The 57,671-nt window shown below is 39.5% G+C and carries 53 protein-coding genes (1 of these 53 running past the window's edge); 27 read left to right on the forward strand and 26 right to left on the reverse strand.

Features of this window, described 5'->3' with window-relative positions; all coding sequences use genetic code 11:
* Positions 1-73: 73 nt before the first annotated feature.
* Positions 74-1,381: an APC family permease gene (locus tag FKV42_RS00100; RefSeq protein WP_154808215.1), complete on the forward strand. Its 1,308-nt coding sequence runs from the start codon at positions 74-76 to the stop codon at positions 1,379-1,381.
* Positions 1,378-2,682: an APC family permease gene (locus tag FKV42_RS00105; RefSeq protein ID WP_154808216.1), complete on the forward strand. Its 1,305-nt coding sequence runs from the start codon at positions 1,378-1,380 to the stop codon at positions 2,680-2,682. The genes FKV42_RS00100 and FKV42_RS00105 overlap by 4 nt, the downstream gene beginning before the upstream one ends.
* Positions 2,683-2,684: 2 nt before the next feature.
* On the opposite strand, the gene FKV42_RS00110 is transcribed toward FKV42_RS00105, so the two are convergent.
* From FKV42_RS00110 to FKV42_RS00120, 3 genes are all read right to left on the reverse strand, one after another.
* The gene (locus tag FKV42_RS00110; protein ID WP_154808217.1) at positions 2,685-5,000 is read right to left on the reverse strand and encodes a PAS domain-containing protein; all 2,316 of its coding nucleotides are present in this window, start codon (positions 4,998-5,000) and stop codon (positions 2,685-2,687) included.
* Between the two features lie 213 nt (positions 5,001-5,213).
* On the reverse strand, positions 5,214-7,430 hold the full coding sequence (locus tag FKV42_RS00115; protein WP_154808218.1) for a sensor histidine kinase: 2,217 nt from the start codon (positions 7,428-7,430) through the stop codon (positions 5,214-5,216).
* A gap of 248 nt (positions 7,431-7,678) precedes the next feature.
* Positions 7,679-8,965 (reverse strand): M1 family aminopeptidase, encoded by a 1,287-nt coding sequence (locus FKV42_RS00120; protein WP_154808219.1) that lies wholly within the window; start codon positions 8,963-8,965, stop codon positions 7,679-7,681.
* A gap of 270 nt (positions 8,966-9,235) precedes the next feature.
* Between FKV42_RS00120 and FKV42_RS00125 the strand changes: the two genes are divergently transcribed.
* Both FKV42_RS00125 and FKV42_RS00130 read left to right on the forward strand, forming a co-directional pair.
* A complete protein-coding gene (locus tag FKV42_RS00125) occupies positions 9,236-10,537 on the forward strand; it encodes a phenylacetate--CoA ligase family protein (protein ID WP_154808220.1) in 1,302 nt (433 codons plus the stop codon).
* Between the two features lie 38 nt (positions 10,538-10,575).
* Positions 10,576-11,424: a methanogenesis marker 8 protein gene (locus FKV42_RS00130; RefSeq protein ID WP_154808221.1), complete on the forward strand. Its 849-nt coding sequence runs from the start codon at positions 10,576-10,578 to the stop codon at positions 11,422-11,424.
* Positions 11,425-11,488: 64 nt separating this feature from the next.
* Here FKV42_RS00130 and FKV42_RS00135 read toward each other — a convergent pair whose 3' ends face one another.
* From FKV42_RS00135 to FKV42_RS00145, 3 genes are all read right to left on the reverse strand, one after another.
* Complete coding sequence (locus FKV42_RS00135; RefSeq protein ID WP_154808283.1) at positions 11,489-11,896, reverse strand: PaaI family thioesterase; 408 nt, start codon at positions 11,894-11,896, stop codon at positions 11,489-11,491.
* A gap of 510 nt (positions 11,897-12,406) precedes the next feature.
* Positions 12,407-12,808, reverse strand: coding sequence for a Mov34/MPN/PAD-1 family protein (locus tag FKV42_RS00140; RefSeq protein WP_154808222.1), 402 nt, complete (start codon positions 12,806-12,808; stop codon positions 12,407-12,409).
* 50 nt (positions 12,809-12,858) lie between these two features.
* The gene (locus tag FKV42_RS00145; protein ID WP_154808223.1) at positions 12,859-14,286 is read right to left on the reverse strand and encodes a TIGR00297 family protein; all 1,428 of its coding nucleotides are present in this window, start codon (positions 14,284-14,286) and stop codon (positions 12,859-12,861) included.
* Positions 14,287-14,639: 353 nt separating this feature from the next.
* Between FKV42_RS00145 and FKV42_RS00150 the strand changes: the two genes are divergently transcribed.
* The 6 genes from FKV42_RS00150 to FKV42_RS00175 all read left to right on the forward strand — a co-directional run bounded on the left by FKV42_RS00150 (position 14,640) and on the right by FKV42_RS00175 (position 20,267).
* Positions 14,640-15,194 (forward strand): helix-turn-helix domain-containing protein, encoded by a 555-nt coding sequence (locus FKV42_RS00150; RefSeq protein ID WP_154808224.1) that lies wholly within the window; start codon positions 14,640-14,642, stop codon positions 15,192-15,194.
* 29 nt (positions 15,195-15,223) lie between these two features.
* Positions 15,224-16,897, forward strand: coding sequence for an AMP-binding protein (locus FKV42_RS00155; protein ID WP_154808225.1), 1,674 nt, complete (start codon positions 15,224-15,226; stop codon positions 16,895-16,897).
* Positions 16,898-17,027: 130 nt separating this feature from the next.
* Complete coding sequence (locus FKV42_RS00160; RefSeq protein ID WP_154808226.1) at positions 17,028-17,261, forward strand: 4Fe-4S dicluster domain-containing protein; 234 nt, start codon at positions 17,028-17,030, stop codon at positions 17,259-17,261.
* 15 nt (positions 17,262-17,276) lie between these two features.
* On the forward strand, positions 17,277-18,335 hold the full coding sequence (locus FKV42_RS00165) for a 3-methyl-2-oxobutanoate dehydrogenase subunit VorB (RefSeq protein ID WP_154808227.1): 1,059 nt from the start codon (positions 17,277-17,279) through the stop codon (positions 18,333-18,335).
* A 2-nt stretch (positions 18,336-18,337) separates the two neighbouring features.
* Complete coding sequence (locus FKV42_RS00170) at positions 18,338-19,759, forward strand: 2-oxoacid:acceptor oxidoreductase family protein (RefSeq protein ID WP_154808228.1); 1,422 nt, start codon at positions 18,338-18,340, stop codon at positions 19,757-19,759.
* Positions 19,760-19,874: 115 nt separating this feature from the next.
* Positions 19,875-20,267 carry a thioredoxin family protein gene (locus FKV42_RS00175; RefSeq protein ID WP_154808229.1) on the forward strand — a complete coding sequence of 131 codons (393 nt, stop codon included), beginning with the start codon at positions 19,875-19,877 and terminating at the stop codon, positions 20,265-20,267.
* A 31-nt stretch (positions 20,268-20,298) separates the two neighbouring features.
* Here FKV42_RS00175 and FKV42_RS00180 read toward each other — a convergent pair whose 3' ends face one another.
* Complete coding sequence (locus FKV42_RS00180) at positions 20,299-20,964, reverse strand: 2,3-bisphosphoglycerate-dependent phosphoglycerate mutase (RefSeq protein WP_154808230.1); 666 nt, start codon at positions 20,962-20,964, stop codon at positions 20,299-20,301.
* Positions 20,965-21,062: 98 nt separating this feature from the next.
* Here FKV42_RS00180 and FKV42_RS00185 point away from each other — a divergent pair, with 98 nt between their 5' ends.
* Positions 21,063-21,320: a hypothetical protein gene (locus FKV42_RS00185; protein WP_154808231.1), complete on the forward strand. Its 258-nt coding sequence runs from the start codon at positions 21,063-21,065 to the stop codon at positions 21,318-21,320.
* 78 nt (positions 21,321-21,398) lie between these two features.
* Here FKV42_RS00185 and FKV42_RS00190 read toward each other — a convergent pair whose 3' ends face one another.
* Positions 21,399-22,907, reverse strand: a complete 1,509-nt coding sequence (locus FKV42_RS00190) for a PAS domain-containing sensor histidine kinase (protein ID WP_154808232.1) — start codon at positions 22,905-22,907, stop codon at positions 21,399-21,401.
* Positions 22,908-23,662: 755 nt separating this feature from the next.
* Between FKV42_RS00190 and nudC the strand changes: the two genes are divergently transcribed.
* Both nudC and FKV42_RS00200 read left to right on the forward strand, forming a co-directional pair.
* On the forward strand, positions 23,663-24,565 hold the full coding sequence (gene nudC / locus FKV42_RS00195) for an NAD(+) diphosphatase (RefSeq protein WP_154808233.1): 903 nt from the start codon (positions 23,663-23,665) through the stop codon (positions 24,563-24,565).
* A 208-nt stretch (positions 24,566-24,773) separates the two neighbouring features.
* A complete protein-coding gene (locus FKV42_RS00200; RefSeq protein ID WP_196213989.1) occupies positions 24,774-26,690 on the forward strand; it encodes a DUF2341 domain-containing protein in 1,917 nt (638 codons plus the stop codon).
* Between the two features lie 63 nt (positions 26,691-26,753).
* Here FKV42_RS00200 and FKV42_RS00205 read toward each other — a convergent pair whose 3' ends face one another.
* The 4 genes from FKV42_RS00205 to FKV42_RS00220 form a co-directional block, all read right to left on the reverse strand.
* The gene (locus FKV42_RS00205) at positions 26,754-28,397 is read right to left on the reverse strand and encodes an AMP-binding protein (RefSeq protein ID WP_154808235.1); all 1,644 of its coding nucleotides are present in this window, start codon (positions 28,395-28,397) and stop codon (positions 26,754-26,756) included.
* Positions 28,398-28,414: 17 nt separating this feature from the next.
* Positions 28,415-28,831, reverse strand: a complete 417-nt coding sequence (locus FKV42_RS00210; protein ID WP_154808236.1) for an acyl-CoA thioesterase — start codon at positions 28,829-28,831, stop codon at positions 28,415-28,417.
* Between the two features lie 22 nt (positions 28,832-28,853).
* The gene (locus tag FKV42_RS00215) at positions 28,854-29,429 is read right to left on the reverse strand and encodes a helix-turn-helix domain-containing protein (protein ID WP_154808237.1); all 576 of its coding nucleotides are present in this window, start codon (positions 29,427-29,429) and stop codon (positions 28,854-28,856) included.
* A 175-nt stretch (positions 29,430-29,604) separates the two neighbouring features.
* Positions 29,605-29,901 (reverse strand): hypothetical protein, encoded by a 297-nt coding sequence (locus FKV42_RS00220; protein ID WP_196213990.1) that lies wholly within the window; start codon positions 29,899-29,901, stop codon positions 29,605-29,607.
* A gap of 119 nt (positions 29,902-30,020) precedes the next feature.
* Between FKV42_RS00220 and FKV42_RS00225 the strand changes: the two genes are divergently transcribed.
* Complete coding sequence (locus tag FKV42_RS00225) at positions 30,021-31,955, forward strand: hydantoinase/oxoprolinase family protein (protein WP_154808239.1); 1,935 nt, start codon at positions 30,021-30,023, stop codon at positions 31,953-31,955.
* Here FKV42_RS00225 and FKV42_RS00230 read toward each other — a convergent pair.
* Positions 31,933-34,722 carry an ATP-binding protein gene (locus tag FKV42_RS00230; protein WP_154808240.1) on the reverse strand — a complete coding sequence of 930 codons (2,790 nt, stop codon included), beginning with the start codon at positions 34,720-34,722 and terminating at the stop codon, positions 31,933-31,935. The genes FKV42_RS00225 and FKV42_RS00230 overlap by 23 nt on opposite strands.
* 240 nt (positions 34,723-34,962) lie before the next feature.
* Here FKV42_RS00230 and FKV42_RS00235 point away from each other — a divergent pair, with 240 nt between their 5' ends.
* Positions 34,963-35,694, forward strand: a complete 732-nt coding sequence (locus FKV42_RS00235; protein ID WP_154808241.1) for an SIR2 family NAD-dependent protein deacylase — start codon at positions 34,963-34,965, stop codon at positions 35,692-35,694.
* A gap of 107 nt (positions 35,695-35,801) precedes the next feature.
* Here FKV42_RS00235 and FKV42_RS00240 read toward each other — a convergent pair whose 3' ends face one another.
* Together FKV42_RS00240 and FKV42_RS00245 are read right to left on the reverse strand one after the other, a co-directional pair.
* Positions 35,802-36,503: a pirin family protein gene (locus FKV42_RS00240; protein WP_196213991.1), complete on the reverse strand. Its 702-nt coding sequence runs from the start codon at positions 36,501-36,503 to the stop codon at positions 35,802-35,804.
* A 141-nt stretch (positions 36,504-36,644) separates the two neighbouring features.
* Complete coding sequence (locus FKV42_RS00245) at positions 36,645-37,151, reverse strand: Hsp20/alpha crystallin family protein (RefSeq protein ID WP_154808243.1); 507 nt, start codon at positions 37,149-37,151, stop codon at positions 36,645-36,647.
* Positions 37,152-37,511: 360 nt separating this feature from the next.
* On the opposite strand from FKV42_RS00245, the gene FKV42_RS00250 reads away from it, so the two are divergent.
* Positions 37,512-38,774: a diaminopimelate decarboxylase family protein gene (locus tag FKV42_RS00250; protein ID WP_154808244.1), complete on the forward strand. Its 1,263-nt coding sequence runs from the start codon at positions 37,512-37,514 to the stop codon at positions 38,772-38,774.
* A gap of 121 nt (positions 38,775-38,895) precedes the next feature.
* Entirely contained in the window at positions 38,896-39,285 is a 390-nt protein-coding gene (locus tag FKV42_RS00255; protein ID WP_154808245.1) for a secondary thiamine-phosphate synthase enzyme YjbQ, read from the forward strand.
* 84 nt (positions 39,286-39,369) lie between these two features.
* Here the strand turns inward: FKV42_RS00255 and FKV42_RS00260 are convergent, their stop codons facing one another.
* Complete coding sequence (locus FKV42_RS00260) at positions 39,370-39,567, reverse strand: helix-turn-helix domain-containing protein (RefSeq protein WP_154808246.1); 198 nt, start codon at positions 39,565-39,567, stop codon at positions 39,370-39,372.
* A gap of 106 nt (positions 39,568-39,673) precedes the next feature.
* Complete coding sequence (locus tag FKV42_RS00265; RefSeq protein WP_154808247.1) at positions 39,674-40,087, reverse strand: HIT family protein; 414 nt, start codon at positions 40,085-40,087, stop codon at positions 39,674-39,676.
* A 371-nt stretch (positions 40,088-40,458) separates the two neighbouring features.
* On the opposite strand from FKV42_RS00265, the gene FKV42_RS00270 reads away from it, so the two are divergent.
* The 4 genes from FKV42_RS00270 to FKV42_RS00285 all read left to right on the forward strand — a co-directional run bounded on the left by FKV42_RS00270 (position 40,459) and on the right by FKV42_RS00285 (position 44,694).
* On the forward strand, positions 40,459-41,697 hold the full coding sequence (locus FKV42_RS00270; protein ID WP_196213992.1) for a COG1470 family protein: 1,239 nt from the start codon (positions 40,459-40,461) through the stop codon (positions 41,695-41,697).
* Between the two features lie 48 nt (positions 41,698-41,745).
* Entirely contained in the window at positions 41,746-42,330 is a 585-nt protein-coding gene (locus FKV42_RS00275) for a hypothetical protein (protein WP_154808249.1), read from the forward strand.
* Between the two features lie 202 nt (positions 42,331-42,532).
* Complete coding sequence (gene sfsA, locus FKV42_RS00280) at positions 42,533-43,300, forward strand: DNA/RNA nuclease SfsA (RefSeq protein ID WP_154808250.1); 768 nt, start codon at positions 42,533-42,535, stop codon at positions 43,298-43,300.
* Complete coding sequence (locus tag FKV42_RS00285; protein ID WP_154808251.1) at positions 43,297-44,694, forward strand: alanine/glycine:cation symporter family protein; 1,398 nt, start codon at positions 43,297-43,299, stop codon at positions 44,692-44,694. Before sfsA ends, FKV42_RS00285 begins: the two co-directional genes overlap by 4 nt.
* Before the next feature lie 41 nt (positions 44,695-44,735).
* Here FKV42_RS00285 and FKV42_RS00290 read toward each other — a convergent pair whose 3' ends face one another.
* The 6 genes from FKV42_RS00290 to FKV42_RS00315 all read right to left on the reverse strand — a co-directional run bounded on the left by FKV42_RS00290 (position 44,736) and on the right by FKV42_RS00315 (position 51,371).
* The gene (locus tag FKV42_RS00290; RefSeq protein ID WP_154808252.1) at positions 44,736-46,115 is read right to left on the reverse strand and encodes a PqqD family peptide modification chaperone; all 1,380 of its coding nucleotides are present in this window, start codon (positions 46,113-46,115) and stop codon (positions 44,736-44,738) included.
* Positions 46,112-48,223, reverse strand: a complete 2,112-nt coding sequence (locus FKV42_RS00295; RefSeq protein WP_154808253.1) for a M4 family metallopeptidase — start codon at positions 48,221-48,223, stop codon at positions 46,112-46,114. Before FKV42_RS00295 ends, FKV42_RS00290 begins: the two co-directional genes overlap by 4 nt.
* A gap of 218 nt (positions 48,224-48,441) precedes the next feature.
* Complete coding sequence (locus tag FKV42_RS00300) at positions 48,442-48,636, reverse strand: hypothetical protein (protein ID WP_154808254.1); 195 nt, start codon at positions 48,634-48,636, stop codon at positions 48,442-48,444.
* Between the two features lie 147 nt (positions 48,637-48,783).
* Entirely contained in the window at positions 48,784-50,055 is a 1,272-nt protein-coding gene (locus FKV42_RS00305) for an RNA-guided endonuclease InsQ/TnpB family protein (RefSeq protein WP_154808255.1), read from the reverse strand.
* Positions 50,055-50,462 carry an IS200/IS605 family transposase gene (tnpA, locus tag FKV42_RS00310; protein ID WP_154808256.1) on the reverse strand — a complete coding sequence of 136 codons (408 nt, stop codon included), beginning with the start codon at positions 50,460-50,462 and terminating at the stop codon, positions 50,055-50,057. Before tnpA ends, FKV42_RS00305 begins: the two co-directional genes overlap by 1 nt.
* A 168-nt stretch (positions 50,463-50,630) precedes the next feature.
* The gene (locus FKV42_RS00315; RefSeq protein WP_196213993.1) at positions 50,631-51,371 is read right to left on the reverse strand and encodes a protease inhibitor I42 family protein; all 741 of its coding nucleotides are present in this window, start codon (positions 51,369-51,371) and stop codon (positions 50,631-50,633) included.
* 206 nt (positions 51,372-51,577) lie between these two features.
* Between FKV42_RS00315 and FKV42_RS00320 the strand changes: the two genes are divergently transcribed.
* From FKV42_RS00320 to FKV42_RS00345, 6 genes are all read left to right on the forward strand, one after another.
* Entirely contained in the window at positions 51,578-51,742 is a 165-nt protein-coding gene (locus tag FKV42_RS00320; RefSeq protein WP_154808258.1) for a hypothetical protein, read from the forward strand.
* A gap of 235 nt (positions 51,743-51,977) precedes the next feature.
* Positions 51,978-52,349 carry a DUF6951 family protein gene (locus FKV42_RS00325; RefSeq protein ID WP_154808259.1) on the forward strand — a complete coding sequence of 124 codons (372 nt, stop codon included), beginning with the start codon at positions 51,978-51,980 and terminating at the stop codon, positions 52,347-52,349.
* A gap of 40 nt (positions 52,350-52,389) precedes the next feature.
* Positions 52,390-52,722, forward strand: coding sequence for a DUF6951 family protein (locus tag FKV42_RS00330; RefSeq protein ID WP_154808260.1), 333 nt, complete (start codon positions 52,390-52,392; stop codon positions 52,720-52,722).
* A 470-nt stretch (positions 52,723-53,192) separates the two neighbouring features.
* The gene (locus FKV42_RS00335; protein ID WP_230375359.1) at positions 53,193-53,846 is read left to right on the forward strand and encodes a formylglycine-generating enzyme family protein; all 654 of its coding nucleotides are present in this window, start codon (positions 53,193-53,195) and stop codon (positions 53,844-53,846) included.
* A gap of 233 nt (positions 53,847-54,079) precedes the next feature.
* Complete coding sequence (locus FKV42_RS00340; protein WP_154808262.1) at positions 54,080-54,406, forward strand: DUF6951 family protein; 327 nt, start codon at positions 54,080-54,082, stop codon at positions 54,404-54,406.
* A gap of 166 nt (positions 54,407-54,572) precedes the next feature.
* Positions 54,573-55,865 (forward strand): PAS domain-containing protein, encoded by a 1,293-nt coding sequence (locus FKV42_RS00345; protein ID WP_154808263.1) that lies wholly within the window; start codon positions 54,573-54,575, stop codon positions 55,863-55,865.
* 146 nt (positions 55,866-56,011) lie between these two features.
* Here the strand turns inward: FKV42_RS00345 and FKV42_RS00350 are convergent, their stop codons facing one another.
* The 3 genes from FKV42_RS00350 to FKV42_RS00360 all read right to left on the reverse strand — a co-directional run.
* A complete protein-coding gene (locus FKV42_RS00350; protein WP_154808264.1) occupies positions 56,012-56,341 on the reverse strand; it encodes a DUF6951 family protein in 330 nt (109 codons plus the stop codon).
* Between the two features lie 184 nt (positions 56,342-56,525).
* The gene (locus FKV42_RS00355) at positions 56,526-56,858 is read right to left on the reverse strand and encodes a carboxymuconolactone decarboxylase family protein (protein WP_154808265.1); all 333 of its coding nucleotides are present in this window, start codon (positions 56,856-56,858) and stop codon (positions 56,526-56,528) included.
* 142 nt (positions 56,859-57,000) lie between these two features.
* On the reverse strand, positions 57,001-57,671 hold the 3' portion of the coding sequence (locus tag FKV42_RS00360) for a DMT family transporter (protein WP_154808266.1). It continues 253 nt past the right edge of the window; the window shows 671 of its 924 coding nt (coding positions 254-924); the start codon falls outside the window, past its right edge — the gene reads right to left on this strand; the stop codon is at positions 57,001-57,003.

The raw sequence follows: 57,671 nt of genomic DNA on the forward strand, positions 1-57,671 counted from the left end.
GTTTATCGAAGTTCTCTATAATATTTAAGGGACTAACTTTTATAACAAGCCGCCAAGAAAACAGTGATTATTGATGGCCGAAAGCAAATCAATGGGACTGTGGTCAGCCACATCAATTGGTGTTGGTGCCATGGTAGGTGCAGGAATATTCTCAATATTCGGAACAGCAACCCAGATATCCGGTAATGCAGTCTACATATCTTTCATAATTGCCGGTGCGATAGCACTGTTAAGCACGTATTCTTATGCAAAACTCGGAGTAAGATATCCATCAGCAGGTGGTCCGGTTGAATTTCTAATTCACGGGTTTGGTGACGGCCTACTCACCGGTGCTTTGAATCTGTTGTTGTGGACCGGCTACATCTTTGCACTGGCATTATATGCAAAAGGATTTGCTCTTTATGCACTGACATTAGTGCCAGTTGATTCGACAGGTATCTGGACAAATGTTTTTGCCACAGCAATAATACTTATTTTTACAGCTATCAATTTCATCGGTGCAAAAGCTGTAGGAAAATCAGAACTTATAATAGTATCAATAAAAGTAGGTATTCTCCTGCTTTTTGCAGTCTCCGGTCTCTTTTTCATAGAACCTTCAAATCTTTCTGTTGCAGAATTTCCAGCAACTTCAAATATCCTTTTTGGAGCTGGCATAGTATTTCTTGCATATCAGGGGTTCGGGCTCATAACCAATGCAGCAGAAGACATGATCGATCCCCAAAAAACTCTTCCACGGGCGTTGTACCTGAGTGTCATCATTGTGATCTGTATTTATGTTCTTGTAAGTATCACGGTTCTTGGAAATCTATCCATTTCTACAATATCAACAGCTAAAGACTATGCTCTGGCTGCTGCTGCACAACCTTTCCTGGGTAATTCTGGATTTACGATTATGGCAATAGCAGCTCTTTTTTCAACATCATCAGCTATCAATGCATCACTTTATGGTGGCGCCAACATAAGTTATCTTATTGCAAAAGAAGGTGAGTTGCCTGCATTTTTTGAAAGGAAAGTATGGAATAGGAGTACAGAAGGACTTTTCATCACATCAGGTCTTGTAATCTTATGTATCAACCTTCTAAATCTGGAAGGTATCAGTATGATTGCAAGCGCATCTCTGCTTGTAATATATGTTGCAGTAAATGCTTCTCATCTGAATTTGGTCGCTGAAACAGGTGCAAAGCGCTATCTCATATGGTCATCTCTTCTTAGTAGCATAGTGTTTTTTGGGATACTTGTGTATTATGAAATATTGAATTCAATAACAACACTGACTGTTTTTGCATTTATCCTTGCATTATGTTTTATAGTCGAATGGGCTTACAGAAACTATTCGAGCAGAATACTAAAAACAAGAATCAATGGTGATAAGCAGTTATGACCGACGTTTCTTCAGCAAAAAATATAGGATTCCTTTCCGCAGTTTCAATAGGAGTCGGTGGCATGGTTGGCGGGGGCATCTTCGCGGTTCTCGGACTTGCTGTTGAGCTTGGAGAGGGCGGAACACCTATTGCCTTTATTCTTGCAGGGCTGGTAGCCTTGATAACGTCTTACTCATATGCAAAACTCTCGGTTCGATATCCATCTGAAGGTGGGACTGTAGAATTTCTTAATCAGGCATTTGGTTCAGGTATGATAACAGGTGGACTTAATGTACTGCTATGGATCAGCTATGTTGTAATGCTGTCACTTTACGCTTATGCTTTTGGTAGCTATGGCTCAACATTTTTCCCGGATTCCATGCAGTCTGTTTCACGACATGTTCTAATTAGTGGAATTGTAGTATTGATGACCGCTATCAATATCATTGGTTCTAAAGTGGTAGGAAAATCGGAAGAATGGATCGTAGCATTTAAAGTTGCTATTCTTGCCATTTTTATAGGGGGCGGACTTTGGAGTATAAGATCACAACCTGTTCATGTAACTATAGGTTCAGATCCACTCCAACTTGTTGCAGGCGGTATGATAATCTTCCTGGCATACGAAGGATTCGAACTCATAGCTAATACTGCAAACGACATAAAAAATCCCGAAAAGACACTTCCTCGTGCCTATTACACCGCGGTTCTTTTTGTAATCCTGCTCTATGTTCTGATAGCATACGTGACCGTTTCAAGTGTTTCAACCGATACCATTGTCCAGGCACAGGACTATGCTCTTGCAGTTGCTGCCGAACCTTTCCTTGGAAGTTTTGGTTTCAATCTCATTGCTGTTGCAGCTCTTTTATCAACAACTTCTGCCATCAATGCTACATTATATGGTGCATCACGTGTGAGCTATATCATTGCAAAAGATGGTGAACTGCCGGAAATATTAGAGACGAAAATATGGAACCGGCCTGTTGAAGGTTTGCTATTGACTTCTTTTATGACCTTATTTGTGTCAAATCTATTTAACCTGTCCAGTATTTCAATAATGGGTAGTGCAGGTTTTCTTCTGATATTTACGGCAGTGAATGCTGCAAATGTTCGTCTTCATAAGCGAACTAAAAGTAAAAAATGGATTTCAATAACAGGAATAATCGCATGTGTTATAGCGTTACTGGCATTAATCTGGTATATACTGATAAATTCTCCTGCACATATCTATGTACTAATAGTCATGGTATTCCTTGCGTTTGCAGTTGAATACGCTTATAGAAAATATACTGGCAGGGAAATAAAGAAGATTCATTTCTTCTGACTTTAATTTACATTTTGTATATCAAAACTGATGTTTTCATATTCTGGTTCAAAAGGAATCGTAAAAACAAAATTGCTTCCTTCACCTGGGTTACTTTGCACACTAATACTGCCTCCATGCATTTCTATGAATTTCTTTGCAATGGACAGTCCAAGCCCGGTTCCTTCAAGTTCATGATTCAGGTAAGGTTTTATTTGCTTAAAAGGCTGGAAAAGCTTATCCATATCAGCCATGGAGATGCCAATGCCTGTATCCTGTATGCTAACATAAATTGAACTGTCATCTATTCCCGCTTCGATTGTAACTTTTCCATTTTCCGGTGTGAATTTTATTGCATTGCTTGCAAGGTTATAGATTATTTCCTTGAGTTTTGTCCTGTCAGCAATTATCATTTCTGGTAATGACTCATATTTAAAGTCAAGTTCCACTTTCTTTTTCATAGCCTGTGGTGTTACTGACATTTTTACTTCATTGATGCTTTCTAAAAGGTAAAAATGGTCATAATTTAGTTCCATTCTTCCAGCTTCTATCTTTGCCAGGTCCAGAATATCATTGATCACATTTAGGAGATGCTTTCCACTTTTAAATATATAGTCAATATATTCGGCTTGTGTTTCATTAATTGGTCCAAAATCCTCTCCTTTTAATATCTCTGAAAAACCAATAATCGAGTTGAGAGGCGTTCTTAGTTCATGGCTCATGGTTGCCAGGAATTCATTTTTGGTCTGACTTGCTTCTTCAGCAGTGATCTTTGCTTTCAACAGTTCATCTGCGTATCTTTTCTTTTCAGTTCTATCTCTACATACGCAAAACACAAGTTTCTTTCCGCTATATGCCATCAGGTTCGAATTTATTTCGATGTCAAGGATAGTTCCATCTTTACATCTCTGTTTTGTCTCAAATAATACTCCACTAAAATCAGAATAGTGGCTCATATTGAGCAGCTGATCTTTGTCATAATTAGCATCCCAGTCCCATACATGCATATTCTGAATTTCCTCTACGGTATATCCAAGCATTTCTGCAAAAGCGGGATTTGTTTCAAATACATTTCCATCCATATCCAGTATGACCATTCCATCCCTTGACTGCTCCATGAGAAGACGATGCCAATGAACTTCCTCTGAAAGTGCATTCTCTGATTTCAGTCGCTCTGAAATATCTTTGACGATGGCACAATTATATTCTTTCTCGCCGTCGACCATATAATTAACAGTAACTTCAACAGGCAGTAGGGTTTTTTCTTTTGTTATCTGCATGGAATTGAATGTGATACTCTTTTTTTCTTTAACCTGTTTCTTGTGCTCATTCCACATTTCTATTGTATAAGTGGGGTCAAGATCTGCTACTGACATGGTCAGCAGTTCTTCTTTAGAATAACCTGACATGCTGCAGGCAGCTTTATTGACAAAGAAAAACTCTCCATTTGTCTTTGTCCAGAATACAGCATCACTAAAATTCTCCAGTGAAAATGAGACTAGCTTCATTTCCTTTTCAACTTTTTTACGCTCTGTAATATCTCTACATATACTCAGAATTAGTTTCTGATATGAAAAATCAATAAAATCAGAATTAATTTCAATATCTATATAGGTACCATCTTTTCGGTATTGACGTGTTTCAAAAGGCCCTCCTTTATATTCATCAGTGCTAAGCATCGTCAACAGTTCTTCTTTTGAATTGTCTTTTGCCCAGTCCCATATGTGCAATGTATGCATTTCATCCAGTGAGTAACCAAGCATTTCAGCAAAAGCAGGATTTGATTTGAAAACTTTTCCTTCCATATCAAGGATAACGATGCCATCCCTTGATTCTTTCATAAGGTTGCGACGCCAGTTAACTTCATCTGCCAGGGCCTTTTCAGCTTTTTTCTGTTCGGTTACATCTCGAACGACTATGTAGTGCACGTCTCTTTGTTCAGGAAGTGGAGCACTTCTGTAAATTTTCACATCACGAACTTCACCGTTTGCAAGCCGGTGTTTTGAAAAAAAGTAATTTTTATCTCCGGCAATCTTGCATTCAAAGGAAAGGTCATTTTCTCTTCCTTTCCTTAATTCCATAATGTATACATCTATATCACTAATATCAGTTGCTTTTAGTTCTTCCAATTTCCATCCATAAAATTCAGAAGCAGCATGATTTGCATCAAGGATCTTGCAATTACTCTGGTCAATTAACATTACGACGGCTTTTTCATTCCTGAATAGGTCATGGTAAATTTCTTTATTTTTTAGAAAATAGTCTATCAACGTCTCTTCATTGTACAGGAGAGTAAAATCATCTCCTGCCTCCTCCCACTGATTTCCTTTTTTTTCCATAGGAATACCTACTCTATTCAAAAGTCCGATGTACCACCTGTAAAGACAAGATCATTTAAAATACCAATATTTTCAAAAGTGCTCCCTATCTTAACTGACGCAATCAACCCTGTAAATATTACTATTAAACCACTGTTATTTATAGATGAATGATTTGATTCGCAAGTTTACTTTCCCACTCATAGTGAAAACACAGAATATGAGCTAAAAATCTTAAAAAGCTTTTTTCAGTGTGACCCAGAAGGTACTGCCTTTTCCTTCAAGGTTATCATTAACACCATATGCTCCACCATGCAATTCGATTATACGTTTTACAATTGCAAGTCCAAGTCCCGTTCCTTTAATTCCACTTTTATCTACACGCTGGAATCTATTGAACAGCAATGTTTTATCTGAATCCGGAATTCCTGCACCACGATCAGTAACATCCACCTTCCACATGTTTGCTTCTTCACTGAAAGTTACGTCAATAATACTGTTCACAGGGCTATATTTAATGGCATTTGATAATAGATTCGCAAAAATTTCTTCTATAACAGGGTTTGCAACTGCAGGACAGTGAGTTTCCCCGTAGACATTCACAGTCTGCTGACTTGCTTCGATTTGCTCTCTGAAGCCATCTATAATCATTTTAAACACAGGTACAAGGTCAATGACTTCAAAGTCGATGTCCTCCTGTTTCTGGAGTTTTGCAAGAGTGGTGGCAGTTTCAAGCATTTCTATAAGCCTGTCATTATTGCTTTTTACTTTAAGTGCCAGTTTCCTTGCTTTTTCATCACTTATTGTATCAAGCAGTTCCTCTGCATAACCTTTGATAACACTTGCAGGTGTGAGCAGGTCATGGCGTATAATATCTGTGAAAAGGTCTTTGAGGTCATTTGACTGCTTAAGCTCACATGCATATCTTTTAAGTCTCTCCTCTGCTTTTTTCCTCTCTGTTATGTTCCTGGCTACAGAGAGGATTGCCTGTTCACCTTCATACTCTACCAGCCTGGAATTGATTTCCAGAGGAAGCAAGGTTCCATCGGAAAGTACAAAAGTAATCTCAAAGATGACGCTCTCTTCCCTGATTATACGTTCAGAATAACTGTTCATCAATTGTTTCATTTCAGGTTTCACGATATCCATAGGTGACATTTCAAGCATCTGCTCTTTTGTGTAGCCCGTAGAAGATATCATGGTTTTGTTAACGTCAATGAAATTACCGTATGGTCTGCATATATAAATGAGATCATCTACCTGGTTGAATATGGTCTTAAGATTCTTTTCGGACTCAACCAGCATAGCTTCCATTCTTCTGCTCTCTGTTATGTCCTCTCCTGAACTAATAACACCTATACGTCTTCCATTCTCATCTTCCACCGGCACATCATGCCAGAATATCAGCCTTTCTTCTCCTTCCTTTGTTATTATAACATTTTCAAAATAATCAGGAGGGTCAAGTTCGTGGTCAAGTACCTTGATGAAATTACTTCTGGTTATCTCCCTTACACTTTCAGGAAGGAAATAATCAAACCAGTTCTTTCCAATTATATCCTTTTTATCATATCCAAGGACTTCAGCTCCTTTGTTATTAACAAAGATCACATTAAGATCTGTATTTACTATTCCTATGATGGAACCAGCAACATCAAGGTAGTTGTACAGTTTGTCCCGTTCTCTTTTTAGAAGTTCTTCTGTTCGCTTTCTTTCAGATATATCTTTACCCACACAGATGAATAATCCTTTTTCATCATTCATAGGTTTGCAGGTTATGCTCATGGGGATATTTTCTTCATTTCTGCACAGGTGTTCACATTCAAAGGTGAAACTTCCGTATTCTGCTGCTTTTTCTATTATGGGCAAAAGCTCCTTACTACCTACAGCACATTGTTCCATAAGCTCAGATAGATTCATTTTGTGAAGTTCATCGGATGACAGTCCTGTGCAGTTCTGGAAATTTGTATTAAAATCAACTATATTGGTTTTTGAATCAATTACAAAGATATAATCATCAAGTTTGTTATAACAGTCCTGTATTTCTTTTTTAATTGACTTGAGTTGTGCAATCTCTTCTCTTTTTTCAACAGCAAGCGTAACAACCCTCGTGAGCATATCAAGCTGTTTTTTATATTCTTCGATCCTGCTACTATTATCTTCTACTTCGGGATTAAGTCCTTTAAGATTAATTTCTATAAAACCCTCATTCTTTCCGTTAATTACTATTTCATTAACAAGGGTCACATCAGGATCAGTGCAATACAAATTCTGGTATTCTTTTCCAAGTAATCCTATCTTTATGGAAACCGGTTTAGATTCTTCAAAAAAAGTTGGTATTCTATCTGTAAGCAACTTGAGAGATTTCTCTATGGACGGTTCGTTCAATAAAGTGCCAAAGACATCCGTAACGTCATTATTAACGTTTTCATTCCTTTTCAAGTATCCATTCATCTCTCATTTTCCCCTATGAGCAAATAAATGGCAGGTGCATTCACTAAATGAATACGATAGCAAATCTCCACACTAACCTAATTATTCTACGCTTCTTTAATTTATAAATATATCTACTAAAAGTATTTTTATAATTATATCTGAATCTATTTAGAATTTATTATGTTGTCTACAATGAATTTCAAATTTCATACAAAATTAGTAACTGTAATACTCTATTAAAAAAATACATAATCCTGTGGAGTTCTTTAGTTATACAGGTAGGCTTCAACAAATTCGGTGTCTGTGGAAGAAACAGACTCGATGATTTCAAGGAAGTCGGTATTGTCAATTCCATCCGAATTTTCTATAAATTCCTTGTTTGCCTGCTGAAGTGCCTCTACACCTATAGTCTCATATAAGGTGTATGTCAGAGAGAATGCTTTCTTATATCCGTAGTCAACACGCTCTTCAGTGTTGCTGTTGAGGGTTTCCGGTGTACTCCAGTCAGAAAGTGGGAAGTCATACTCATCATAGAGGTCTTCATACTTTTTGAGAAAACGGTCACGTCTTGACTCGGCATCTTTTGGTTCCAGTTCACTGAGAATTATGTATGTATACAGGTCCGCATAACCTTCGTCCATCCACAACTGGTCAAAGTTGCAGGCACGTGTCCAGTAGTGTGAAAGTTCATGAACAAGTATTCCATGGTTGGATGTGTAAAGCAGCCAGATTCCATTCTTTCCCTGGTTATATCCGCCGTAACCGCCGGTCTCTGTCAGGTTTGCCTGTGTGATAGTAATATTGTACTCGGGAGGATATGCAAATCCCCATTTTTCTTCAAGCAGCTCAAGGCTTTCAATGGTAGTTTCCATGATATCCTGTGCCCACTGCTCTTCACCTTCCCAGTACCGGACCTCTATGTCAACATCACGTTCTGTAAGGTGAGCTGTATCTTTTAATGTGAGGCGTGGTGAAGCTCTTACAGAGTTTACTGTACATACCTCATCCCAACTTTGTCCTTCTTCAAAAATGTAAATACTGGAATATAGTTTCTCTTCTACTCTGTAATCATCTCTGCTAAGATGGGTTTCAAATTCTTCAGGTACTTCAAGGGTTACTTTAACGTTGTCACCATATTCGTTCAATGAGAATACCGCTGTGTTTTCATTTACTTCTATTTCATAATTAACATGGAATGTATAGCTATCCTCATACCATACCTTGTTGTTGAAGTAAAAGACATAATATCCTTCCTCTGATTTGCTGAAAGCCATGCTGTTCTCTTCATCAAAGACTTTAATGTTGAGTGCTCCGTCAGGAAGATAGGAGTTGTAGTTGGAGTAGTAGCCTCTCCAGTACTTCGTGTCAGGATTTTTGTTGTGAAATGTTATCTCCTTTGATACTTTTACTATTCCCTCATCAGGAACAAGTTCATAATTTGAGTCGATATCAGTGAAGATGGCATCGCTTGCTGCTGAACTTATGTTAATAGTAAACAGGAGAAGAAGAATTATGGTTCCTGCAAGTATCTGACGTTTTTCAGGATATCTCATCACTATCTAAGTGAAGGACTGCATGTACACGGTTTAAACCGTTATGGCATCATAATTCAAATCATGTTCATGAAAAAAATATATTTGTACAAATATCTATAATAATTCAGTCAAAATTATAAAATTATGTGCAAAAACTCTTCATATCATGTATGTGGATGTACAAGCATCTGTAGCTGATTATTGGATAGGTTCCTGTTACCATGTGCCATAATAGCAAACCATTTAAAGATGTACTCCTATGAGAGGATATTTTGCGGAGATGTTTCAATGAGATACTGGCAGCCAAAATATGAAACTATGAAAAAAGACGAACGTGCAGAACTGCAACTGAAACGCTTGAAAAAGACGGCTGCTGCAGTCTACAATAACGTTCCTTTCTACAGGGAGAAGTTCAAGCAACTTGGTATAACTCCTGATGACATAAAGTCACTTGATGATATCAGCAAACTACCAACCACAAGAAAGACAGATCTAAGGGACAATTATCCATTTGGTCTTTTTGCAGTACCTAGAGAGGAAATAGTAAGGATTCATGCATCCTCCGGTACAAGCGGAAAACCAACAGTTGTTGGTTATACAAAGAATGATATCGAGAACTGGTCTGATCTCATGGCACGAAACCTCACCATGGCGGGTCTTGACAGTAGTGATGTTTTCCAGAATGCAGTGAACTATGGACTTTTCACAGGTGGTCTTGGTTTCCATTATGGTGCTGAAAGAATGGGTGCCATGACCGTGCCAAGTGGAACTGGAAATACTGCCAGGCAGCTTGAGATGATGATGGATTTCGGTGTAACTGCAATTCATTGTACTCCTTCTTATGCGCTTTACCTGGCAGAAACTGCTAAGGAATTGGACATCGTAGACAAGCTTTCCTTGAAAGTAGGCTGTTTTGGAGCTGAACCATGGTCATCCAATACAAGAAAACAGCTTGAGAACTCTTTGAACATCAAAGCATACGACTCCTATGGTCTTTCAGAACTCATGGGACCTGGAGTTGCTTTTGAATGTGAGGAGCAGGATGGTCTTCATATATGGAACGACCATTTCTATGTTGAGGTTCTTGATGAGAACGGTGAACAGGTAGCAGAAGGTGAGAAAGGAGAACTTGTACTCACATCCCTGACAAAGGAAGCACTTCCAATTATCAGATACAGAACCGGTGACATTACACGTCTTCTTGAAAGTGAATGTTCATGTGGTCGTACGACACCTCGTATTTCAAGGCTTCTTGGAAGGGCAGACGATATGCTCATTGTAAGAGGTATCAATGTATTCCCATCACAGATAGAGGATGTTATTGTGGACATTCCTGAGGTTACAGAGCATTTCCAGGTGCTTCTTGACAGGAATATAAAGATGCTGGATGAAATTACTGTCAGGGTGGAACTTGAGGAAAATGCATTCACAGGTGAGCTAAAGGACCTTGCAGCTGTCCGAAAGCATGTGGAGAATGAACTCAAGAGCGTGCTCAACATCAGGACCAATGTTGATCTTGTTGAGAAAGGTTCTATCCCAAGAACTGCAGGAAAGTCACAGAAAGTCATTGACAGAAGAAACGTCATCTAATTGTTTTCAGCACTTATATCATAATATCAGGTGAAAATATGCCACATGTCATGGAAATTCTTGGAAAGGCCAGGGTTGTTGTAGAGAATGGAGAGGTTATTGAAGTTGGAAATCCTTTGATCGGTTGGTGTCCGATTTTTGACAAAGCCCGTGGCATAAAAGAGTTTACAAAAGAAGAGATCAGGAAAAATATGGAGTTCCGTATAAAGGATTTTGGTCTCTTCACAAACAAACGTCAACTTGATATGGATATTTTCGTAGGTTTTGGTGCATCAGAGACAATGATGACAGGTCTTAACAGTGGTATGCTGGATACAACTGTTACTGCATGTGATGGTGCAGGAACTGTGATTTCCAACAATCCGAATCTCGTTCAGGGAATGGGTGCACGTATCTCAGGTCTTGTTGAAACAGAACCAATTGATGAGACGATCAATGGAATTAATGAACGTGGTGGAATTGTTCTTGACCCTTCAACTGCCAGAATTGACCCTGTTGCAGGAGTCAGGAAAGCAGCCCAGCTTGGTTATAAAAAAATAGCTGTTACAGTTGTTTTCCCGGAAACAGCAAAAGAGCTACGTGAGGTTGAAAAAGAACTTGGCCTTGAACTTGTGATTATAGGTGCACATGTCACAGGTATCAATAAGCAGACTGCACAGGATCTGCTTGATTCTGTAGACATTGTGACAAGCTGTGCTTCAAAACATATACGTGAACTTGTAAAGCCATTGGTTCAGGTTGGCAGTGCAGTTCCTCTTTTTGGACTTACACAGCGAGGAAAGGAGTTGCTTCTGGAAAGGGCAAAGAAAGTAGATTCCCCTCTGTTTGTCAGTTCTGCAAAGCTTCCATCATTGCCTGAAGAAAAACAGCCAAGAGAACTGGTTTGATCAACCAGCTTTCTTTTTGATTTAATTAATTTTTAGTCACTTGAACATTTTACTTTTTCATATTCTATTTTTCTGGAATATCAAGCTTATTTTTCTTTCTGTATGTCATTCCATTAAATATTGCAACAATGTCTCCCTTGTCATCAGTTATGTTAACAACATAGGTTGATATTTTAGGGTTGATTGATGTTTCCTTTGCTTCTGCATAAAGAATTCCTTCGACGGCGGCTTTTACAAAGGATATGTCTGCATTGATAGCAACAGCAACTGTTCCATAGGAATTTGAAGCGGCGGCAAACGCCATATCTGCAAGTGTGAAAATAGCTCCTCCATGTACAGTGCCCAAAATGTTATGATGCTTTTTTTCAATCTTCATCTCGGCCTTAGCATAGCCTTCTGAGACTTCAGTTAGTTTCATGCCAGAATTTGATGCGAAACATTCCTGAGAAAAATATCTCTGGATATCATCCATATTTTCCATATAATTCCTCATTATAGTGTGTGTCCTCCAGTTTGTTTTCCTGATACTTATACTGGTTGCATTAGTTGCTTGTGATTTCGGTAATTGTTCGCAACACTGCATGTTGAATGATTAATCGTGATAAATACGGGCAAACTATATATACTAATAAAATCTACTTTATCATGATAAAACATGACAGAATATTACGTTAACCACAATTCATACAGTTTTGGAACACTGTTCCTTTCACTGATGGTCGCTCTTATAACATACTACTCATTTCTCAGCTACCACGGTGTAGTTTAATTTGTACCACAAAGAAGGGTTGGATCTATCTGGGGTTAGTGTAGAAAAGAGTGCAAATGGTTGCTGCGATCCATTTGCTCTTTTCCCTTCGAATACAAGTGTAAAATTATTAAAATAGTATTGTTGTTTTGTGTAATCGTTTTCTATACTTAAAAACCACTATTGAGTATATCCTCATATCAGTGGTTGGCTGATTATACTTTAAGATTTTATTCAGAGAATTTCATCATCCTCTATCTCAACATCAAGCACTTCCAGTCTGATTTCTTCCCCGCTGCCGTTAAAGCATTTCCAGTTATCCGGGCCAAAAGGATGGCCGACTATTATATGATGGTTCCCTGTTTTACTGAACAACCTGAGATCAGCCTTTGAAGGTCTTATAATAGAACTGGGATGGCTGTGTACGGAACCAACAGCAGAAATATTTGGCATCATGAAGAGCTTGAGTACTGCATTTATTTCACTGGACTCTGTTCCTGGCAGAATTAAAACATCTGTGATGATACCGTCTTTTGTTTCTAACAGGCCGGCAAATTCATTCGGATAAGTCGACTTGCTGACCTCCATAATAAAATCCAGAGTATCTCTGGCAATTCCCTTTATTGCTTCACTCATCTATTTATTCTACACATGGAGGAGATATAAATTTATTGAGAACAGGATTCTTAGCTGATGAGTAAATAGATTATTCCTGAAACAACAGCTCCTGCAAAAGTTGCAACAAAATTGACACCACTGTTTGAGAGCATTCCACGCTTCTGAAGTGTTGCACCAAGAAGACTGTCGATATTTGTACCGAGGAATCCTCCGGCAGTTGTAATGGCTATTGCCATTGGTGCATTCTCCACCCTTCCAAAAAGAACTGGAAGCAGACCAATTACCATGGAACCGAGAAGAGCTGCTACTTCACCAAGTATGGTCACTGCTCCATCAACACCAGCTCTTGTTGGTTTTAATGTGGTTATCATTATTGGCTGCGAATGTGCGGTTGTTCCTATCTCACTTGCCAGGGTATCGCCGGTTGCAGTAGCCACAGTACCAAGGTATGCAAATATTATCAGGTCTGCATGCTGGGGATATATTCCATAGCATATTGCAAGAATAAGAGCCGCCATGCTGTTGCTGAATACATTCTCATAACTTCTTACACCACCCTTGGACTGTGCAAGTCCTATGGATTCCTTGTATCTGTATTTGTACTTGGTAAAGGCTCCTCCAAGTATGAAGAATGTCAATAGGAGAACAAACCAGAACAGTTCACTGAATACAATTATCAGAACTCCCAGAAGAGCAGCGCTGAAAAGGGCTGAAAGGTCAGCTATTTTTGTTCTGTATGCAAGATAACCTAATACAAGTGAGAAAATCAGTGCAAAGAACATTTGCTGTGGTGGAACAGAGTATCCGAAAGAGCTGAAAAGCCACATTGTCATTCCTGAACCAAGTGGAACGGACAGGTTGTTATCAATGTTAGATGGAATTGATTCAAAAAGTGCTCCTGTTACGGAACCTATTACCGCAAGGAAGAAGAGCATATTTAGGTCAATGGTAATATCCTGCCAGTGCATAAGCCAGAGTCCGGCTAAACAGGCTGTCAATATGCCTACACCCAGAAGTACGATGCTGGAGGGTAGTAAACAGCGTTCAGTTTCTCCCGGATTTAATTTGCAACGTAGGACTTGCAGTTGCTTGCGATGTCGTATGAAGTTTGCAGAACTTGTTCCAAAAGTGGATATTGCAATTGCACTGGCTATAACAGATAATGGAAGTCTGTAAGGTGTAAATTCCAGTAATGCACTTATCAGCATCAGGATAAATACGGATATGGCAAGGTTCTTTGCGCTTTTAAGTCCTTCATTTATTTTATCCGTGAGCATTTCCCTTGAGCCAGGAAGTGGCTTCTTGTAGAGATAACGGTTAAGAGGCCAGTCTTCAGGAAGAAATGTAAGTGCAAATATCATAAGAAAACTGAGGACCAGCAATATCTCAGGTCCTATAAAGGGAAACAGTAGTATCAGGAAGCCAAAAGCAGCATGAAGTAGTTGCCTTCTGTATTCATGTTCCATGTTCTCAAATATATTCGGAATGCCTGCCATATCGATCGCTGTTTTTTTGTACAGTTAATGTACTTTGTTTCATTCAGATACTTTTTAAGGTATTTATTGATAATGATTATTCCATTATTATAATATTAATATATTTTCCTGGTTTTCATTGATATTAAGCATCAATATTTAACTAAAATCAATTGCTGTAGCATTATGCTATGTGAGCACATGGCACTGTTAAAACGAATATATTAAAATAATAGTAACACTTAAACTCACAAACCTATCTGGAGAATACCGGGGAGTAGAATCCCTTTTTGAGATAAAATCCCGCATTTTGCATATGCAATCTGCTAATTTTCTCGTCTTGTATTCATATGGCCATTTAGGAAGGTGTTTCTATGCAGGAAAAGATCAAAGAAATTGCAGCCCGTGTAAGGGAATTACGTGATATTTCCGATATTTCCGTTGAGGAAATGGCCGGAAAGCTGGCATTGTCCGTTGACACTTATTCTAAGTATGAGGCCGGAGAAGAGGACATACCTGCAAGCGTACTTTTTGAGATCGCCCAGAATATGAATGTAGATATGTCAGTACTTCTTACCGGTGAAGCTCCAAAGATGCGTGTTTTCGCGGTTACCCGTAAGGATAAGGGTGTAAGTGCAGAGCGACGCAAGGATTACAAATACCAGAACATTGCTGCAAATTTCGCTCATAAGAAGGCAGAACCATTCGTTGTAAGGGTTGACCCTGAACCTGAAGGTGCACCAATTTCAACTAACAGTCATCCTGGTCAGGAATTCGATTATGTCCTTGAAGGAACACTTAAAGTGGCCATCCACAATAATGAGATCGTCCTTGAAGAAGGAGATTCCATATTCTTTGATTCCGGCTATGAACATGGAATGCAGGCACTTGGTGGCAAACCTGCAAAATTCCTGGCCGTTATATTGTAAATTGTAACTTATGCTTATTCGGAGGTAGTATGACTTCATTACTTGAGAAATATGTTTCACGCGTGGAATTTGAGTCCTATGAGGACTTCAAAGCGAACTTCAAAATAAATATCCCTGATAACTTCAACTTTGCCTATGATATTGTGGATGTTTATGCAGCAGAACAGCCTGATAAGAAGGCTCTTGTATGGTGCGATGACAACGGTGAAGAAAAGATATTCACTTTCAAGGATCTCCAGTATTATAGTAACAAAACTGCAAATATGTTCAAGAGCCTTGGTGTAAAGAAAGGCGATAACGTAATGCTCATGCTCAAGAGCCGCTATGAGTTCTGGTTCTCTATACTTGCACTTCACAGGATAGGTGCTATTGCAGTTCCTGCAACACACATGCTCACAAAGAAGGATGTTGTCTACAGAGTAGAGCGTGCAATTATCAATACTGTAGTATGTGCACCCGATGAAGGTATCCTTGATTACGTTGACGAGGCTTATGATGAGGTCAGCAGTATTCTTAAGAACCGTCTTGTAATTGGTCTTGAAAGAGAAGGATGGCTTGGTTTTTCCGAAGAAATGGAAAAGGCATCAGAAGATTTTGAACGTCCAATAGGTGAAGAAGCAACATGCAACGATGATATCCTGTTGAATTATTTCTCATCAGGAACCACCGGTTTCCCAAAAATGGTACAGCACAGCTTTACCTATCCTCTTGCACACATTATAACCGCAAAGTACTGGCAGAATGTAGCAGATGAAGGTCTCCATTATACTGTTGCTGATTCCGGCTGGGCAAAATGTGTCTGGGGTAAGATATACGGTCAGTGGATAGCAGGCAGTGCTGTTTTTGTATATGACTACGAGAGATTCAGCGCTGACAAAATGCTTGAGAATGCTATTAAATACGGAGTAACAACTTTCTGTGCTCCACCAACGATATACAGGTTCCTTATCAGGGAAGACCTTAGCAAATACGACTTCAGCTCCCTTAAATATTGTGTAACAGCAGGAGAACCTCTGAACCCCGAAGTTTATGATCAGTTCTACAAGATCACAGGCATGAAACTCATGGAAGGTTTCGGACAGACCGAAACAGTCGTTTCCGTTGCGACATTCCCATGGCTTGAACCAAAACCGGGTTCAATGGGAAAACCATCTCCTGAGTACGATATCATGCTCATTAACGGTGAGGGCAAACCATGTGAAGCTGGTGAAGAAGGAGAAATCTGTATTGACACAAGCTTTGGAAATCCACCTGGAATCTTCAGGGGATACCGTTCAGACGAGCAGCTTACTGCAAGAGTCTGGCATGATGGCTATTACCATACAGGTGACATGGCCTGGATGGATGAGGATGGTTACTACTGGTTCGTTGGAAGAGCCGATGATATCATAAAGACATCCGGTTACCGTGTTGGTCCTTTTGAAGTAGAGAGTGCACTAATAGAACATCCTGCAGTTCTTGAATGTGCAATCACAGGTGTTCCTGACCCTGTAAGGGGACAGGTTATCAAGGCAACGATAGTTCTTACAAAGGACTACACAGCAAGTGATGAGCTTAAGAAAAAGCTTCAGGATCACGTGAAGAAGTCCACCGCACCTTATAAGTATCCACGTGTGGTTGAGTTTGTTCCTGAACTTCCAAAAACAATCAGCGGAAAAATAAGACGTGTTGAAATACGTGATAGTGACAAGGAAGGGCAGTAACCTTCCTTTTTCTTTGCTTTACTTATCTTTAAACCCGGACCATAAAGTAAATACATATTCACTCACTTTATGGACTAATTCCTATCCGGGATATTATTTTTAAACTTTTAAACTTAAAATGAGGCATTGTATGTCAGGCAAAAAAGAACCATACCCGGTTATCAATATCATAGAGTGTAAAGCCTGCGGACGTTGTATTGTAGCATGTCCCAAGGGTGTCCTGAAAATGAGTGATGATCTCAATGAACGAGGATACCATTACATAGAATATGCAGGTGAGGGCTGCACAGGTTGTGCAAACTGTTATTATACCTGTCCTGAGCCGCTTGCCATAGAGATACACATTCCGCTTAAGGATGATTGAACTTAAGGTGAGAAAATGGCAACACAATTAGTAAAAGGTAATACAGCAGCTGTTATAGGTGCACTATACGCTGGATGTGACTGTTATTTCGGTTATCCTATCACTCCTGCAAGCGAGATATTGCAGGAAGCCTCCAAGTATTTCCCAAAGCTTGGAAGGAAATTCGTACAGGCAGAATCTGAAGAAGCTGCGATCAACATGGTCTACGGTGCAGCATCCACTGGCCACAGGGTCATGACTGCATCATCCGGCCCTGGAATCAGCCTGAAACAGGAAGGAGTTTCCTATATGGCAGGAGCTGAGCTTCCATGTGTCATAGTCGACATTATGAGAGCAGGTCCAGGTCTTGGAAATATCGGACCTGAGCAGGGAGATTACAACCAGGTTGTAAAAGGCGGAGGACACGGTAACTACAAGAATATAGTACTGGCTCCAAACTCCGTGCAGGAAATGTGCGACTTTGTTATCAAGGGATTTGAACTTGCTTTCAAATACCGCAATCCTGTTGTTGTACTGGCTGACGGTGTCCTTGGACAGATGGTTGAGTCCCTGCAGTTCCCGGAAGTTTCAGAAAAACCTGAGATTGACACAGAATGGGCTGTAAGCGGTACAGCAGAAACCAGGGAGAACCTTATTACTTCTATTTTCCTTGATTTCAACCAGCTTGAAGAGTTCAACTATAAGATACAGGAAAAGTACGATCTCATTGAGGAGCAGGAAGTGGATTGCGACGAATATATGACAGAGGATGCAAACATCATCCTTGTATCATATGGTATCAGCAGTCGAATATGCAAATCTGCTGTTGATCAGGCAAGAAAGGAAGGCATCAAAGTAGGTCTTTTCAGACCTAAGACACTGTTCCCGTTCCCGAAGGAAGAACTGAAAACAATTGCAGATTCAAAAGAATGCACATTTGTCTCAGTTGAGATGAGCAACGGACAGATGCTTGAGGATATTAAACTTGCAATTGAATGCAGCAGACCGACTGAACTTGTGTACCGCATGGGCGGAAACCTGATAACAATGGACCAGGTCCTTGACAGCATCAGGAAGATTGCAGGGGAGGAGTAAAAATGGCAGAAAAAGTCATAAAGAGCACAGGTCTGTATTCAGAGTTCTCCCGCAAAGGCGGTGCAGCTCCAACTGCAACCCACTATTGTCCGGGATGCGGACACGGTGTAATCCACAAGCTCATCGGTGAAGCAATGCATGATTTTGGAATACAGGACCGCAGTGTAATGATAAGTCCTGTAGGCTGTGCTGTTTTTGCCTACTATTACTTTGACTGTGGAAACATCCAGGTAGCACATGGACGTGCTCCGGCTGTTGGAACCGGTGTTTCAAGGGCACAGGATGATTCTATTGTTATCTCCTATCAGGGAGACGGTGACCTTGCATCCATCGGTCTGAATGAGACTATGCAGGCAGCCAACCGTGGTGAGAAGATGGCAGTGTTCTTTGTCAACAACACCGTTTACGGTATGACCGGTGGGCAGATGGCACCAACAACCCTCATTGGAGAGAAGACCGTAACCTGTCCTGATGGAAGAGACCCCAGATTTGCAGGTTATCCACTGCACATGTGTGAGCTTCTCAACAATCTGAAGGCTCCTGTTTTCATTGAAAGGGTTTCAGTTTCCGACATTTCACACATAAGAAAGGCACGCAAAGCTATCCGCAAAGCACTTGAAATTCAGCGCGATGGTAAAGGATATGCATTTGTGGAGATTCTTTCCACATGTCCGACCAACCTCAAGCAGAACGCCGAGCAGAGCACTGCTTTTGTAAATGAGCAGATGGAGAAGGAATTCCCACTTGGCAATTTCAGGAATCTTTCAGATGAGACTGAACCACTCCACCGGGGAGATAGTGTATTTGATAAGAAGTCAATAGATGACCTCTTCAATCTTGAAACCGGATCCGCACCCGATGCAAAAGTTGATTCATCATTCCCTGAAGTGCAAATTAAGGCAGCAGGTTTTGGTGGACAGGGTGTGCTTAGTATGGGTCTGACCCTTGCACATGCAGGCTGTGACGCTCAGCGCTTTGTTTCATGGTATCCATCCTATGGTCCTGAACAGCGTGGTGGAACTTCCAATTGTTCTGTTGTTGTTTCAGGCGATTCAATCGGTTCTCCGGTAGTTTACACTCCTGATGTGCTTGTGGCAATGAACCGACCTTCACTGGAAAAATTTGCTGCTGATGTAAAGGAAGGTGGATACATTCTCTATGATTCAGGTATCGGTGAATGTGACATTCCGGATGGCATCAAAGGAGTAGCTGTTCCTGCTGTAAAGATTGCAGGTGATGCCGGTTCAGAGAAGGCTGCTAACACTGTAATGCTTGGGGTTATCATGGCTCTTGGAATCACAGGACTTGAAGAGAAGAACTTCAAGGCAGCACTTGCAGAGACCTTTGCCAAGAAACCAAAGCTTATTCCACTTAACCATGCAGTTCTGGAAGCAGCAGCTGCCTGGGCAAAAGAGAATATCTGAATTAGCATAACTAAGCATATCTATATTTCAGGCATGGGTTCATGCCTGTTACATTTCTTTTTTGAAGATAACATTTTAATATCTTTAAGCACCCTCTTATTATGGGAGCGGTAAAATGGCTGAAAGCGATATAATTGAAGCTAATGATTCCAATTGGCAGGAACTCATTGAAAACCAGGAAAAACCAATGGTTGTCATGTTCTATCTGCCAAACTGTGTTCATTGTAAGGAGATAGAACCATATTTTAAGGATTACTCGGTTGAGTTTCACAAGTCATGCACTTTTGTAATGATGAACGGACTTGACAGTCCCCTTACCGCAAGAAAATATGGTGTTCGTGGAACTCCTACGTTTAAATTCTTCTGTAAAGGACGTGCTATTAAAGAACAGGTGGGCCTTGTTTATCCTTCATTACTCCGCCAGTCAATTGAAGATCTTATAAGACATGGTGATGAATGCGTGTTGCATACGTCTCCAATGCCTGATGAAGTGTCTCCATATGAGTGAAACACTTCTAGTATTTCACTTATTATGAACTTCACTCAGCTTTTTTAAGCTCGCCATTTTCAAAGCTGTAGAATAATGGCTTACCTGTTGCAAGTTCCAGTTTTGGTATATCCTCGTCACTGATGTTCTCAATATATTTGATAACAGAGCGCAGGCTGTTACCGTGTGCAGCAACGATCACATTTTTTCCATTTTCCATTTGAGGGACAATTACTTCTTTGAAATATGGAATTGTGCGCTCATATGTATCCTTAAGACTTTCACCACTCGGTGGCCGGACATTGTAACTGCGCCTCCATCTGAAAACCTGTTCCTCTCCAAACTTATCTTTTGCATCCTGTTTGTTCTGTCCCTGCAAGTCTCCGTAAAATCTTTCATTCAGGGCATCGCTTGAAAAAATAGGGATTTCGTTTTCTTCAAACCTTGATGGATGCTGTGACCATTTATCTCTCTTATCGCTTTCATGCAGGAAAATTCCCGTTTTATTCTGCTTTGCCAGTATAAGCAAAAGCGTCTCTTGTGCTCGTATGAGTTTAGAGGTGAATGCAACATCTATTTTCACATTCTCAAGTTCAACAGCACAGTCCATTGCTTCTTTGATTCCCTTTTCGCTCAGAGGGACATCCACCCATCCCGTGAACCTGTTCTCAAGGTTCCACCTAGATTGTCCGTGTCTTACCAGTATTAGATAACTCATCGTATCATTCCCTTAAACCCAATAGTATTTTGCAGGTGGGATATTAAAACTTTAAGGTTCTAAGGTGTGTTGGAAATATTAACTAGACATTATTTTGTTTGAAGATTGAATCAAGAAAACCCCACAGGTTAGAAGCCAACAACATTGATGAAGAAGAGTTAGAGCTTCAGAGAGCACAGACTTTCATTGATGAGGAAGGTATCAAGCAGTGGTTATTGGCTTTGACTCCAAAGGAAGCAAGGGGATATGGAGTTATGGAGAGGAGCACTCTCAAGAGGATGAAGGACAGGATATTGAGTGGTGGGAAGTTTAATTTCTGGACAAAGGAGGTGAGGAAGTTGGTAAGTGCATTTTAGCACTTATTTTTTTATACCTAAAAGTTGGAAATGTGGGGGAAGAGTTGCATGAATTCTATGAAATAAAAATTAGAATATCTATTTATTAAGTTCTTTCATGGGAAGAGTAAAGCTGAAAGTACTTCCTTTTCCTTCTTCACTTTCAACCCATATAATCCCCTTATGAAGTTCAACTAACTGTTTTACTATTGCAAGTCCCAAACCCGTCCCACCATATTTTCTCGTATCAGATGAATCAACTTGTGTAAACGGATTGAATATATCCTTCAACCTGTCTTTAGGAATCCCAATTCCCATATCTGAGACTGAGACTTTTATAGTTGAGTCGCTCTTGTCTACAATAACTGAAACAATTCTATTATCAGGTGAAAATTTAATGGCGTTGCTGAGAAGATTATACATAATTCGTTTGACCCTCACTCTGTCAGCGAAGATAGTCTCAAATGGGATTTCGTTATTGACACTAATATCTATATTTTTCTTTGATGCCATTTGAGTCATAATTGGAAGTATCTCGTCGAACACTTCCTTAACAAAGAATTTCTCACATTCAAGTTCGATTTTTCCTGAATCTATTTTTGACAGCTCAAGAATATCGTTTATAATGTTCAAAAGTTGTTCGCCACTGTTACGTATGTTATCAATATACACCTGCTCTTTTTCAGTCAGCTTTTCACTTGTATTTGTACTTAGGACATCTGAAAAACCAATCACTGATGTAAGAGGAGTGCGTAATTCGTGGCTCATAGTTGCAATAAATTGCGATTTTGCCCTACTGGCTGATTCAGCTTCTAGTTTAGCTTTCAGCAACTCTTTCTCAGTCTGTTTGCGTTCTGTGATATCTCTGCATACGCAAAAAATTAATTTCTGCTCTCCAAACATGGCTGCATTTGAACTAATATCAACATCATAGAGAGTGGCATCCTTGCGACGATGTGTTGTTTCAAAATGGTCACCTTTCTCATCAACCTGATTACGCATATCAGTTAATTCATCAGGTGTGAACTTTGCGTCCCATTCACATTGATGCAAAGAACTAATCTCTTTTAGTGAATAACCAAGCATCTCGGCAAACTTCAGATTTGCCTCGATAACGTGTCCATCTTTGTCGATGATAACGATACCGTCACTGGATTGCTCGATAAGGATACGTCTTCTTATAGTTTCTTTGGCAATTTTAATTTCTGCATTTTTACGTTCAGTAATGTCTGTTAAAAATACTGCGAGACCTATAACATCCCCGTCATCGTTTTTAAGAGGACTGAACACCATCTCATGCCAATGTCTTTCATGTAACAGATCTTTATATTCTTCAATAATTGTGAAGGCTTCTCCTGCAAGTGCTCTGTCACAATTCACTTTTGTTTTTTCTCGGTTTAAAGGATTCTTGATGAAAGTGAGAAAACAGGAACCAATCTCAATCTTGTCTCCCCATATTTGTTCTGTTATTGTCTGATGATTTTTGTTGAAGACAAGGTATTGGTAATTTCTATCAAGAGCAAATATAGAAATATTTTTAGGGCTTTCCATTATTCCCTGCAAGAGATTGTATGCATGTTTATATTTCTGTTCAATTTCAATATTCATATAGTACCTCTTAATTATGGAGAAATTATCCAAACGTTTTTTCAGTTTAAAGCAAGTTATATTTATCCATTAAAGTCTCAACAGGGAGTATAAACATTGTTGCTTTAATTATGACGTATGCAACTATTGCACACATGATATGTGTATTTTCTAATATAAAAAATAATGTCATTTTTAGGCTCTGTAGGAATCCTGTCTAAATCAATAGCAATAGGTTGAAATTGGAAAATATATTCAATAGCATACAGTACTTTATTAATAATTGTTAACTTTGATATCCATTAGAATTTCGAGGATTTCTACAGAGCCCATTTTTATGCAATATATAAAAAAGGCATCAATTTTGCAGAATATGTCAGAGCTAGAATTACAAAGATTCAAGAACACGCATCAAAAAATGTACAAAATAACTATTCTACTCAATTAGATATAGTAGGTTTAATTAAAAAGGTGGCAGAGTTGAGATACGCAGGGATTTCAACAGATGAAGAATTTGTCTTAGAAAAGACAAAGCTCTTAAATAACTGATTTTATTTTCTAAAGTTATTATTTTTATTGGCTAATTTGAAATAAAGAAAGTTGCAAAACCGTTGCGTTTTTTAGATATTACTATTATCCCCATACGACTATTCGAGATATTGTATTCGGACAATTAATTATATTCAATATATTTTTCTACCAACAACATGAATATTTGGACAAAGCGGGTTCTAAGGTAACCTTGATAAACAGGCTCGAACATTTATACTTCAATTATGAGCTCAGAGGACGCAATTCAGGCTCCGGATTTTATGCCACTGGTCCGACCTCCCCTAAAAGATAATAACAGTGACAGCATTTGTTTTGCTTTTAAGAACCGCGAGCTATTGCTCATAGGTGATGAAGGAAATTACAGATTACCTTTGATGAAAGAGATCGGTCAATTAGAGTATCCGGGTATAAGAACTCAGTACCTTGGAGAACTCAGGGATATTTCTTGTTATTCTATGGAACTTGATGGCTCAAACGTTTCAGATGAAATAATATCTGGTGACCCATTTGAAAAACCATCATCCAATATCTGTATTCTCAGTGAAAAGACATGTTTTGTAGGAATCCGTGAGCTGAACGGTATTCTTGAAGAAACACTGGCTGCACTTGCAGGCAAGGCTGTTCACATTATGGAGTGGGACAAGAATACACTTTATTGCGGAAGGTGCGGAAACGAAACTGCACTAAAAGAGGAAGAAAGAGCAAAAAAGTGTCCAAAATGCGGTTTTACGTCATTCCCAAAAATATCACCTGCAATCATTGTAATGATTGAAAAAGGAGACAAAGTCCTGCTGGCACGCTCACCACATTTCCCACAGGGTAAATACAGTATCATTGCAGGATTTGTAGAACCAGGTGAGTCAATTGAGCAAGCTGTTGTCAGGGAAGTAATGGAAGAAGTAGGTATCAATATTAAAAACGTCAGATATTTTGGAAGCCAGCCATGGCCGTTCCCGGATTCACTCATGATAGGTTTTACTGCTGAGCATGCAGAAGGTGACATACATATCGATGGTTTTGAGATTGAAGATGCAAACTGGTACAAAGTAGATGAGATTCCTAATATTCCCGGAACTACAAGTATATCAGGACAACTGATCAGACATTTTATTGATCGTCATTCCTGAATCCCATTTTTTTCATTTTTTCGTTTATTTTTTTATTCAAAGCGTGTTGCGTGTTACATTTAAATGCACAAGATTTATACATTCGCACAACAAATTATATACAATACTATATTTTTAAAATCAGGTAGAAAAACATAAGGATGGCGATAGGATGTCATTTAGCAGACAAATCTGTATCATTTTATTATTGGTAATCAGTTTGGCACTTGTGCAAACATGCTCAGCATTAACCTATTCGGGTGGCGGTGAATGGAACTATTCTGAAGAAATTGTTATTAAAGAGAACTCAGGCAGCAGCCTGACAAATTATCAAATTCCGATAGTTCTGAATAGCTCCAATTTTGATTTTTCACTTGCCCTGTCAGAAGGACAGGACATACGCTTTACATCCGGTGATTCACAGCTCAAACACTGGGTTGAAGAGTGGAATGTTAAAAAGGAAACAGCAACAATCTGGGTGAAAGTACCTTATATTCCTGCCGGAAGCAGTATCACTATCACAATGTACTATGGTAACCCTGAGGCAAGTGATGTAGCCAGTAGTTCCGGAACATTTGAGTTCTTTGATACTTTCAGTGGTAGCAGTGTTTTCAGTAACTGGGATTCATACACTACAGGTGGTGGGGAACTGGACACAGATGGTGGTGTGTGTAAGTTAATAGTTCCTAAATTCCATCCGGAAGATGTTTCCAGTATAAAATCTGAAGATGAATTTTCAATAAATTCCATGTTTGTGGTCAAAAGATCAAAAACAACTACCGGGGGAGACAGCAGAGGACCTGTGATCACACAGGGTTTTGTTGATCCTCAGAAAGAGACAAAGAACCAGATTCTGGCTGTGTCAGAGCTTGCGAACGAAACAGAAGTTAGCTGGACTCTTAAGAATGATAAAGCAGATGTACGCTATTATCCTTCGGACCTGACAGATATTGATGAGATAGAAGGTGATTGGTACACAATTGGTGTTGCCTGGTATCTGGATGATGAACTTGGAAATGTAGCGTGGTATAAGGACGGTATCAGAGACAGTAAAATGGATATAATCTCCACCGAGGAGAACAATTACGTCCCAATTACTGATATGAAGGTATACATCTCTGCAAATTCATATTCGGATGTTTCAGACAATACTGGCTATGCATCTATCGACTATGCATATGTACGTAATTTCGTCTCTGAAGAACCAACTGTGAGCTTTAAAACTTCATCACAGACTGTTGATGAAGAAACTGTAGTAGAGGCTCCTGCCAGGATCAACATAACACCTTCAAGTGGAATAATAACTGCAATCCGCATCTTCAATACAACTGATTACGACGAGGATGCCATTGTTGAACTAAAAGAAAGCGGCTTGAATACAATAATGGTCCTGACAAACGAGGACAACATCTGGAACCTTGAGAGATTCGTAAAGACCGCACACGATAATGATGTGCAGGTCTATGCAATGATATTCAATGACCCGAACAGCGATACCAATGAGGATAACTCTGTTTATGTCCAGAATGTGCTTGAAGAGGTAATTGATTACAACAGCAAATCACTTTCAGCATTTGATGGTGTGGACATTGCTCTTGATCCATGTACAGATGACCTGGACAATGCATGTTCTCTGAACCTGCTGTTGCTTGAAAGTGTCAGGGAAATAGCAGGCAATGAACTTGCAATTGCTGTTGACATTCCTGCATCTTACACTTTGTCTGATATTTCAGGAGTTTCAGAAACAGCAGACCTGATAATTCTCCAGACATACGAACCTGGAGAATCAAACCCGGATACGAAGTCAGATATAATAGATTCCGTGGCTTCCAGAATGGGCGAGATCAGATCATCGGAAGGAAAAGCACTTATAGGTATTTCAGTAAATGAGGATTTCCTGACAGATGCTGACGTGCAGAGTCTTCTTTCAGAGCTTGAGGAGTATTATGCAGATGACAGTGCATTTGTAGGAACCTCAATTGCTGTTTACGAAGACTACGAGGCTTATGCCAGTGTTCAGGACACCACTGAAGAGGAAAAGGAAAGCAGCAGTACTCCCGGATTTACAGGAATATCAGCAATAGCTGGAATTGCCGGAGTAGTAGCAATTTCCTTAATTCAAAAAAGAAGGTCTAAAGAAGAATGATGTGATTACACATCATTTTCCTTTTTTGTTTGTTTTAATTTAACTTAATTCCGAATTCATCATTCACTGCTCTTTCTTCTCAAGAAGTTCCACAGCAATATCCCTGAGTTTGAACTTCTGTATTTTTCCGCTTGCAGTGAGTGGATATTCTTCCACGAAGAAAACGTGCTTTGGAACTTTGTAGCGTGCTATTCTTGCCAGACCAAAGTCCCTGACATCCTCTTCAGTAATGTCGGAATCGTCATTCCTGATAATAAAAGCACCAACGATCTCACCATATTTCTCATCCGGTATGCCGACAACCTGTACGTCCTTGACACCAGGCACTGTGAAAAGGAATTCCTCGATCTCCCTTGGGTAGATATTTTCTCCGCCACGGATGATCATATCCTTTATACGGCCTGTGATACGGTAATATCCCTCCTCATCATAGGTACCAAGGTCTCCACTGTGCAGCCAGCCGTTTTCATCTATTGTTTTCTTTGTCTCTTCAGGCATGTTGTAATAGCCCTTCATGACATTATAACCGCGACAGCAGATTTCCCCAATCGTATTTGGTGGAAGTGGTTCATAAGTATCCGGATCAAGTACTATGGCTTCCACATCAGGGAATGCCTTTCCGACAGTCTCCACCCTAAGTTCCACCGGGTCATCAGTGGTAGTCTGTGTGATTCCCGGAGAAGCCTCCGTAAGGCCGTATACACTGGTGATCTCACTGCAGTGCATATCCTTTATGACCTTCTTCATTGAATCGATAGGGCAGGTGGAACCGGCCATAATTCCCGTACGCAGGGATGTCATGTCGAACATGCTGAACATCGGATGAGTATATTCGGCAATGAACATTGTCGGTACTCCATACAAAGCCGTACACTTCTCTTTCTGAACTGCAGCAAGTACCAGAAGCGGGTCATAAACTTCCAGCATCACAAGCGTTCCCCCGTGGGTCAGAATAGCCATAACTCCGAGAACTATTCCAAAGCAGTGGAATAGTGGTACCGGAAGGCACAGGCGATCATTATTTGTAAATTTCTGCCTGTCGCCAATAGAAAGCCCGTTGTTGAGTATATTGTAATGAGTAAGCATCACACCTTTTGGAAAACCCGTTGTTCCTGATGTATACTGCATATTGGTGACATCGTCCTTGTCCAGGGTTTCCATTATCTTGCGGATTTTCTCATCACTGCTATGCTGACCCAGCAGGAAGAGTTCACGGGTGCTGTACATTCCGCGGTGTTTTTCCTGGCCGATGAATATGACACTTTTCAGGTACGGGAAATTCTCATTTCGCAGATTTCCCCGGCTCTGGGTTTTAAGTTCAGGAACTAGCTCGTAAAGTGTCTCAATATAACTAACATCCCTGAAACCATTAGTAATAGCAATAGCTTTCAGGTCTGCCTGTTTCATCAGGTATTCAACTTCATGTATTTTATATGCAGTATTAACTGTTACAAGAACAGCACCTATTTTTGCAGTTGCGAACAGAAAGGTTAACCAGTCAGGTACATTCGTTGCCCATATACCAACGTGGTCTCCTTTACCGATATCAATATCCAGCAGACCCCTGGCCAGCATATTGACACGTTCATCAAATTGCTCATAGGTGAATCTGAGATCCCTGTCAGGATAGATTATGAATTCTCTATCAGGGTCCTTTCGGACCTGCTTCTCAAAAAAAGCACCCAGTGTCTCATTTATAAAAGACATGATCAAATCTCCCTGATCTATTTACGATTCTTCTCTTCTTCCTGGAGATGTTCTTCCAGTTTTGTCCTGATGTCATCAGGGATTGGCACGGATTTTTTGTTTATAAAGTCATAGTTCACGATTGTTGACCTGCCAATTGCTCCCTTTGTTCCGTTTTGCCATGCTTCCTGTGTAACTACAAATGAAGAGTTTCCTATTCTTGTTATGTAGCTGATGATTTCAACATCGTGTCCGTAGAACATCTCACCTACATAATCATACTCTGTCCTTGCCATGATGAGTTTCCAGTTCTCATAGCTCAGGTCAAGGTCAGGTGTGAATAGCCTGAAAACAGGATTTCTGGCCTGCTCGAACCATATGGCAATGGCAATGTTGTTGGCGTGTTTAAGTCCGTCTATATCGCCGAATCGTGGAGTAACAGTTGTTTTGAACATTTTTATCTACTTCTTGTATTGATTAATAAGGTGCATATACGACTGCAAGTATCTTTGCGTCTTCAGTTCCTACTGCATGCACATGGTGAGATACAACAGAGTCATAATAGATGCTGTCACCGGTTGAAAGTGTGAAACTGTCCTTTCCGTAAAGGATCTCTATCTGGCCGCTAAGTACGTAAATGAATTCTTCCCCTTCATGGGATGATGGTTTTGCTTCGCCGGACCCTGGATGAACATCTATAATGAATGGTTCCATGTGCCTGTCGGCTTTATCTTTAGCCAGTGAGAAAAAGTCCAGTGTACTGCTTTTACATGTATCGCAGTTGCCGGAGAATCTTACAACGTTATCAGACTGGCCACTTTTGACAACTACCGGACCTGTATGTGGTGCATCGTCCAGGAAAGTTCCAAGGCGGACTCCAATAGCTCTTGCAATCTGCATGAGTGGAGCAAGTGAAGGAACAAGTGCTCCATCTTCAAGCTGAGCGATCAATTCTGCACTTGTTTTACTGTTGTTAGCCAGATCTTCCACAGACATGTTCTGCATTTCACGCATCTGGCGTATTTTCCCACCTAGTATGTTCCTATCTGCCATCGTATAGCCCTCATGTTTTGTCACAAAAACGTGTTCTTAGGCTTACGGTATGCTCGGTTAAAAAAGTATTGATTTATCATGAATATTTAGATAGAAGTTAATTTGTCGATTAAGAATGACTTAGATATAATATGGGATTTCAGAGAGCTATTTAAGATACTGTGCATAATCAATGTTACAAATCACCGGATATCATTGCTTTATGGTAAGCAGAAGTCAGTGTATTATTAACAAGTTTGGTAGCTTCTTCTTCAGAATCAACCATTCTTATGGTTACCTGAGCATTCCTGAAAAAGTTAAGTTCTTTTTCTCCAAATCTCAATGTCACCATTCCAAGTTCTTCCGAATATTTTCCATTGAGATATTTTGATATTAAGGCTAAGTCAGGTGTTTCATCTAGATGTGCAATGATTCTCAATTTCCATGGGTCTGCAATACATGGAAGAACTTTTTCTATACATCTTACCTTCATTTTATCCAAATTACTTAGGATACAGGTATTTAAAAATCTTTTGAAACACATACACTTAAATATTCACGCAACAATCTATAAATGGAATTTAAAATTATTTTTAAAAAAGGTGATACGAGATGCATTTTGGTCTTGGAATTGATGCTGGTGGAACATATACGGATGCAGTACTAATAAGAGGCTCAGACGGTGCGATAGTTGATTCTAAAAAAGCTTTTACCACCTATCCTGATCTTCAGACAGGTATAAAGAATGTGCTTGATTCACTGGATCAGGAACTCCTTAAAAGTGTCAACCTTGTATCTGTTTCTACAACTCTTTCAACAAACTCGCTTCTTGAAGGAACCGGGACATCAGTTGCTCTTATCATTATAGGCGAAAAGCCAGCTCAGACCGAGTTTCCGGCTGAGTTTGTCATATGCGTGAAAGGCGGACACGATACCAGGGGTGATGAGGCCTGTGAGTTGGATGTGGCTGCGGTTGAGAGTTTTGTCCAGAGTACAAAAACAAAAGTATCTGCTTATGCTGTCTCAGGTTATTTCGGTGCACGTAACCCGGAACATGAGATTCAGGTCAAAGAGCTAATTACGAAAATGACCGGTATGCCGGTCGTTTGTGGACATGAACTGTCACAGGAGCTTGGTGCTTATGAAAGGGCTGTTACTGCTATCCTTAATGCACAGCTTATGCCTATTACCTACCAGTTTGTAAATTCAGTTGTCAAAGATGTCCGTGGACGTGGAATTGATGCACGTCTTCTGATGCTCAAATGTGATGGTTCGGTCTATAACATAGAGGATGCATTGGAAAAACCTATAGAGACGATATTCTCAGGTCCTGCTGCAAGTCTTCTGGGTGCATCGTATCTGTCAAAAATGGAGACCTGTGCTGTTATCGATATAGGGGGAACCAGTACCGATGTTTCAATGCTTCGTGATGGAGTTCCTGAAATAAGCAGTTCAGGTGCTGTTGTGGGCGGCTGGAAAACCCGTGTAAGAGCCATGAAAATGGAAACTTCAGCCACAGGTGGAGATAGTCACATATGGGTTCAGGATACGAAAGTAAATGTGGGTCCCAAAAGGGTGTTACCTTTGTGTGTTGCTTCAACAATGTATCCTGATTTTCTGAACAAGCTCAAAAGGAGCAGGATTGTTCCAAGAAATAATATGGATGAAAATCTTCAGCCAACAAAATTCTTTGTCAGGACTGACTACAAGGCTTCTGACCTCAATGATGATGAAACCGAAGTTCTTTCTAATATAGGTAGTGAACCTGTTTCAGTTACAGATATAACTTCGGATCTTCGAAGGAATATTCCTGCCGGAGTTCTGGATTCTCTCACACGAAAAAGGCTTCTGCAGGGAATTGGTTTTACACCCACAGATGCATTGCATGTTCTTGGTATCTATACAAAGTGGGATGTGCAGGCTTCAGAGATTGGTGCTGCTAATCTTGCGCGGTATACTACAAAAGGAAAATATGATTTTTGCACAAATGTGAGGGGACTTGTAGCAAAGAACATGGCAGCTGATCTTATGTCCTATATTCTTCCACATCATCCTGCCGGTATGATCGCTGATCTGCTTGACGATAAATATCCTGCAAAATTCAAGGTTGAGATTCCTGTTGTCTTGCTAGGCGGCCCTTCCGAAGCTTATGACAGTGAACTTAATTCTATGATTGATGCTGAAGTCATCGTTCCAGAATTTTCTGATGTTGGAAATGCAGTTGGAGCACTGGCAGGCAAGGGTGTCAAAAGAGTTGAGATTATGATAACCCCAGCATCACTGGAAACTCCTGATGAGGACTTCCTTGTATTCTCTCCTGTTGGCAGGGGACGCTTTAAGAATTATGTGGATGCTGTTGAATTTGCAACAAATACAGGCAAAGAGCTTGTTCTTGATTATGAACTGCGTTGTGGTATCTTAAAACAGGACACTAAGATTACCGTCTCAAAGAAAACAGTGTCACCTGACAATTGGTCACATCCGCCACTGGAGACCAGAGTTATAGTTGTAGGAATTGGAAATCCTATGATGGTATTGAAGGATTGAGGACAGTGTTCATTACAGGAAGGATTACATGGACCTTCGTCCCTACACCTTCTATGCTTTCTATCCAAAGTTTACCGCCGTGATCCTCAGTAATCCTCTTACATAGATTAAGTCCAATACCTGTGCCGCCATATCTTCGTGTCAGTGAGCCATCAAGCTGGTAAAAACTGTCAAAAGTCTTCATGATCTTGGTATCAGGTATTCCTATTCCTGTATCTTCTATGATTATATGTATTCCAATATCCTCATGTTTTCCAAAAATTGAGATCTTGCCACCGGATGGTGTGAATTTGAATGCATTGTCGATCAGATGGATGAAAACTTCACAAAGATAATTGGAGTCACCACTTACAAATGGAAGGGAATCAGGAACATTGTACTCTACTGTAAGTTGCTTATCTGTGTTTTTCATGGAAATTATGGAAAGTGCTTTTTCCACTATTTGCGGAAGATTCAACTTAGAGTATTCATATTCGTAGTTTTTAGCTTGCAGTGAACTCATGAAAAGTAAAGATTCGATCAGACGCTTTAACTGGTCTGAGTTACTATTCACGACTTTCATGGCTCTTTTTTGTTCCTTGTTCAGTGGACCAAGTGCTTCGTCACCCACCAGTTCTCCAAATCCCATGATGGATATAAGAGGGGTTTTCAGTTCATGGCTCATGTTTGATAGGAAATTGCTCTTCATTTCATCGAGTGACTGAAGCTCATCATTGACTTTTCTAAGTTCATCGTTTGTATCTTCTAACTTACGGTTGTAGATTTTCAGTTCATTCTCTGAATGCTTGAGGAGGATCATGCCACCCATCATCTGGGTTATGAGTTCTATCTGTCTGGCATCGTTCTTTGTATAATCGTCTTTTTTGTTTGCGACTGCAAGAAAACCCACAACCTTGTTTTCATAGAGTATGGGCGTTGCAAGATATGACCAGATATCTATTTTCTTGAATATGTCTGGACATCCTGCAAGTTCCATTTCACCTGGCTCGTTCAAAATAAGGGGTTTTTTGCTCTCCAGCAACTCTCTCCATCTGTGACAACTTTCAAGTCCGCACATAAGGTCATTGTCAGTAAAACCATACGTTTTCAACAAATACTCTGGTTTCGTAATTATTGAGGATAGTTTTTTGTTTTCACCAAAAAAGCCAATTACTCCTGTTTTGCTTCCTGTGAGTTTGATTCCTTCTTTCAGTGCAAAGCTGCCGATATTATCTATGGAAAGTCCATTCATATAGCTTAATTCATGGAGTGTTTCAAGACACGATTCATCGATCATCAACGCACTTTGCGCATTTTTAAGCTCTGTTAGGTCATTAATTATGAATAAAACATTTCCATTTGTTTTTGCAAAATAGACAATGACTTGCCTTTCACTTCCATCACGGCATTTTATGATCCATTCTCCACTTATTCCCGTATCATTTTTGCTGGATATTTCTTTCCAGTTTTCCTGTGCAATCCTGCGATAATCAGGGTCTGGATACACAGTATCCCACCATTCACTGATAGTTGGTATATCATCAATAGTATAACCAATCATTTCGATTAGTTTATGATTTGTATATTCAAACTCTCCACACGAATTCATAATGGCTATGGGAAGCGGTGAATTATCAATTATTTTCTTGAAATTCTCTTCACTTTCTTTTATAGTAATTTCAGCTTGTTTTATTTCAGTGATATCATGAGCCATTTCCAGACGCACTTCACTACCATCTGTCCATTTTATAATCTTGTCCAATACAAGATAATCCTTCTCAGTAATCGGGTTATGATATTCCCATTTATGTACCTGATTTTTATTTCTGAGTATTATGGAATTCGTGCAGAAGTTGCAAGGTTCATTGGATTTCTGGAGGGCTTGATAGCATTTTTTTCCAAGAGGATTCTCTCCAAGGACTTGTTTCAGGAATTTATTGGCGTATAGGATCTCATGAGTACAGGGATCAGATACATAGACCGGTTCTTCAATGCTATCAAATATTGACAATAATTGCTTTCTTTCCAGGTTCAGTTCCTCTGCAATAGACTTTTTCCGAAATGCCATGGCAAGCATGTTCGCATATGTATTAAGTATCTCAATATCCTGTTTTGTCCATTCATTGGCTTCTCTTACATTATCAAAACCGATGAAACCTGTTATCCCATTTTCTATACAGAATGGAAGAGAAATAAGTGATTTTATATCCTGGCTTAAGAGTATTTCTTTTTCTTTTTCAGCTTCAGGAGGAAGTTCTTCAATATCTTTAATGTGAATTGCTCCTTCTGCTGTAAGTTTCTCAAGCCACCATTGATAATCAGAACCTGGAAGGTTTTGTAGCATTTCTTTTTGTGGTTTCACTCCATTTGCACACCATTCATGTGTGTTGTTTATGGTATTCCCATTATCTATTAATCTGAATACATATGCACGGTCAGCACTGCAGAGTTCGCCAAGCATTCCAAGTGATTCTTCTATTTTCTCATCCAGGTTGTCGGTAAAGGAAAGCACTGAGGATATTTTAGATAATGTACTTTCTATCTTGTATTTGACTATAAGCCGGTCATGAACATCTTTGTTTTTTTGAACTTCAGCTTCCAGGTCTTTTTTCAATGCGGTAACTTTAAGATTATGTACTATTACAAAAAAAATGAGTATTGCCAGAAATACCATCCAGATGAGTTTTTGTTCCCCTTCAAGAATATAAACATGGAATAGAACAATTGCCAGAAGCATTAAAAAGAACAAAATCATTAAAACTAACTGATTTCCGGCTTTGTTTTTCATCTTTATCAACTATCTTTTTTACATATATATGGCTGCAGCTATGACATTCTAATGATTGAAGAACACAGTTTCTCCTCTTAGTATATATGTTTATTTAAATTTGTTTAACAAAGATATTTGGTTTTGTATTTTCTCATTAAGTTTCTTCCATCAATGTTAGTTATGAGGGTTCTTCTTCATAAAAAGCGTCATTTAATGATTGAAGAAAACTGTTATATGTTTATGGAATTTACTACTTTTATGCAGAGATTTCTTGACCTTCTGGAAACGTCAGAGAATTGTGTATTTCTGAGTGGAGCTGGAATATCTACATTTTCCGGAATTCCTGATTTCAGGGGCAGCAATGGTCTCTATGCAAAATATGATTCTAACAAGATTTTCGATCTTGCATATTTTCACAAAGACCCTGCATATTTCTATACTCATGCCAGGGAATTCATTTATGACCTGGATACTAAGGAGCCAAATCTTATACACATGACTCTGGCGATGATGGAGAAAAAAGGCTACTTAAGTTCCGTTATTACTCAGAATATCGACCTGCTACACCAGAAAGCAGGTTCTGTGAATGTAATAGAAATTCATGGTTCACCTGCAAATCACAAATGTCTTTCCTGTGGAGAGAATTATTCCTATGATGATGTCCGTGAACTTCTGGAAAAAGAGACAGTTCCTCATTGCATTAAGTGCAGTGGCCTTATTAAACCTGATATAATATTCTTTGGCGAAATGCTGGATGAGATTGCAATTACAAGTGCAGTAACAGTAAGTTCAAAAGCAGATCTCTTTGTGGTTATTGGCTCATCACTTGTTGTCCAGCCGGCAGCCAGTCTTCCCCTATATTCACTGAAAAGAGGTGGAAAGCTTGTTATCGTTAATAATATGGCAACACCGCTGGACGAATACGCATACCTAAAATATGATGATCTTGGTGACTTTTTCAATCACCTGTCATCTTACTTCAATGAGTGATGTAGTTCTTCAGGATTATTTTGTCATTTTCTGAAAGACGGCTTCCAGGTTCCTGAAGTTCAGCCGGGTTTTTTTATCCCAGCCTGTTTCTTTTGTCATTAAATATCTCAATAGTTACCGGTAGCATCAACCAGGATGAAAAATGCATCATTATCCGCTTTGATGACAATATCATCATTCTGATTTATGCGTATCTGGTCGTTATCTCCGAGTTTTTCACCACAGGCTGTGACCTCTCCTTCCAGTACGTAAATGAATACATATCTGGAAATATCGGTAAGCAGTTCAATTACTTTTCCAGTATCAAGTTTTGACAGGTAGACCGAGGTATTTGCCCTGAGCTTTAATGCACCCGGATATCCATGACCTGCTATAGGTACAAGCTCATTCTTGTGGCTGTCGATGTCAAAATTATTCATTCTGCATGCAGGTTTCATGTTCTGCATAAGAGGATCGATCCACATGCGTATGAGATGTATGTCCTTGCCGGACATGTTCATGTTTGTGAAAGTAACTCCGCTTCCACTTGAAAGCACCTGCACGTCACCTGCTTTCAATGTTTCCTTAGCTCCGGTGCTATCCTCATGGTTCAGCTCACCTTCAAGGACAATGGTAACGATCTCCTTATCATTCACGGATTCTGGTTTATAGAACTTGCCAGCTTTTAAAACCTCATCATTAAATACCTTCAGGTCTCCGAAGTGTGTGTTTTTCATATCCAGATAGTCTGAATATGAGAAAATCCAGTAACCATTAATTGCATCGTTTTCGACTAGATGCCTTTCATCTGCTCTAACTACCTTAATCATATTATCATCCTGTTTTTTGGGATTATTTGACATTGGTGTTTAAGTATTTGACTGTGAAGCAGATGCTATTTGCAGGAAGCTAAACGGAAATAGAGATTAATCTAAAAAAGAACCAGTAAAAAAGAAATTATGTCATGCCGCTTAATCTTCGTCAGCGGCACGTTCAAATGTGAGTTCCAGTACACCGTTTCTGTAATTTGAAACCATAGTTTCAGGGTCTACGCCACATGGAAGGTCAATGACCCGTGAATAACCGGTGCTATTGGTTATGACACTTATCTCAACATGGGAACAATATGGGTAATATTCCACATGCTTTTCCTCAACGCCAAGGTCTGCAAGCAGGAAAACCTTGTCATCAGTTTCAAAGATGTCTATGAAAGGCTCTTGCTTGAAGATGTAGAAGTCGCCTTCCTCATCATCATCTTCATAATCAAGCTCATCATATTCATGCTGTCCATTGAACCCGAATACTGTAGGCTTTTTACCTGGCTGCCCGATGATAGTGAAACCACGTATCACAGTTTTTCCGTCTTCTTCTGTGATGCTGTCGGAGAACATATCTATAATGTGTTCTATCAGTTCATCGATGCTTGTTATTTTGTCAGGCGCTTTGTCATCACCGGAGTAATGATCTTTGTCGTTCATTCCTATCTCCTCTTTCTTGAAACGGGTTTCGTAACGGACTGTTCAAAGGTAACAATTTACTGTTTTTACTGCCGGATGCAACCTTGATTGTTCTAACCTATGCGAACAAGTTGTATATATATTCTGCGTTCTGAATGAGGCTGCCTGAAAAAAGAGAGTAAGTGATACGAATTCTCCCCCTTTTTCCGTATATTTATCTATTATCTTCATTTACTAATTAAGTTCACGGTCAAAAATAAAAATATGAAGACTGAATCTATTTTTGAATCTTTTTTCTCTGATTAAGTCCATAGCATTTCTCCAATCAACTATTTATCTTTGTACCGAGATTTAAGGGACCAGAGATTAAAGAGGAATTACATGGTGTCAAAACAAGTTCCATTCACAAAGGAAGAGATTACAGAGTTAATCGAACAGTATCCGACACCTTTTCATGTATATGATGAGAAGGCTATCATAGAGAATGCCAGGAAACTCAAAAAGGCATTCAGCGTTGTTAATGGTTTCAAGGAATATTTTGCTGTGAAAGCACTTCCAAATCCATATATCATGAAGTTGCTTAAAAGCGAAGGTTTTGGCGCAGATTGCAGTTCCCTTCCTGAACTTCTGCTTTCAGAAAAGACAGGAATTGTAGGCGAGAACATCATGTTCAGTTCCAATGACACACCTGCAGAGGAATTTGCCAAGGCAAAGGAACTTGGAGCTATTATTAATCTGGATGATATAAGCCACATTGAATTCCTGGAAGAGTCTGCCGGTTTGCCTGAAATTGTCTGCTGCCGCTACAATCCGGGACCATTGAAGGAAGGAAACGCCATCATCGGTAATCCTGAGGAAGCAAAGTACGGATTTACAAGAGAGCAGCTTTTCACCGGCTATCGCATGATGAAAGAGAAGGGTGTGAAAAGGTTCGGTCTGCACACAATGGTTGCATCCAATGAGCTTGACCCTGCTTACTTCATTGAGACTGCAAAGATTCTCTTTGAGCTTATTGCTGAGCTTTCAAAGGAGCTTGACATCAAGTTCGAGTTCGTTAACCTTGGCGGTGGAATAGGTATTCCTTACAGGCCGGAACAGGAGCAGGTTCCATATGATGTTATTGCAAAGGGTGTCGCAGAAGCATATGACGGGATAATAAGGGCAAACAATCTCCACCCGCTGAAGATTTTTCTGGAATGCGGCAGAGTCATCACAGGACCATACGGCTACCTTGTAACAAGTGTTCGCCACATGAAGCACATATACAAAGACTATGTTGGTCTTGATGCATGTATGGCAAACCTCATGCGCCCTGCACTCTATGGAGCTTACCATCACATTACCGTTCTTGGAAAAGAGAATGAAGCTCATGAGATGCTCTACGATGTTACAGGTTCCTTGTGTGAGAACAATGATAAGTTCGCCATTGACAGAATGCTGCCGGAGATAGAGAGAGGCGACATTCTTGTTATTCATGATGCAGGAGCACACGGACATGCTATGGGTTTCAACTATAACGGTAAGCTCAGGTCAGCAGAATTCCTTCTAAGACCCGATGGTAGTTTTGTGCAGATAAGAAGGGCCGAAACTATAGATGATTACTTTGCAACCCTTGATTTTGAAGGGCTTGCAGATTTTGAGTGAATGCTTAAGCGTTCATTCTCTTTTTCTTTAATTTCACTTTTCTTCCATTTTTCCAAATTTTCTAATCAGATTACATTAATGCTATTAAGAGCCAGAATACTATCATATAGCAGTGACAATCATGCAGATTAAGACTGATAAAAGGATAGAGCTTATTGATATTACGGATCGGGTAAGAAAGCAGTTGAGTGAAACCGGAGTTCAAAATGGTATCTGTGTTATCAGTACAAAGCACACAACAACCTCTATAATTATCAATGAGAATGAATCCGGTCTTGTGTCAGACATTCTTGCATTACTGGAGAAACTTGTCCCTGCACATGCCGGCTATGCTCATGACAGGATTGACAATAATGCAGATGCTCATTTAAAAGCAATATTTCTTGGCAGCAGTGAAACAATCCCTGTTATCAATGGCAGTTTGCATCTTGGAACATGGCAGAGCATTTTCCTTGCAGAAATGGATGGACCAAGGACAAGAGAGGTCACGGTTACTGTAATCAGTAGTTAATGGGCTGCATAAGTCTGGTCTTCAAATAGTGGACGGTAATGAAAGAAGAAAAAAGAAAAGAAAGTAATTATATTTTATTTCTACTCATTCTGACTTTTCGTAGTCAGCATGTGCATAGAAACATCTTTTTGGAGTACAGACTGCATCTGTGCTCTTGAGTGTCTTGAGAATCTTGCTGACCTCTTTGCTTTCAAGACCTGTAACCTCTGCGATCTCTCCGGGTCTCATTGGTTTTCCTGCGTCTTTAAGTGCATCGAGCACTTTCTGTTCATTGTCTGCCATATTTTGTTCTCCTACAATTATTTTACTATAAAGGAAATCGTGAAATAAATAATTGATGCAATTGCTTGCATTATTTTTTATTTGAATTAATGCTTCGATGTTTTATTTAGAATGACTTCCTGAGCTTTTCGGCAAGTTCAGCAAGGTTGTCGGTGGGTGGGTGCAGTTCCACGATGGTGTGCATATTTCCTTCTCCATCACCTGCACGCCTTGGAATAATATGAACGTGCACATGAGCTACGGTCTGCCCGGCTATCTCGCCGTTGTTAATTCCGATATTCATGCCTTCAAGTTCCAGTGTATCTCCAACTATCTTAGCTATTTTGTTCACAGAAGCAAACAGGGTAGCAGCATCTTCTTCACCCATGTCTGTGAATTTCTCAAAATGCTTTTTCGGAAGCACAATTGTGTGTCCCTCTGCACAGGGATAAATATCCAGAAACGCATAAACATTTTCATCTTCATAGACTTTATGTGAAGGAATTTCACCAGCAACGATCTTACAGAATAGACAATCCATATGTATCACCTCTTTCTTTGATGCTCTGGATATTTAATTATTGTTGTTGGCTATTATTTCACCATCACGAAGATGTCTTTTGTTCTTCCTGTATCCAACATGTATTTTGTTAGTAAACATGTTTAACCAATTAACATTAGTTTTTTTATAAGTTCTCATCAATGTTAATCATGTATGCTATAATTAGTTTGATACTGGCCATAATAATTTTATACTACATAAAATAATTGTGTATAATTGCAATATTATTACTTAAAGTAGGGGAGGGTTTTCACACTAGAACTACATAGTGAATTTAAACCCGGTAGCCAAAGGCAGAATCAAATATGAGAATAAATACAAAAATACCAATATGTAGCTTGATTGTTTCAATGTTGCTTGTAGGGGTGGCATTTATACCTGGAGTCAGCGCGGAAGATGTGATATATACGGCATCAGATGAACAAATTATACATGTAGATGACCAAACAACGTTGTATCAGGACTTTGATTTTGCAAAACTCAGCATAAATCCGAGCTACGCAAACATTCAGATAAAACCTGGCAACACTGATGAAATAACCATAACTGTTACCAACAAAGACAATAAAACGATTACAATTGAACCAAAAGCTGTATTATCTCCCTATCAGAACAACTTCTTGGATGAAAGCTGGATAAGCATAACACCTGCCAGCAAAGATCTGGAGCCAGATGCCAAACAGGAATTTACTATTGAAGTTAACATTCCCGAAGATACTGATATAGGCAACTATGGAACTCAGATAGCATTCACTGATGATGCAATATCGGCATCTTATTCGGTCTATCCTGAATACATAAATGCCATGTACCTCTACATCGATGTCTGGACTCCTCCCAGAGTAGAGATAGGGAGGTCATACATTTATGATCATGTTGAATCGGGTGAAACCTATGATTATGAAATACAGCTCAAGAACATAGGGGACGATGACATTGCCATCGATCCGGAAATGAGTGACGAAATGGGGTATTACGGTTTTTATGGTAACATGGGGTCTGCATTTGAAAGTGATGCTATACATATTACCGCTCCTGCTGTAATAAAAGCAGGGGAGACTGCTGTTGTGAATGTACATTTGGATGTACCTGATGATGCAAAAGGTGAATTTTACGGAGATATCGACCTTAATATTGATGATCCCTCTATGAATGAATGGGATGATGAAGTGTCATTGAACTTCGAAGTCTGGACACAGCCTAGTGAACCATACATTAAGGAATTCACTACCAAAACCAATGACCTGATAACTATTGAGATTTCATCCATCACTCAGAACTATGCTAGATGGATGGGTACATACAGCCAGGATGAAAATGAAGAAGCTTCCTTTGATCTGACACTGGCAAATGAATCAGGAAACGTAGAACTCAATCTGGTCAAAACTACATATAGTGGTACTGTCAGTCTTGACTCCTCTAATTATCCTCCATGGGAAATCGATGGAGCCGGAATATATCAGGATTCTATGACATCCTATGTGGAAACATATGAAGTACCTGGTGCCATAGGTGAATGGACATTAAACATACTGCCGATGAATGCAGAAGAGTTTGGGTATTCGATTACCATCGGTGATACAGAATAAGCATTCTTATTCGGGCATCTTTGCCCGATCTTTTTTAAGGTGAGATCCATGAAATCTCTCTCAAAAATAATGTTAATCATATTTGTCCTGATATTATTCTTTGCAGGTATTGTATTCACCAATGGTCTGGAAGACTCCTCCTCTGAGCATGAATTCATATGGACAGGCACACAACCTGCAGATTCTGACAGGATCGAAGCAAGCATTGATCAGCAAATTAGCCCTTACCCTGGTATAGAATATGATAGTATAACACTCAGTGCTTCAAAGGAAAATGACAAGCTCCATATACATGCAACTGCTTCCTCATATGATTCCATATATACCGACAGGTATGATTTCATATACAGGAACAGCGAATTGACACGTGTAGGATATATTCTTGAAGCAATTCCTGTATCTATACGTTCCGAAGCTATAGCTATAGCTATGCAGGATGAAGAAGTTATGCAATCTCTTGGATCCGGTAACAATGTGAACACGGCTCCATCTGTAAAACAGATATTGCCTGATACCTCTGAGAACTTTTATACCGGTAAAACTTTGATTAGTGTAACATGGCTGGATAATTCTATATCCGCATTGATTGATATGGATAGCAGGGAAGTTGTTCAGGTATGGACTGGCCAATAAGAGGAAGCGCTGATATGAAAGGAAATGACTGTTAAGGGTCTTTCGAAAATTTTAGTAGCAAAAGTTGTTATCTCTTTTTTGTTTGATGTGCATATAATCACGACAATTCAAAATCCATGGGTACTATAACACCTTTTCTTTTTGAAGTTAACATGTGAGTGAGAACTCTTTTAACAAATAAGCAATAACAATCCCTGTCATAATGAAAAAATCAGATGCAAAAAGGGAACACATAGTCTGCAACATCCAAACAGATACCGAAGGCATTCTTATTGAAAGACCAAATCGTTTCCTGGCCATTGTCGAGATCGATGTGAACGGAAGCAAAAGTCAGGAAAAGGTACATGTCCACGACCCCGGCAGGCTCATAGACATACTGTATCCTGGAAACTGTGTGCTGCTTCGAAAAGCCAGCAATCCGAAAAGAAAAACAGGCTGGGATATGATAGCTGGAAGGATCGGAGAGGAATGGATACTTATCAATTCGGCATTCCACAGGCAGATATCTCAGTGGATACTGGAAAACCGGATTATTGACAAATTTAGAAATATTGATAATATCATTCCTGAGCAGAGATTTGGTGACAGCAGGCTGGATTTTCTTCTGGAAGAAGACAGGAAAAAGACATGGGTTGAGGTTAAAGGCTGCACGCTGGCGGAGAATAATGTCGCTGTCTTTCCGGATGCTCCTACAACCCGTGGAAAACGTCATCTTGAGGAACTCATACGTGCTGTGGATGAAGGAAATGATGCAGCTATTATCATACTGGTATTCAGATCGGATGCAAAGTGTTTTGCTCCTAACCGGAAGATTGACATTGATTTTACAGAAACGATGATCAAAGCTGTAGAAAAAGGCGTAATGATCTTCCCATTGCAATTCATTTTTGAGAACAACAATATTTACTATCTATCACAAATTCCGCTTTGCCTGGAGAAAACAGGACTGATTGCAGGACTGGTTGAATGAGTTTTGTGGATCATTTGTTATCAATAGTGGATTCTTCTAATCTTTTATTCTATCTCAAAGTAATTGATAACTTCATATGGGGTCCACCTTTATTGATATTGCTCGTAGGTACGGGTGTTTTTTTCACTTTCAGCCTCGGTTTTATCCAGATAAAACGCCTTCCTCTTGCTTTAAGATATGTATTTGGTTCACAGAGTATGGAAAAAGGGGTAAAAGGTGATGTATCCAGTTTCGGAGCCCTTACTCTTGCACTGGCTGCAACTATAGGCACAGGAAACATAGTGGGTGTCGCTACAGCCATAAAAATTGGTGGGCCGGGAGCACTGTTCTGGATGTGGATAGCTGCCTTTTTTGGAATGGCAACAAAATATGCAGAGTGCACTCTGGCTGTGAAATACAGGACATTCGATGAGAATGGAGAAGCTGCCGGTGGTCCCATGTACTATATTAAGAATGGTCTTGCAGACCGGTCGTACAGCGGTATCCTCTCAAAAGCCTTTGCATGCTTTGGAATATTCGTAGGGTGCATGGGTATCGGAACCTTCACACAGGTCAACGCCATTGTGGATTCGGTTAAGATCACATTCGGAATACCTTCCATGCAAACAGCCATTGTGGTTTCGACACTGGTCTTCCTTGTGACCATAGGGGGGATAAAAAGCATCGTCAGAGTCGCACAATTTATCGTTCCCTTCATGGCGATCACCTATGTGCTCAGTTCAGTTATCATAATAGCACTCAACATCGCATCTCTGCCCTCTGTGCTCTCCCTTGTAATTCAGTCAGCATTCAGTAGAACGGCAGCAGCCGGAGGATTTCTTGGAGCTTCCATTATGATGGCAATGCAATTTGGCGTTTCCAGAGGAGTATTTTCAAACGAAGCAGGTCTTGGCAGTGCACCAATAGCAGCAGCAGCAGCAAAAGTAAAAAGCCCTGCAAAACAGGGACTTATTTCCATGACCGGTACGTTCTTTGATACGATAATCATATGCACAATGACTGGAATTGTCCTGATAATGACAGACTCATGGAAGGGTGAACTTGCAGGTGCATACATGACCAGCCAGGCCTTTTCCAGTGTGCTGAGTATTGGCAGCTATGTGGTTGGTATTGGTTTGATGTTCTTTGCATTCACGACAATTCTGGGATGGAACTATTATGCTGAAAGATGCACTGAATTCCTGTTTGGAGTAAAGGCGATATTCCCGTTCAGAATAATCTATGTAGTGTTGGTTTTCATTGGTGCTTTTCTTACACTGGACGCTATCTGGATACTGGCAGATATTTTCAATGGGCTCATGGCCATTCCAAATCTCATAGCACTTGCTGCACTCAGGAAAGTAGTGATATCAGAAACAAAGGAATATTTCAATTCGCTTGAATCTGAAAAATGATAGGCATTGTGCCTATCTGTCTGGTCTGTATGTTGATATCATTAACTGGGATCTACCAGCCAGCAGTGACAATTTGCCTGGAATATATTCCTTCTTGTAAAATTAGCCGCAATGCAGCTCCCCCTGCAAACAGGAAGCCACTGGCACCTGCTACATTTACCTTTCATGTCCGAGGCTTTCAGGCTCCTGAAGTAATTCAGGAATCGTGAGTTATCCCATATCCACCGGAAAGACCTGTCTTTCACATTCTCAACATCTGCTCCTTCAAAATAGTTGCATGGAAGCACATCGCCCTTTGAAGTGACCGTACAGTATCCGATGGCGCCATCACACCCGATTCTTGTATCAGTATTTGCTTCAATCTCCTGTTCTGGAGTTGGTCGGAATGTACATTCAAATTCCATTGGTGCAATTTCAGGACCATCTGATTCTCTTTTACTGAGAAGGAATTCAGTCAGTTCTCGCATTCTTGCAGGTTTTACTTCCAGGTCAAAAGCACCTGTTCCACGTCCTGAAGGAACGAAAGGCAATATTCTGAACGTCTGCACTCTCAGTTCTTTTCCCAGTTCATAAAGTTCAGGAATATTATCAATATTCATTGTGGTTACTGCCGCCGCAAGTGTGACAGGAACACCGGCTTTAATCAGCAATTTAATTCCATTTACTGTCTTTTCCCATGAACCTGATAATTGGCGGAAATCATCATGAATGGCAGAGACACTTGAATCAAGACTCACCTGTGCCCTTGCTCCAATATTCGCGAGCTTCTCAGCAGCAGTTTCATCTATCAGTGTTCCGTTGGTGGCTACCTGTATCATTATGTTTTTGGAAGCAGCATATTCAGCTATATCAAAAAAATCCTTTCTGATCATGGGTTCGCCGCCGCTTAGTATCAGTTGTGCAACTCCAAACTCTGCAAACTCATCGATAAGCCTGCAACAATCTTCAAAAGGTAGTTCATCGTTGCATTCCTCTCCGGCACTTACAACGCAATGTCTGCATCTGAGATTGCATTTGGATGTAAGATCCCAGAGCACACCGGCAGGAGCAGGTACATTCCAGTAGTTCATCCTGTCATTACGCCACCACAAAAGTCCGCGACCTGTTAGGTCATCCAGTATCGGTCTGCTTTTATCCATCACAGTGTCTCGGTCTGAATGAAAAGATGTACTCAATTGTGCGATAATCTCATCGAGTGTCCGGTAACCATCACACATTTTCAGAAGCCAGTAGGCTGCTTCATTGAGTTCCTGAACTTCAGAGCTAAGCGGGTCTTCTGTAATCCATATATCATTTTCCTTACTTATCCTGAAAGGAAAATAAGGGACAGCAGATTCTGCCGGAAGATTGTTGCTACAGTTAATTCCGGTATCTACATTACATGTATCTGCTGTCAATATGCCAGACTGCTTTTCTATCACTTGACTTCCCCGAGCATCACAAGTGTCTTCTTTCTCCAGTCATGTATCCTGGTTTCTGAGATTCCAAGGGTCTTTGAAAGCTCTGTTATCTTCTTTGCATCCTCTGTTGCTTTCAGGAAGTCTCCGAGTGTTGAAATTGATCTTCCCTTAAACAGGGTTGCAGTTTCCGGTCCGATGCCTACTATGTCTATAATGTCAGTTTTCAGTGTAATTACCGGATTCTTGACACGTATGTATGGATCATAAGGCAATGGGTCCGGTCCTGGCAGACACGAAAGTCCCGGAGATGGTGGACAGGCTATGTATGGTGAAGGTGGACAAACTATCATTGGTGATGGAGGGCATACAAAGTCCGGTGCAGGCGGGCAGATGTAAGGTGCTGGTGGGCATACAAAGCCTGGTGCAGGTGGACATAGCACGTGTGGTGATGGTGGACAGATCATTGGTGCTATCCAGCATGTGAACGGGCATGTAACGGCTGTACCGATTCCCACAGCAGCAAATGCATTTATTATGCTTGCTCTCCAGCGAGAGTAATGCGGATTGGTCGAGTAGAGATCATCAAGTGAATCCAGTACCGCATCTCTCATGTCGCTGAAATCTGAACTTGAGACCAGATGTGTTGTCAGTGCCTGGTAATAGAGAAGTCCAAGTACATCGCGGCCAAGTCCTTCACATATCCTGATCCCTCTGTGTGTACCACCGGTTGCTATCAGGTAAGCGGCTTTATTCATGATTCCACTGTTGATGTGGACTCCGCCGTTGTCTGAATAACCGGTGTATTGGTCAGTTGTGTGGTCTGGCTGGTGACCTGCTATGCAACTGTCAATTGGGTTTGCAGGGTCGTATTGTCCACCGTTGGTCGGGTCTTCCATATTACGTAGAGCTGGTGCTGTTGTGGGCAGCCAGGGTTCTTCGCCAATGAGCCAGTTTCCGGATATCAAAGCACCGAAAACATCTGACATGGATTCGTTAAGTGCACCTGATTCGTTGCTATAGACAAGTCCGGCAGTATATTCGGTAACTGCATGTGTCCATTCGTGTGCGATTATATCCAGTGCACAGAGTGAATTGTATCTTGATCCGTCACCGTTTCCTATTTTGACATAACTTCCGTTCCATGTAGCATTATTCCAGCCGCTTCCGCAGTTGGCATAAATATGCATATCGGCTCCGGCATCATCGTAACTGTCACGTCCATGGACTGTGAAGTAGTAGTCGTATACCATTCTTGTATAGAGATGACAATCAACGTCAGGCCCCTGTCCGGAAGCAGACCAGTTATTATTATTGTCTTCCGAAACAGGAGCAGGAGGATAGCTGCCGTTGGCATCATGGGTGATTACTCTTGCAGAACTAGGTACCCATTGGTCTTCAAGCAGGTATTTGGCTGTGCCGTGATCGTGTAGTGTGTTTATTGTGACGGAACCTGCATACGTTCCAATTCCTGAACCTGTGGTCCTTGTATGTCCCTGCTCATTGTTATATTTCCAGACAACTTTTCCGGTAAGTGCATCTACAAAATACTCCCATTTGGCAGGTGTGTCTTCTCCGGCAAGGTCCTTATCAATTCCATTAACTGAAACATGCCACACTAGATGTGGTTCTTTCACAAACTGTGACAGGATCATAAGAGTGGGTTCAGCATGCAGTTTTCCTTTGGAATTGTTCTTATCATCTTTAAGAACGGTTTTCAATGCTTCTTCTCCTGTGATCTTTGCCTTGTCCGGCAGATCAATTTCAGGAGTCAGCTTTCCAGTTGTTCCTTTTATGTTGTCCTCTGCATCAATATGGACTATTATTTCGCTACCAAAAACAGGCAAATCCTTGTACACCTGCTGCATGCGCACATGTCTGGAACCGATACGATCAGTATCTATCCTTTTTACAAGCATTTCTTTGTTGACAGAATTTAGCAGATAAAGGTCTTTATTGACTTCCATAAACTCTATGGCAGCTCTTCCGGGATCCTTTTGCTCAGATTTTGCAAGCAAACCTTTGAGTCTAAGTGGGATACCAGTACGTTCATCCCATTTGACATCTACATTAACATCAACAGTTCTTAGCTTATCGAGTATATCTTTTTGTTTTCTGACAGGTTCATACATTCCCTATCTCCCCTTGATGGTTTTCACTATACTGAATTGAACATTAGGTCAGAGCAAATGAAAAGATCGCAGACCTCCCTTGGGCACCCCTGCCCGGCCAGATATAGGACCTTCCCTATTTCTTATTGCTCTAATTATAATTTCAAACTAATAATCTATAAAGTTTGCTCTGAAATTCAGTGCAATATATTAAAATAAGTAAAAATAAGTAAAATCAATTAATCTTTCTTCTCAGATTTTTTCTTCTTTTCTTCAATGGTAGTATTATCACACCACGCATCAACTTCAAGGTCGGCTGCACTTTTTTTATCGTCATCGGAGTCCGGTACAGTACACCATGTATCGATCTGTTCATCAAAACCTGGCATTTCAATATCTTCAACTTCTTTCTTTTTGGCATTCTTTTTGTCCATTATAACTCTCCTGTTTTGGTTTTATGTACTCTGCATTCAAAGCAGGTATTTACCATGTAATCGTGAAATATAAGTCAGGTCTGTTACATGTGTAACAGATCACTGTTTTCTTTAGTTGAACTACTCCTCCCTCACGGAAGGAGATTCTTACAAATAACTACGAAAAATATGTAGTTTTATTTGTAAATTACCGAGGAATTCTCGATAGCCTGTCCAAATGGCATTCTGTGATAGGTAACGTGTCATGATATTGATAGAACTATTTCTATCTCTATCGATTTTATTACCACAATCACATATCATATCACGTTGACTGAGTGGCATTTCATGTATTTTTCCACAAGAACAACATGCCTTTGATGTATAACTTTCGTCAACTTTTACTACTTTCTTACCTGCTAATTCGGCTTTATAGGTGAGTATATTGACAAATTGGGCTAAATAACCGTTATTTTGAGTGGAACGACTAAGAGCTATTTCTTTGAAATCTTTTACTTTTTTAGTTGTTCCATCGGCTTTAGTAATTGTTTTGACTTTGGGTTTCTTAGCCATTTTTTTAACGTTGAGGTCGCCTATGATAATTGTATTGGCTCTAGTGTTTTCAACCATCTTTTTAGATAATTTATGTTGAAAATCCTTTATTTGATTGTGTCTTTTCTTTTCCATTCTTCGTTTAGAAGCGTGTAATCTCTTCCACCTTCGACTACCTTTTTTACAACGGTCTAGTCTGGAATGTATTTTATCTATTTTAGAATTCCAATATTTATCAGGACGAGGATTCACAGCTTCAAAAAATTTGCAGTCGGTATTTATCGCTGTTACAGTTTTCGAAATTCCTAAATCAATCGCCTGATACTTATTATTGTCATAATATTTTTTTGTGGACTCTATTTCGAAAGAAACAGAAATATAAAAATCGCCCATTGCTTTATAGGGATTATCATTGAATATTTCGAACTGCTTGATTTTCATTTCCTGTAAACTCTCTTCTATTTCAAAAGATAATTCCACATCATTACATTTATGTGAAAATGTAACTACATTATCGGAAATTTTGAAACCACTTTGATTATAAGGTATAGTGAAAAAATACTTTTTACCTCTAAAATTTGGAGGTCTCGCATCTTTATCGCCATTTTTCCATAATGCGAAGAACGATTTATAACCACCATCTAACTTTTTAAGAACACCTTGTAGAGTCTTACTATATGGTTTTTTCAAATCTGGATTTATCTCTTTCAGTTCCGGTAAATCATTTTGCTGTTTATTATAAGTTATAGAAATACTTGATTTCTCCCACGACTCTTTACGTTCAGCTAGAGCGTGATTATAGAGAAATCTACATTGCTCAGAAATATACCAAAGAGTATCGGTTTGTTCTTCGGTTGGATGTATTTTGTATTTCTTTGTAAGCAACATTATTTTTTGCCCTGATTATCTACATATTTTTTTAGAACATCTAGTGTAACCTGTCCGGTAGTTGCTAAAAAATAAGAACGAGACCAAAACGCATCTTTCCACAACAAATCTTTTACTTCTGGAAATTGTCTGCGAATTTCTCTTGAAGAAATGGTTTTTATGGTGTTGATATACTTAGGTATATCCAATGTTGGTTTTGCTTTGAAAATCATGTGAAAGTGGTCTTTATCACATTCTATATTCAATATTTCAACATCGAAATTTTCACTAATGTTATGTGCAGTCTGCTTCAATAAATCGATGATGAGCGGATTTATTAAGGCGTGTCTTCTGTATTTTATACATTGTACGAAATGGTACTGTAATGAAAATACAGAATGACTTCCTTTATCAAGATTATACTGCATAGTTATATGCAATAATGGATAATTATAAATGGTTTACTATGGTTATGTTATTTTATTAGTGATCATGATAGTTATACCCGGATAGTACGCCTTTCATCTCCCACCTGTCGCTATGCTCCGAAGAAGGAGACTTCCCGGCTTAGAGTTAAATTCTAAGTTGTTTCTCAGTTACAGTATCGGACTTATCGTCCTTAGTTCCACAATCTGTCCCCACATGTGGAAACTCATCATATCATCACGTGGATAGGCTGTGAATCTTACTTCCGTTCCATTAATGCTGAAATCTTCTGGCAGGTTAATCGGATCATATTTTGCATCGTCAGTTCCAATTATTCCATAAAAGCCGCCTTCAAGGTCGTTGTATATCACAGTTCCGGTATCAGATATGAGTTCACTCTCAGGAATTACATTAATCGTCAGTTCATAGCTGTCTTCGGTTCCTGTTATCTCTTCCCATGGACGCACGTAGATTGCAGACAAACTCTGCTCGCCTGTGTCAGTGACTTGAAAAATCCACATGTGAGAACCGCCTGCACCAACAAGGCTTACATTAGTACTCGCTTCAAGGAACTCATCTTCTTCAAGTTTAAGTCCTTCACTGTATGTTATATTCCATGAATATCCGGTTGTGGGATTTTCTTCAAGTTCAACAATAATGAAATCTCCTACAATAGCATAAACGGTACTCTGGCTGTCGTTCTCTGAAAAGCTACGACTAACCGCTGTCATTGTGCCTATGGCAACGTCGGAACTGTCTGTGGTTCCTGTCTGTTCTTCTACATCTGATGTTGCAGTGCCATTGTCATCAATGCTGGTGTTATTGCCTGTATCATCACTGTCTGTTACACAGCCGGAAGCCATGCATACAAGAAAAATAACTGCTGCAACTGTAAGTAATCTGATGTTCATCTCAATGTTCATCTCCCTGTGTTATTAGTTACAGGATTGTTTTTTTGATATATACAGGTTTATTTAACTGCGATTAAGCTTGAAGCTATGCATTACGGCAGGATTTCTGATTTCAATAAACCACTTTTCAGCAGTCGTACCATAGTTTTATATATTATAAAGTCAGATATGGACTACCGACAAAGGCACAAAAAAAAGGTGAAAATATGGATATAGCAACAACACTGAGGTACAGGCTTATTAACCTGAACCATTTCAGAAGATGTATGGTGAGCAGAATGACCTACCAGCTTTCATCATACGGGAAAAAAGGTGTCGATGTCCCTGTTTTCGATATGAAACCGGCGAGTTTATCACCATACTCAGTATAAGACTTAATCATCTAGAAAAAGACTTGCCATCTCTCCAATAGGAATCGTCGGTTTCATAAAAAATGAAGTCTACGTGGGTGCATAATGCACCCAACTCCTCCCATACTTCCCTATTTTCGTTTTATTTTTATTTTCTTTAATACAGGATGTTACGCAAGATTTAAGCATGTTAGCTACATACAAAATGTATAAAAGATGTTGAAAAGTTAATCCACCCAATATTCTTTCAAGCCAATTGTCAATAATTAATCAGGGATTTATCGGGGGCAATAATATTACAGTTGTTATTTCACTGGAAAATATATGCAGGAACAGGACAACGGTTCTGGCCCAGCATGAAGGTAAGAACACAAGAATAAATGTTGAAACAACCTGCGCAAAGATTAAAAAATGGGGTAACGAATTCAATCTCCCAAAAATGGATCTTATAGACAGGGATGTATCTTTTGATCTTCTAAATAGAAAGAGAGCAGAGTATTCGATTTGCAGTAATTGTTATGTTCCTCCAACAGTTATGAGCGCTTACTGGATCGAAAATGAGAAGATTCCAAAAGATGTTGCAAAGAAATATGAGAGTGTTGACATAACATTTGAAGAGATCAAATAAAGGAGACATTCGAAACGAATTTTTCAATGGAGGTTTAAATATGGTTGTAACTATGTCAGTTGACTCTCTTTGTGGTCACATGACCTATATAACAGCAGTTACTGAAGGAAGAAAGACTCACATACATATTGAAACAGATTGTGAGAAACTGAAAAAATGGGGTTGTGATTTTGATCTTCCCAATGCTGAAATGTCACAGCAGAACATTCCGTATTATGAAATTATCATGAAGACCACAAAGAATGCTATATGTGAGAATTGTTATGTGCCCGCCACAGTTATGAACGCATACTGGGTTGAAAATGAAAAGGTATCAAAGACTCTTGCAAAGCAAATAGGTAAAGTAGAGGTTACCATTGAAAAGATAGAATAGCTATTCCTAAAATTAATACTTTTCATTGATAATGTTATTTCTGATGCAATTATGTTCAGAACTTTACATTAAAGTTTTTCTAAATAAAGTGTTCCGGGTGTGGAAAATAGATTATTCTCTATTATCGGGTCGTAAAAAATAACACTTATGCAGGACATATATTCCTGTAATGGCATAATGTCAATTTTTGGGGCAAATTGAAATGTGTCACTATTCCGGGGGAATTTGAAAGGGGAATCACAGAAGATATTCAAAGCTTATTCTGTTTCAACATTGTTTATTGCATAATGTTTCTGTGCTTGCCTGAAAATCTTTAGATTCATGAAGCAGGAAATGACCGAATATCACATACAAAGTCACAGGTGTTGAATATGGTTCATTGTGAAACAGTAAATCGTATTGATAAACATAATAAGATACATAATAATGAGCAAAAAGAAGAATGCAAAGTTTATTTAAATTCCATCAGTATGGAATTCGTGCTGATTCCTTCAGGTAAGTTCATGATGGGTTCTAAGCAGGATTCCACTGAAAATCCAACACACGAAGTTACAATTTCAGAACCTTTTTTTCTTGGAAAATATCCAGTAACACAGAAAGAATGGATGTCAATAATGGGAAGTAACCCCTCTTTATTTCCGGGCCATGACAACCATCCTGTAGAGCAGGTTTCATGGGATGATGTACAGGAGTTTATTAGTAAACTGAACGAAAAAGAGGGTACAGATAAATATCGTTTGCCATCTGAGGCCGAGTGGGAGTATGCCTGCAAGGCAGGCACTACAAGCAAATATTATTTTGGAGACGATGAATCTGATCTGGATGAGTATGGATGGTGTTCAGGGAAAACAACCCATCCGGTAGGTCAGAAGAAACCCAATCCCTGGGGTTTGTATGACATGAATGGTAATGTGTGGGAATGGTGTGAGGATAAATGGCATTCAAGTTTTGAAGGTGCTCCTGCAGATGGCAGGCCTTGGGAGTATAGTACCAGTTCTCTTCGTATTGATCGTGGTGGTTGCTGGAGCAGCCTTTCCAGATTTTGCCGTTCAGCACTTCGCAGTGCCAACATTGCTGACGATCGTATGGGATTTACGGGATTCCGTGTTCTGAGGGAAGTGTAAATTATGGTTAAATTCAATACTTTTCATTTTACCCAGAATTGCAGAGCAAATATGAACTTTATGTATTTTGTCTTGAGCCCGAATGTTTTTGGGAGAAAGGCATATATTAACGATGTTAACTATCATAATATACTGAAGTCTGCCCTGCCTTTCAGGAATCCAGTTGAAAACAGGGTTTTAGGTTATTTTCACTTTAGGATTCAGAATAAAACTAGAAAACAGGAGATTTTTACATGCCATCTGTCGTACACGTAAACTCAAGTATATGTGGCTTTATCCATATAATAAAAGGAAAATTAGATGGAAAGAACATCATTATAGATATTGAAACACCCTGTTCAAAGGTAAAACAAATGTCAAGTATGGAAATTCCAATGATGCAAACCTTAGATATCAAGGACAATTATGTGATGGACAGGGCACAGGAAGCTCGTTGCTGTCCCGGCTGTATCTTGCCTACCGGAGTATTACATGTATGCAGGCTGGAGTCGGGAATGATTTCAAAGACCCTTGCAAAACAGGTTGAAACAATGACAATTGAGTTCAAAGAGGCTGATTGACAAAAACATCCATTAATTTTTAAACAGATTTTTGCCCTTTGTTTTCTTCCCAAATCAGAGCACTATCATCTGATTTACTTCAATTTCCTGATTTTGTTTTTAAGAAAGGAACTTTGTGGATAGTCTTATTAACTAATCAGACAAATGATAAAATGGGGGTAATCTGATGTCGGATACATCATCTCAAGATGAGAACAAAGATTCTGAAAGTTCATTGGAAAAGACACTTGAAAGAAAAGAGGAACTTGAAAAGATAAGAGACAAAAGTCCTGTTATTTCTTTTCTCTGGAAAGCAGGGGTTCCCAATGAAGGGGAAAAATGGCCGGTGGAATATGTTTCAGGCAACGTGGACCTCTTAGGCTATACAGCAGGTGATTTTCTTTCCGGTGACGTTGTTTATGCTGATATAGTTCATCCGGATGACCTGAATAATTTGCGTGAGTCTCTCAATAAGCAATGTGATGCAGGAGCTGATTTCTTTGACCACAGATACAGGATTATATTAAAGTCCGGTGAAGTACGCTGGGTAAATGAGAGAACTTACGTACTTCGTGATAAAGCCGGTAAAGTGGCACACTACCAGGGTACGATCTTCGACATAACTGAGCAGAAAGAAAAAGAACAGACCTTGCAGGAAGCATTGAAGAAAAAGCAGCTTCTGGAAGAAATCATTAATAATAGCTCTATCATGGTATTCCTGTGGAGGAACGAGCAGTTCTGGCCTGCAGACTATGCTTCTGATAATGTTTCAAAACTTGGTTATCCTGTTGAGGATTTTGTAGAAGGACGTATCATGTATAGTGATCTTATCCATCCGAATGACTATGAAATGGTTAAGGATACACTTGCTGAGCAGTGCGATAGCGGTAGTGACTACTATTATCAAGAATATCGCCTAATAACAAGAGATAATAAAACCCTGTGGGTAAGTGAAAAAACTTTCATCCTTAGGGACAGGGACGGGAATGTAACGCATTTTCAGGGAATTGTTCAGGATATCTCAAAAGAGAAAGAAAATGAAATTGCTCTCAAACAGTCACTTGAAATACAGGATGAACTTCTGGAAAGAAAGAAAGCCCTTGAAACAATCATTAACCACAGTCCTGTGGTAGCTTTTTTGTGGAAAGCAGAGCCAGAGGATGAAAATGAGCTATGGCCGGTTGAATTTGTTTCAGATAACATAAACCAGTTTGGATACTCAGTTGATGAGTTTCTTTCGGGAGAAATCCTTTATGGTGATATAGTCAATCCCCTGGATCTGCCCTATATTCAAATAGAACTTTCTGATGTTGTTAAAGAAGGTGGGAATGTTTTTGTAAAGGAATACAGGATAAAGACAAAATCGGGAGATGAGAGATGGGTGGAAGAGCAAACATTCATTCAGCGTAATGATGATGGTGTTGCTACGCATTATATGGGTGTTATCCATGATATTACAGAACGAAAGGAAACAGGTTAAAGTTTAATCCCGGGAAAATGATTAAGTGGAAGGTAAAAAAGCACTTGATCCCGGCAAATAGTTCAAACTCAAGCTATTAATTACAACCTTGACAAGTATGTCAGGGCTGTATTCACTATTCAAATAAGAACTTCTATGAAGCCAATTTATTCAATGGAAACTTCTGAGAAATCTATGTCGATTGCGCCTGCCTGTTTTGCCAGCTTCTTTGAAAGCATACCCAGTTCCATGTTACAAACATGCATAACAGCTGCCGGAACAATGCAAGTTACACAGCATGTATCTTTTGCCTGATCCATGACATAGTTTTCTTTAATGTTGAATGTCTGCTTTTTAGGAACCTCCATATGTGCTATCTTAGCTACCTTGGAACAATCTGTTTCAATATCAGTCATTACTGTTTTCCCTTCAAGCTGACCACTGATCGTATGTTTAAAGCCACAAATTTTTGAATTAACCTTTACATTGGACGCCATATTTTTTCTCCTGCATTGATTTTACCAGATAACATTCATTTTATGATGCTATTTCGGTATATATAAAAATAAGTTAAGATAGGTTTAAAAGTTTTTGTAAAAATCAAAAAAAACATGTTTTTCAGCAGTTCAGTCTCCTTGCTATTGAAAATATTAGTGTGTCGTTTGACACATTAATTTATCCTTATTCCTCACCTTCTGAACAACTGCAGCAAACATTACCTTTAAGTATTTCCTGCCAGTCACCAAGTACATCATGTGTCCAGCAGTCATCGGCACCTGCGGCTTCTCTCATGGTAAGTGCAAGTATGTATGAAAGCTCCTTAACAGTAGCTCCAGCATTCAGGGCACCTTTGAAATGTTTAAGTACGCAGGGTTTTGACCTTGCTTTGATGGAAAGGGCAAAGCAGAGGAACTGGTATGTCTTCTCATCAACTGGTCTGTTTTCAGCATAGAGTTTGTCGATTTCATCTAGTTTGTTTGTAAACTCGGGAAAAAATTCTTCTAGCATTCTCATAGCATAATCTCCATTCACAAAGTTAACAGTGTTAACCCGTTACCAGTCTTATTACTTCAGTAACAGGTACTTCAAAATATGTTGAAATGCCTATATAAGCATTTGGAAATATGTCAGAGAAAAAGAAAATAGCTTCTCTTTTTCATACCTGTACTTTAAAATATTTCCCGAATATCTTCGGGCTTTTTTCCATCACTGCGATGTAAGCTCCAAAGAGAATGAAAATGCATCCTATGACTGTATCCATAAGTAGCGGTGTATGAACAATGGTGTAATCAAAAAATATACCACTAACCGGTTCAAGTAACGCAAGTATGCTTCCCTTCTGTGCTTCTATCTGGGAAATACCGCTAACATAAAGAACTGCCGCCAGGGCTGTGTTAATAATACCAAAGAAAATCAGCATTGGCATATTGTCTATGATAACCGGATTAGGGGCACCGCATGACAATGGAATCAATAGGATCACCCCGATAAAAGTATACCAGAAAAGCAGGGCAACACTAGAGTAATCATCCTTGATGTATCTTATAGTTACTATTTCACTACCAAATGAAAAACCAGACAGGATTCCTGCGGCAATTCCTATTAAGTAACCGTTACCCATGCTTATTCCCAAACTAAGTCCTGTGATAACGTTTCCTAAATCTACGATAAAGAGAAGACCGGTTAGTGATAGTATCAGTGCAACCAGGCTTTTTCTTGTGATCTTTTCTTTTAATACTAGAGGTGAAAGAAGAGTAACATACATAGGTGCTGTGTACAACATCAATATTGCAACTGAAAAGCTAGTATATTTGATACAGGTAAAGT

The sequence above is a fragment of the Methanolobus vulcani genome, from assembly GCF_006546655.1.
GTDB lineage: Archaea > Halobacteriota > Methanosarcinia > Methanosarcinales > Methanosarcinaceae > Methanolobus > Methanolobus vulcani_A.

Bases quoted from the DNA above. Each gene is read 5' to 3' on its own strand.
- FKV42_RS00100 (WP_154808215.1), top strand. From the start codon at position 74: ATGGCCGAAAGCAAATCAATGGGACTGTGGTCAGCCACATCAATTGGT.
- FKV42_RS00105 (WP_154808216.1), top strand. From the start codon at position 1,378: ATGACCGACGTTTCTTCAGCAAAAAATATAGGATTCCTTTCCGCAGTT.
- FKV42_RS00110 (WP_154808217.1), bottom strand. From the start codon at position 5,000: ATGGAAAAAAAAGGAAATCAGTGGGAGGAGGCAGGAGATGATTTTACT.
- FKV42_RS00115 (WP_154808218.1), bottom strand. From the start codon at position 7,430: ATGAATGGATACTTGAAAAGGAATGAAAACGTTAATAATGACGTTACG.
- FKV42_RS00120 (WP_154808219.1), bottom strand. From the start codon at position 8,965: ATGAGATATCCTGAAAAACGTCAGATACTTGCAGGAACCATAATTCTT.
- FKV42_RS00125 (WP_154808220.1), top strand. From the start codon at position 9,236: ATGAGATACTGGCAGCCAAAATATGAAACTATGAAAAAAGACGAACGT.
- FKV42_RS00130 (WP_154808221.1), top strand. From the start codon at position 10,576: ATGCCACATGTCATGGAAATTCTTGGAAAGGCCAGGGTTGTTGTAGAG.
- FKV42_RS00135 (WP_154808283.1), bottom strand. From the start codon at position 11,896: ATGGATGATATCCAGAGATATTTTTCTCAGGAATGTTTCGCATCAAAT.
- FKV42_RS00140 (WP_154808222.1), bottom strand. From the start codon at position 12,808: ATGAGTGAAGCAATAAAGGGAATTGCCAGAGATACTCTGGATTTTATT.
- FKV42_RS00145 (WP_154808223.1), bottom strand. From the start codon at position 14,286: ATGGCAGGCATTCCGAATATATTTGAGAACATGGAACATGAATACAGA.
- FKV42_RS00150 (WP_154808224.1), top strand. From the start codon at position 14,640: ATGCAGGAAAAGATCAAAGAAATTGCAGCCCGTGTAAGGGAATTACGT.
- FKV42_RS00155 (WP_154808225.1), top strand. From the start codon at position 15,224: ATGACTTCATTACTTGAGAAATATGTTTCACGCGTGGAATTTGAGTCC.
- FKV42_RS00160 (WP_154808226.1), top strand. From the start codon at position 17,028: ATGTCAGGCAAAAAAGAACCATACCCGGTTATCAATATCATAGAGTGT.
- FKV42_RS00165 (WP_154808227.1), top strand. From the start codon at position 17,277: ATGGCAACACAATTAGTAAAAGGTAATACAGCAGCTGTTATAGGTGCA.
- FKV42_RS00170 (WP_154808228.1), top strand. From the start codon at position 18,338: ATGGCAGAAAAAGTCATAAAGAGCACAGGTCTGTATTCAGAGTTCTCC.
- FKV42_RS00175 (WP_154808229.1), top strand. From the start codon at position 19,875: ATGGCTGAAAGCGATATAATTGAAGCTAATGATTCCAATTGGCAGGAA.
- FKV42_RS00180 (WP_154808230.1), bottom strand. From the start codon at position 20,964: ATGAGTTATCTAATACTGGTAAGACACGGACAATCTAGGTGGAACCTT.
- FKV42_RS00190 (WP_154808232.1), bottom strand. From the start codon at position 22,907: ATGAATATTGAAATTGAACAGAAATATAAACATGCATACAATCTCTTG.
- nudC (WP_154808233.1), top strand. From the start codon at position 23,663: ATGAGCTCAGAGGACGCAATTCAGGCTCCGGATTTTATGCCACTGGTC.
- FKV42_RS00205 (WP_154808235.1), bottom strand. From the start codon at position 28,397: ATGTCTTTTATAAATGAGACACTGGGTGCTTTTTTTGAGAAGCAGGTC.
- FKV42_RS00210 (WP_154808236.1), bottom strand. From the start codon at position 28,831: ATGTTCAAAACAACTGTTACTCCACGATTCGGCGATATAGACGGACTT.
- FKV42_RS00215 (WP_154808237.1), bottom strand. From the start codon at position 29,429: ATGGCAGATAGGAACATACTAGGTGGGAAAATACGCCAGATGCGTGAA.
- FKV42_RS00220 (WP_196213990.1), bottom strand. From the start codon at position 29,901: ATGAAGGTAAGATGTATAGAAAAAGTTCTTCCATGTATTGCAGACCCA.
- FKV42_RS00225 (WP_154808239.1), top strand. From the start codon at position 30,021: ATGCATTTTGGTCTTGGAATTGATGCTGGTGGAACATATACGGATGCA.
- FKV42_RS00230 (WP_154808240.1), bottom strand. From the start codon at position 34,722: ATGAAAAACAAAGCCGGAAATCAGTTAGTTTTAATGATTTTGTTCTTT.
- FKV42_RS00235 (WP_154808241.1), top strand. From the start codon at position 34,963: ATGCAGAGATTTCTTGACCTTCTGGAAACGTCAGAGAATTGTGTATTT.
- FKV42_RS00240 (WP_196213991.1), bottom strand. From the start codon at position 36,503: ATGATTAAGGTAGTTAGAGCAGATGAAAGGCATCTAGTCGAAAACGAT.
- FKV42_RS00245 (WP_154808243.1), bottom strand. From the start codon at position 37,151: ATGAACGACAAAGATCATTACTCCGGTGATGACAAAGCGCCTGACAAA.
- FKV42_RS00250 (WP_154808244.1), top strand. From the start codon at position 37,512: ATGGTGTCAAAACAAGTTCCATTCACAAAGGAAGAGATTACAGAGTTA.
- FKV42_RS00255 (WP_154808245.1), top strand. From the start codon at position 38,896: ATGCAGATTAAGACTGATAAAAGGATAGAGCTTATTGATATTACGGAT.
- FKV42_RS00260 (WP_154808246.1), bottom strand. From the start codon at position 39,567: ATGGCAGACAATGAACAGAAAGTGCTCGATGCACTTAAAGACGCAGGA.
- FKV42_RS00265 (WP_154808247.1), bottom strand. From the start codon at position 40,087: ATGGATTGTCTATTCTGTAAGATCGTTGCTGGTGAAATTCCTTCACAT.
- FKV42_RS00270 (WP_196213992.1), top strand. From the start codon at position 40,459: ATGTTGCTTGTAGGGGTGGCATTTATACCTGGAGTCAGCGCGGAAGAT.
- FKV42_RS00275 (WP_154808249.1), top strand. From the start codon at position 41,746: ATGAAATCTCTCTCAAAAATAATGTTAATCATATTTGTCCTGATATTA.
- sfsA (WP_154808250.1), top strand. From the start codon at position 42,533: ATGAAAAAATCAGATGCAAAAAGGGAACACATAGTCTGCAACATCCAA.
- FKV42_RS00285 (WP_154808251.1), top strand. From the start codon at position 43,297: ATGAGTTTTGTGGATCATTTGTTATCAATAGTGGATTCTTCTAATCTT.
- FKV42_RS00295 (WP_154808253.1), bottom strand. From the start codon at position 48,223: ATGTATGAACCTGTCAGAAAACAAAAAGATATACTCGATAAGCTAAGA.
- FKV42_RS00300 (WP_154808254.1), bottom strand. From the start codon at position 48,636: ATGGACAAAAAGAATGCCAAAAAGAAAGAAGTTGAAGATATTGAAATG.
- FKV42_RS00305 (WP_154808255.1), bottom strand. From the start codon at position 50,055: ATGTTGCTTACAAAGAAATACAAAATACATCCAACCGAAGAACAAACC.
- tnpA (WP_154808256.1), bottom strand. From the start codon at position 50,462: ATGCAGTATAATCTTGATAAAGGAAGTCATTCTGTATTTTCATTACAG.
- FKV42_RS00315 (WP_196213993.1), bottom strand. From the start codon at position 51,371: ATGAACATCAGATTACTTACAGTTGCAGCAGTTATTTTTCTTGTATGC.
- FKV42_RS00320 (WP_154808258.1), top strand. From the start codon at position 51,578: ATGGATATAGCAACAACACTGAGGTACAGGCTTATTAACCTGAACCAT.
- FKV42_RS00330 (WP_154808260.1), top strand. From the start codon at position 52,390: ATGGTTGTAACTATGTCAGTTGACTCTCTTTGTGGTCACATGACCTAT.
- FKV42_RS00335 (WP_230375359.1), top strand. From the start codon at position 53,193: ATGGAATTCGTGCTGATTCCTTCAGGTAAGTTCATGATGGGTTCTAAG.
- FKV42_RS00340 (WP_154808262.1), top strand. From the start codon at position 54,080: ATGCCATCTGTCGTACACGTAAACTCAAGTATATGTGGCTTTATCCAT.
- FKV42_RS00345 (WP_154808263.1), top strand. From the start codon at position 54,573: ATGTCGGATACATCATCTCAAGATGAGAACAAAGATTCTGAAAGTTCA.
- FKV42_RS00350 (WP_154808264.1), bottom strand. From the start codon at position 56,341: ATGGCGTCCAATGTAAAGGTTAATTCAAAAATTTGTGGCTTTAAACAT.
- FKV42_RS00355 (WP_154808265.1), bottom strand. From the start codon at position 56,858: ATGAGAATGCTAGAAGAATTTTTTCCCGAGTTTACAAACAAACTAGAT.